General features: G+C 63.2%; 49 protein-coding genes and 2 pseudogenes (2 of these 51 only partly in view). 22 read left to right on the top strand and 29 right to left on the bottom strand.

Annotation, left to right across the window (positions count from 1 at the left end; all coding sequences use genetic code 11):
• Nucleotides 1-1,126: the 3' portion of a CynX/NimT family MFS transporter gene (locus J3A64_RS14650; protein WP_210064670.1), read on the top strand. It extends 68 nt beyond the left edge of the window; only the last 1,126 of its 1,194 coding nucleotides appear in the window; its start codon lies beyond the left edge, outside the window; the stop codon is at nucleotides 1,124-1,126.
• Nucleotides 1,127-1,345: 219 nt separating this feature from the next.
• Here the strand turns inward: J3A64_RS14650 and aceB are convergent, their stop codons facing one another.
• Both aceB and aceA read right to left on the bottom strand, forming a co-directional pair.
• A complete protein-coding gene (gene aceB, locus J3A64_RS14645) occupies nucleotides 1,346-2,998 on the bottom strand; it encodes a malate synthase A (protein WP_210064669.1) in 1,653 nt (550 codons plus the stop codon).
• A 113-nt stretch (nucleotides 2,999-3,111) separates the two neighbouring features.
• Nucleotides 3,112-4,455 (bottom strand): isocitrate lyase, encoded by a 1,344-nt coding sequence (gene aceA / locus J3A64_RS14640; protein ID WP_011773472.1) that lies wholly within the window; start codon nucleotides 4,453-4,455, stop codon nucleotides 3,112-3,114.
• Between the two features lie 145 nt (nucleotides 4,456-4,600).
• Here aceA and J3A64_RS14635 point away from each other — a divergent pair, with 145 nt between their 5' ends.
• Complete coding sequence (locus J3A64_RS14635) at nucleotides 4,601-6,115, top strand: XRE family transcriptional regulator (RefSeq protein ID WP_014920736.1); 1,515 nt, start codon at nucleotides 4,601-4,603, stop codon at nucleotides 6,113-6,115.
• Nucleotides 6,116-6,255: 140 nt separating this feature from the next.
• Nucleotides 6,256-7,557, top strand: coding sequence for a serpin family protein (locus J3A64_RS14630; protein WP_210064667.1), 1,302 nt, complete (start codon nucleotides 6,256-6,258; stop codon nucleotides 7,555-7,557).
• Here the strand turns inward: J3A64_RS14630 and J3A64_RS14625 are convergent.
• Complete coding sequence (locus J3A64_RS14625; protein WP_014920738.1) at nucleotides 7,554-8,168, bottom strand: TetR/AcrR family transcriptional regulator; 615 nt, start codon at nucleotides 8,166-8,168, stop codon at nucleotides 7,554-7,556. The two genes, J3A64_RS14630 and J3A64_RS14625, sit on opposite strands and share 4 nt — an antisense overlap.
• Before the next feature lie 303 nt (nucleotides 8,169-8,471).
• Here J3A64_RS14625 and J3A64_RS14620 point away from each other — a divergent pair, with 303 nt between their 5' ends.
• The gene (locus tag J3A64_RS14620; protein WP_011773475.1) at nucleotides 8,472-9,404 is read left to right on the top strand and encodes a cytochrome b/b6 domain-containing protein; all 933 of its coding nucleotides are present in this window, start codon (nucleotides 8,472-8,474) and stop codon (nucleotides 9,402-9,404) included.
• Nucleotides 9,405-9,492: 88 nt separating this feature from the next.
• Here the strand turns inward: J3A64_RS14620 and J3A64_RS14615 are convergent, their stop codons facing one another.
• From J3A64_RS14615 to J3A64_RS14595, 5 genes are all read right to left on the bottom strand, one after another.
• Nucleotides 9,493-10,329, bottom strand: coding sequence for a hydroxymethylpyrimidine/phosphomethylpyrimidine kinase (locus tag J3A64_RS14615; RefSeq protein WP_374100549.1), 837 nt, complete (start codon nucleotides 10,327-10,329; stop codon nucleotides 9,493-9,495).
• A 52-nt stretch (nucleotides 10,330-10,381) separates the two neighbouring features.
• A complete protein-coding gene (locus J3A64_RS14610; RefSeq protein ID WP_014920741.1) occupies nucleotides 10,382-11,371 on the bottom strand; it encodes a TAXI family TRAP transporter solute-binding subunit in 990 nt (329 codons plus the stop codon).
• Complete coding sequence (locus J3A64_RS14605) at nucleotides 11,364-12,779, bottom strand: HAMP domain-containing sensor histidine kinase (RefSeq protein WP_210064663.1); 1,416 nt, start codon at nucleotides 12,777-12,779, stop codon at nucleotides 11,364-11,366. The genes J3A64_RS14610 and J3A64_RS14605 overlap by 8 nt, the downstream gene beginning before the upstream one ends.
• Entirely contained in the window at nucleotides 12,776-13,438 is a 663-nt protein-coding gene (locus J3A64_RS14600) for a response regulator transcription factor (RefSeq protein ID WP_011773479.1), read from the bottom strand. The genes J3A64_RS14605 and J3A64_RS14600 overlap by 4 nt, the downstream gene beginning before the upstream one ends.
• Nucleotides 13,439-13,623: 185 nt before the next feature.
• Nucleotides 13,624-15,033: an MFS transporter gene (locus tag J3A64_RS14595; RefSeq protein ID WP_210064662.1), complete on the bottom strand. Its 1,410-nt coding sequence runs from the start codon at nucleotides 15,031-15,033 to the stop codon at nucleotides 13,624-13,626.
• A 426-nt stretch (nucleotides 15,034-15,459) separates the two neighbouring features.
• On the opposite strand from J3A64_RS14595, the pseudogene J3A64_RS23990 reads away from it, so the two are divergent.
• Nucleotides 15,460-15,843 (top strand): annotated as a pseudogene (locus J3A64_RS23990) (isoprenylcysteine carboxylmethyltransferase family protein); the annotation flags it as partial.
• A gap of 92 nt (nucleotides 15,844-15,935) precedes the next feature.
• Here the strand turns inward: J3A64_RS23990 and J3A64_RS23985 are convergent.
• The 3 genes and pseudogenes from J3A64_RS23985 to J3A64_RS14580 form a co-directional block, all read right to left on the bottom strand.
• A complete protein-coding gene (locus tag J3A64_RS23985; protein ID WP_014920745.1) occupies nucleotides 15,936-16,421 on the bottom strand; it encodes a hypothetical protein in 486 nt (161 codons plus the stop codon).
• A gap of 77 nt (nucleotides 16,422-16,498) precedes the next feature.
• A pseudogene (locus tag J3A64_RS14585) lies at nucleotides 16,499-17,406 on the bottom strand (TIGR01777 family oxidoreductase).
• On the bottom strand, nucleotides 17,403-18,065 hold the full coding sequence (locus tag J3A64_RS14580; protein ID WP_210064660.1) for a TetR/AcrR family transcriptional regulator: 663 nt from the start codon (nucleotides 18,063-18,065) through the stop codon (nucleotides 17,403-17,405). Before J3A64_RS14580 ends, J3A64_RS14585 begins: the two are co-directional and overlap by 4 nt.
• Nucleotides 18,066-18,347: 282 nt before the next feature.
• On the opposite strand from J3A64_RS14580, the gene J3A64_RS14575 reads away from it, so the two are divergent.
• Nucleotides 18,348-19,058, top strand: coding sequence for a queuosine precursor transporter (locus J3A64_RS14575; RefSeq protein ID WP_210064658.1), 711 nt, complete (start codon nucleotides 18,348-18,350; stop codon nucleotides 19,056-19,058).
• 81 nt (nucleotides 19,059-19,139) lie between these two features.
• On the opposite strand, the gene tgt is transcribed toward J3A64_RS14575, so the two are convergent.
• From tgt to J3A64_RS14535, 8 genes are all read right to left on the bottom strand, one after another.
• The gene (tgt, locus tag J3A64_RS14570; RefSeq protein ID WP_011773485.1) at nucleotides 19,140-20,450 is read right to left on the bottom strand and encodes a tRNA guanosine(34) transglycosylase Tgt; all 1,311 of its coding nucleotides are present in this window, start codon (nucleotides 20,448-20,450) and stop codon (nucleotides 19,140-19,142) included.
• A gap of 47 nt (nucleotides 20,451-20,497) precedes the next feature.
• Nucleotides 20,498-21,208, bottom strand: a complete 711-nt coding sequence (locus J3A64_RS14565; protein WP_210064656.1) for an SRPBCC domain-containing protein — start codon at nucleotides 21,206-21,208, stop codon at nucleotides 20,498-20,500.
• Between the two features lie 60 nt (nucleotides 21,209-21,268).
• A complete protein-coding gene (locus J3A64_RS14560; RefSeq protein WP_011773487.1) occupies nucleotides 21,269-22,252 on the bottom strand; it encodes a DUF6707 family protein in 984 nt (327 codons plus the stop codon).
• Between the two features lie 73 nt (nucleotides 22,253-22,325).
• Nucleotides 22,326-22,865, bottom strand: coding sequence for an NUDIX hydrolase family protein (locus tag J3A64_RS14555; RefSeq protein ID WP_011773488.1), 540 nt, complete (start codon nucleotides 22,863-22,865; stop codon nucleotides 22,326-22,328).
• Nucleotides 22,866-22,942: 77 nt separating this feature from the next.
• Nucleotides 22,943-23,551, bottom strand: a complete 609-nt coding sequence (locus J3A64_RS14550) for an RraA family protein (RefSeq protein WP_210064655.1) — start codon at nucleotides 23,549-23,551, stop codon at nucleotides 22,943-22,945.
• Nucleotides 23,548-23,955, bottom strand: a complete 408-nt coding sequence (locus J3A64_RS14545) for a RidA family protein (protein WP_011773490.1) — start codon at nucleotides 23,953-23,955, stop codon at nucleotides 23,548-23,550. The genes J3A64_RS14550 and J3A64_RS14545 overlap by 4 nt, the downstream gene beginning before the upstream one ends.
• The gene (locus J3A64_RS14540; RefSeq protein ID WP_210064653.1) at nucleotides 23,952-25,319 is read right to left on the bottom strand and encodes an MFS transporter; all 1,368 of its coding nucleotides are present in this window, start codon (nucleotides 25,317-25,319) and stop codon (nucleotides 23,952-23,954) included. The genes J3A64_RS14545 and J3A64_RS14540 overlap by 4 nt, the downstream gene beginning before the upstream one ends.
• Nucleotides 25,320-25,474: 155 nt before the next feature.
• A complete protein-coding gene (locus J3A64_RS14535) occupies nucleotides 25,475-26,686 on the bottom strand; it encodes a CdaR family transcriptional regulator (RefSeq protein WP_210064651.1) in 1,212 nt (403 codons plus the stop codon).
• A gap of 136 nt (nucleotides 26,687-26,822) precedes the next feature.
• Between J3A64_RS14535 and J3A64_RS14530 the strand changes: the two genes are divergently transcribed.
• Genes J3A64_RS14530 through J3A64_RS14510 form a run of 5 tightly spaced genes read left to right on the top strand, consistent with a single transcriptional unit; the run spans nucleotide 26,823 to nucleotide 34,186 of the window.
• On the top strand, nucleotides 26,823-28,154 hold the full coding sequence (locus J3A64_RS14530) for an MFS transporter (RefSeq protein WP_210064650.1): 1,332 nt from the start codon (nucleotides 26,823-26,825) through the stop codon (nucleotides 28,152-28,154).
• Nucleotides 28,151-29,770 (top strand): thiamine pyrophosphate-dependent enzyme, encoded by a 1,620-nt coding sequence (locus tag J3A64_RS14525; protein WP_210064648.1) that lies wholly within the window; start codon nucleotides 28,151-28,153, stop codon nucleotides 29,768-29,770. Before J3A64_RS14530 ends, J3A64_RS14525 begins: the two co-directional genes overlap by 4 nt.
• Nucleotides 29,771-29,784: 14 nt before the next feature.
• On the top strand, nucleotides 29,785-31,191 hold the full coding sequence (locus tag J3A64_RS14520; RefSeq protein ID WP_011773495.1) for a gamma-aminobutyraldehyde dehydrogenase: 1,407 nt from the start codon (nucleotides 29,785-29,787) through the stop codon (nucleotides 31,189-31,191).
• Between the two features lie 8 nt (nucleotides 31,192-31,199).
• Complete coding sequence (locus J3A64_RS14515) at nucleotides 31,200-32,921, top strand: amidohydrolase (RefSeq protein ID WP_210064647.1); 1,722 nt, start codon at nucleotides 31,200-31,202, stop codon at nucleotides 32,919-32,921.
• A gap of 8 nt (nucleotides 32,922-32,929) precedes the next feature.
• Entirely contained in the window at nucleotides 32,930-34,186 is a 1,257-nt protein-coding gene (locus tag J3A64_RS14510; RefSeq protein ID WP_011773497.1) for a M20 family metallo-hydrolase, read from the top strand.
• Here J3A64_RS14510 and J3A64_RS14505 read toward each other — a convergent pair.
• Nucleotides 34,183-34,881, bottom strand: coding sequence for a hypothetical protein (locus J3A64_RS14505; RefSeq protein WP_210064645.1), 699 nt, complete (start codon nucleotides 34,879-34,881; stop codon nucleotides 34,183-34,185). The two genes, J3A64_RS14510 and J3A64_RS14505, sit on opposite strands and share 4 nt — an antisense overlap.
• A 74-nt stretch (nucleotides 34,882-34,955) precedes the next feature.
• Here J3A64_RS14505 and J3A64_RS14500 point away from each other — a divergent pair, with 74 nt between their 5' ends.
• Nucleotides 34,956-35,549: a YdeI family protein gene (locus J3A64_RS14500; RefSeq protein ID WP_011773499.1), complete on the top strand. Its 594-nt coding sequence runs from the start codon at nucleotides 34,956-34,958 to the stop codon at nucleotides 35,547-35,549.
• Nucleotides 35,550-35,562: 13 nt separating this feature from the next.
• Here the strand turns inward: J3A64_RS14500 and J3A64_RS14495 are convergent, their stop codons facing one another.
• The 4 genes from J3A64_RS14495 to J3A64_RS14480 all read right to left on the bottom strand — a co-directional run bounded on the left by J3A64_RS14495 (nucleotide 35,563) and on the right by J3A64_RS14480 (nucleotide 40,720).
• Nucleotides 35,563-36,729, bottom strand: coding sequence for an ABC transporter ATP-binding protein (locus J3A64_RS14495; RefSeq protein WP_210064644.1), 1,167 nt, complete (start codon nucleotides 36,727-36,729; stop codon nucleotides 35,563-35,565).
• Entirely contained in the window at nucleotides 36,726-38,327 is a 1,602-nt protein-coding gene (locus tag J3A64_RS14490) for an iron ABC transporter permease (protein WP_210064642.1), read from the bottom strand. The genes J3A64_RS14495 and J3A64_RS14490 overlap by 4 nt, the downstream gene beginning before the upstream one ends.
• 4 nt (nucleotides 38,328-38,331) lie before the next feature.
• Nucleotides 38,332-39,381 carry an iron ABC transporter substrate-binding protein gene (locus tag J3A64_RS14485; protein WP_210064640.1) on the bottom strand — a complete coding sequence of 350 codons (1,050 nt, stop codon included), beginning with the start codon at nucleotides 39,379-39,381 and terminating at the stop codon, nucleotides 38,332-38,334.
• 166 nt (nucleotides 39,382-39,547) lie between these two features.
• Nucleotides 39,548-40,720 (bottom strand): glycoside hydrolase family 76 protein, encoded by a 1,173-nt coding sequence (locus tag J3A64_RS14480; RefSeq protein WP_210064639.1) that lies wholly within the window; start codon nucleotides 40,718-40,720, stop codon nucleotides 39,548-39,550.
• A gap of 135 nt (nucleotides 40,721-40,855) precedes the next feature.
• Here J3A64_RS14480 and J3A64_RS14475 point away from each other — a divergent pair, with 135 nt between their 5' ends.
• Nucleotides 40,856-41,650 (top strand): SDR family NAD(P)-dependent oxidoreductase, encoded by a 795-nt coding sequence (locus J3A64_RS14475; protein WP_014920753.1) that lies wholly within the window; start codon nucleotides 40,856-40,858, stop codon nucleotides 41,648-41,650.
• The gene (locus J3A64_RS14470; protein WP_286176341.1) at nucleotides 41,647-42,954 is read left to right on the top strand and encodes an acyl-CoA dehydrogenase family protein; all 1,308 of its coding nucleotides are present in this window, start codon (nucleotides 41,647-41,649) and stop codon (nucleotides 42,952-42,954) included. Before J3A64_RS14475 ends, J3A64_RS14470 begins: the two co-directional genes overlap by 4 nt.
• Nucleotides 42,955-42,980: 26 nt before the next feature.
• On the opposite strand, the gene J3A64_RS14465 is transcribed toward J3A64_RS14470, so the two are convergent.
• Nucleotides 42,981-43,808 carry a DUF1684 domain-containing protein gene (locus J3A64_RS14465; RefSeq protein ID WP_210064635.1) on the bottom strand — a complete coding sequence of 276 codons (828 nt, stop codon included), beginning with the start codon at nucleotides 43,806-43,808 and terminating at the stop codon, nucleotides 42,981-42,983.
• Nucleotides 43,809-44,068: 260 nt separating this feature from the next.
• Nucleotides 44,069-44,692: a hypothetical protein gene (locus J3A64_RS14460; protein WP_143711601.1), complete on the bottom strand. Its 624-nt coding sequence runs from the start codon at nucleotides 44,690-44,692 to the stop codon at nucleotides 44,069-44,071.
• Between the two features lie 347 nt (nucleotides 44,693-45,039).
• On the opposite strand from J3A64_RS14460, the gene J3A64_RS14455 reads away from it, so the two are divergent.
• The 7 genes from J3A64_RS14455 (at nucleotide 45,040) to J3A64_RS14425 (ending at nucleotide 54,465) form a co-directional block, all read left to right on the top strand.
• Nucleotides 45,040-46,683, top strand: a complete 1,644-nt coding sequence (locus J3A64_RS14455) for a sigma-70 family RNA polymerase sigma factor (protein ID WP_210064633.1) — start codon at nucleotides 45,040-45,042, stop codon at nucleotides 46,681-46,683.
• A 114-nt stretch (nucleotides 46,684-46,797) separates the two neighbouring features.
• Entirely contained in the window at nucleotides 46,798-47,712 is a 915-nt protein-coding gene (locus J3A64_RS14450) for a PIG-L deacetylase family protein (RefSeq protein WP_238324501.1), read from the top strand.
• Nucleotides 47,712-48,623 (top strand): ATP-grasp domain-containing protein, encoded by a 912-nt coding sequence (locus tag J3A64_RS14445; RefSeq protein ID WP_210064631.1) that lies wholly within the window; start codon nucleotides 47,712-47,714, stop codon nucleotides 48,621-48,623. Before J3A64_RS14450 ends, J3A64_RS14445 begins: the two co-directional genes overlap by 1 nt.
• Entirely contained in the window at nucleotides 48,620-49,915 is a 1,296-nt protein-coding gene (locus J3A64_RS14440; protein ID WP_210064630.1) for a glycosyltransferase family 2 protein, read from the top strand. Before J3A64_RS14445 ends, J3A64_RS14440 begins: the two co-directional genes overlap by 4 nt.
• Nucleotides 49,912-51,027, top strand: coding sequence for a hypothetical protein (locus J3A64_RS14435; protein ID WP_307807200.1), 1,116 nt, complete (start codon nucleotides 49,912-49,914; stop codon nucleotides 51,025-51,027). Before J3A64_RS14440 ends, J3A64_RS14435 begins: the two co-directional genes overlap by 4 nt.
• A gap of 228 nt (nucleotides 51,028-51,255) precedes the next feature.
• A complete protein-coding gene (gene ppc / locus J3A64_RS14430; RefSeq protein WP_210064628.1) occupies nucleotides 51,256-54,054 on the top strand; it encodes a phosphoenolpyruvate carboxylase in 2,799 nt (932 codons plus the stop codon).
• A 105-nt stretch (nucleotides 54,055-54,159) separates the two neighbouring features.
• Nucleotides 54,160-54,465, top strand: a complete 306-nt coding sequence (locus J3A64_RS14425; RefSeq protein ID WP_011773514.1) for a hypothetical protein — start codon at nucleotides 54,160-54,162, stop codon at nucleotides 54,463-54,465.
• A gap of 22 nt (nucleotides 54,466-54,487) precedes the next feature.
• Here the strand turns inward: J3A64_RS14425 and J3A64_RS14420 are convergent, their stop codons facing one another.
• Complete coding sequence (locus J3A64_RS14420; RefSeq protein ID WP_011773515.1) at nucleotides 54,488-55,132, bottom strand: DedA family protein; 645 nt, start codon at nucleotides 55,130-55,132, stop codon at nucleotides 54,488-54,490.
• 54 nt (nucleotides 55,133-55,186) lie between these two features.
• Here J3A64_RS14420 and J3A64_RS14415 point away from each other — a divergent pair, with 54 nt between their 5' ends.
• Complete coding sequence (locus J3A64_RS14415; RefSeq protein WP_210064627.1) at nucleotides 55,187-55,738, top strand: O-acetyl-ADP-ribose deacetylase; 552 nt, start codon at nucleotides 55,187-55,189, stop codon at nucleotides 55,736-55,738.
• A gap of 20 nt (nucleotides 55,739-55,758) precedes the next feature.
• Here J3A64_RS14415 and J3A64_RS14410 read toward each other — a convergent pair whose 3' ends face one another.
• Nucleotides 55,759-56,418, bottom strand: coding sequence for a hypothetical protein (locus tag J3A64_RS14410; RefSeq protein ID WP_210064626.1), 660 nt, complete (start codon nucleotides 56,416-56,418; stop codon nucleotides 55,759-55,761).
• A gap of 76 nt (nucleotides 56,419-56,494) precedes the next feature.
• A protein-coding gene (locus tag J3A64_RS14405; protein ID WP_210066170.1) for a pseudouridine synthase crosses the window boundary here: on the bottom strand, nucleotides 56,495-57,260 show its 3' portion. The gene runs 164 nt beyond the window's last position; 766 of the gene's 930 nt are visible here — the last part of the coding sequence; its start codon lies off the right edge, out of view — the gene reads right to left on this strand; it ends in the stop codon at nucleotides 56,495-56,497.

Here is a 57,260-nt window from a genome sequence, read left to right as displayed (position 1 = left end):
CAACATGCGGGGTCCTTTCGTGGCCGTGGCGCCAGTGGTGGACTCCCTTCAGCAGGACCTCGGCTTTTCGCCGGTTGAGCTGGGGCTTCTGACCGGCATCCCCGTGCTCTGCTTCTCCCTGGCTTCGCCCTTGGCCTCACTGGCGGGCCGGCGTCTCGGGGCAGAAGTCGCAGTGATGCTCACCCTGCTCGGAGTCCTGGCCGGTGTGATCATCCGCTCCAGCGGCGGCGGCGTCTCGGTGATGGTGGGCACGGTCATCATTGGCGTGGCCATCACCATCGGCAACATCGCGGTGCCGCTCATCATCCGGCGCGACTTCGCACCCCGGCGCCAGGCAACCGCCATGGGCGTGTACACCGCCGCCCTCAACGTCGGCTCATTCCTGACATCCGTGGCAACGGCACCCCTTGCTGAGTTGGTGGGCTGGCGGCTGGCCTTGGCGGCGAGCGCCCTGTTGGCGTTGGCGGCAATCCTGTTCTGGGTGCCCACTGTCGGGGCTCGCAAGGCTTTTGTTCCCCTTGCGGTTCCTGTTCCTCCGGCTTCCGGCTCCGGTCCCGTTGCGGGTGTGGGCTGGCTGACGGTGGGCCTCACGCTCGGCTTCGCGGGGCAGGCGTTTTCTTACTATGGCGTCACCGCGTGGCTGCCCAGCTTCCTGTCCGACGAACTCGCCATGGGCACCGCTGACGCCGGCGCAGGCTCCTCGCTCTTCCAGATCTTCGCGATCGTGGGCGGCTTGGGCGTGCCGCTCCTGGCCCGCTTCGCGAGTACGACGACGGTGGCGGTCACCTTGAGTGCGCTGTGGCTGACGGTACCCGTGGGCTTGTTGCTGGCCCCTGGGTTCTGGTGGCTGTGGTCCTCGCTGGGCGGTGTTGCCCAGGGTGGCGGCATCACGGTGATCTTCATAGCCATCATCAAGTTCGCGCACTCCCAAGCCGCTGCCGGGAAGATGTCCGCTGTGGTGCAAGGTGTTGGCTACTGCTTCGCTGCGTTGGCTCCCACTGTTGTTGGGTTCGTTCACAGCGTTACCGGGGGTTGGACGGTGCCGCTGTTCGTGATCCTTGGCTCGGTGCTCGCGTTCTGCGTGTGCACCACGTTGTCCGTGCGCTGGGTGGCCCGGCAGCGCTGAGCTTTTCTCGCTTGGCCGGCCCGATTCGGGGGTTCCCTGCTGATCGTGCCGTGCGCACGGCACGATGTGCAGCGGGGCATCGAAATGGGCGGCCCGGGCATGGGCTCGGGCATGGAGAAGCCCCGTTGCTGGGCTGCCTCCCCGACGGTCGGGGTCACTTGTTGCGAAGAGTGCAGGCAGCCCAGCGTCGGGGCTTGATGGTGTCGCTACCCAGTAGAACTAGGCCGCGACGAGTTCCTCCTCCGTGGCCTCTTCACGGGCCTCAGTGAGGAAACGGGCGTACGCAGGGATGGTCAGGAAGGTGGGGAATTCCTCGGCCAGGGTGACTTCTTCGAAGATGGCGCGGGCATCAGCGAAGCGGTCTCCGTCGAAGCGTTCCAGGCGGGCGTATTCCTCATCCAGCATGTCCTCAACCCATTCGCGGGTAATGATGTCACCGTGGTCAGTGATGGCGTGGGAGTGGATCCACTGCCACAGCTGGGAGCGGGAGATCTCCGCGGTGGCGGCGTCTTCCATGAGGTTGTGGATGGCCACAGCTCCGTTGCCCCGCAGCCAGGACTCGATGTAGCGGATGCCCACTTCGATGTTCAGGCGAACCCCGCCCTCGGTGATGGTGCCCTCGGTGCTGGCGATGTCGATCAGTGCGCGGTCATCGGGAGTGACGTCCTCGCGTGAACGGTCCAGCTGGTTGGGGCGGTCTCCGAGAACTTCGTCAAAGACTTCTCGGCACACCGGCACCAGGTCCGGGTGGGCCACCCATGAACCGTCGAAGCCGTCGTTGGCCTCACGGGTCTTGTCCGCACGGACCTTCTCGAACGAAGCCTGGTTTGCTGCTTCGTCCTTGCGGTTGGGAACAGCAGCAGCCATGCCACCGATCGCCATGGCCCCGCGGCGGTGGCAAGCCCGGACCAGCTGCTCCGTGTAGGCACGCATGAACGGCTGGGTCATGGTCACCTGGCCGCGGTCCGGGAGGACGAAACGCGGTCCGCGGGTGCGGAAGTTCTTGATCAGGGAGAAGATGTAGTCCCACCGGCCGGCGTTCAAACCCGAAGCATGGTCACGCAGCTCGTACAGGATCTCTTCCATCTCGAACGCAGCCGTGATGGTTTCGATCAGAACCGTGGCGCGAATGGTGCCCTGCGGGATGCCGAGCAGGTCCTGGGCCAGAACGAAAATGTCATTCCACAAGCGGGCTTCGAGGTGGTTCTCGATCTTCGGCAGGTAGAAGTACGGGCCCTTGCCCTGGGCGATCAGGCGGCGGGCGTTGTGGAAGAAGAACAGCCCGAAGTCCACGATGCCGCCAGCGATCGGTTTGCCGTCGATCAGCATGTGCTTCTCCGGCAGATGCCAGCCACGGGGGCGGACCACGATGGTAGGCAGGTCCTCGGCCGACTTCAGCTTGTATTCCTTGCCCTCAGGAGAAGTGAAATCGATCCGGCGCTCCAAAGCATCGGTCAGGTTCAGCTGCCCTTGGATCACGTTCCGCCATGTCGGTGTGGACGAGTCTTCCATGTCAGCCAACCAAACCTTGGCACCGGAGTTCAGGGCGTTGATGGTCATCTTCTTGTCCACCGGGCCCGTGATCTCGACGCGACGATCCTCCAAGCCCGGCGCCGGGGGAGCGACACGCCACGACGGGTCATTCCGGATGGCTTCGGTCTGCGGCAGGAACCGTGGATCCTGGCCCCCTGAAATTTGGTTGCGGCGGGCGTGCCGTGCCTGCATCAGCTCCTGACGACGATCCGCCGTCGCCCGGTGCAACTTGCCAATGAACTCGAGGGCGTCCGGCGTGAGGACCTCGTTCTGCCGGCAAATGGGCTGCGCGGTGATGGTGATGCCATTGATAGTGAAGTTGTCAGTGAAGCTGTTCATTTCAATCTCTCCTATGAGAAGCAAATGTTCGACGGCGGCACTTCCGCGAGATGCGCACCAGGCCAAGGAGCCGGTCCGCAGGCCGGAGGCGACAGCCGCCGTCGGGAATTGGTTTAGTGGAACTGGCCCTCTTCGGTCGATCCGACCAGTGCGAGGGTGGATGCGTTCGGGTTGAGCGCTGTTGCGATGTCGTCGAAGTAGCCTGTGCCGACTTCGCGCTGGTGCTTGGTGGCGGTGTAGCCGCGGGACTCGGAGGCGAATTCCTTTTCCTGGAGCTCGACGTAGGCACTCATGCCTTCACGGGCGTAGCCGTGGGCGAGGTCGAACATCGAGTAGTTCAGGGCGTGGAATCCGGCCAGGGTGATGAACTGGAAGGTGAAGCCCATGGCACCGAGTTCGCGCTGGAACTTGGCGATGGTGGTGTCGTCCAGGTGCTTGCGCCAGTTGAAGGACGGGGAGCAGTTGTAGGAAAGCATCTGGTCCGGGAACTCGGCCTTGACCGACTCGGCGAACTTGCGGGCCAGCTCCAGGTCCGGGGTGCCGGTCTCCATCCAGATGAGGTCGGAGTACGGTGCGTAGGCCTTGGCGCGGGCGATGCAGGGTTCGATGCCGTTGCGGACCTTGTAGAAGCCCTCGGCCGTGCGAACAGGCTGTCCACCTTCGCGGAGGATGAATTCCTGGTCGCGCTCGTCAACGTCGGAGGTGATCAGGGTTGCTGCTTCGGCGTCGGTGCGGGCGATGACCACCGTGGGGGTGCCGGCGACGTCGGCTGCCAGGCGGGCTGCGTTGAGGGTGCGGATGTGTTGCTGGGTGGGAATCAGGACCTTGCCACCGAGGTGGCCGCACTTCTTTTCGGACGCGAGCTGGTCTTCCCAGTGAACGCCCGAGGCGCCGGCGGTGATCATGGACTTCATGAGCTCGTAGGCGTTCAGCGGGCCACCGAAGCCGGCTTCGGCGTCGGCGACGATCGGGACCAGCCAGTCCTCAACGGTCTTGACGCCCTCGGCATATTCGATCTGGTCTGCGCGGAGCAGGGCGTTGTTGATGCGGCGGACAACCTGGGGTACCGAGTTGGCCGGGTACAGGGACTGGTCCGGGTAGGTCTGGCCCGAAAGGTTGGCGTCAGCTGCAACCTGCCAACCGGAAAGGTAGATGGCGCGGAGGCCGGCCTTGACCTGCTGCACTGCCTGGTTGCCGGTCAGCGCACCCAAAGCGTTGGTGTAGCCGCCGGTAGGAGCTTCTTCGGTGAGCTGCTTCCACAGCTTCTCCGAACCGCGGCGGGCCAGGGTGTGCTCTTCGGAGACGCGACCGCGGAGGCGGACGACGTCGGTAGCCGAGTAATCGCGGGTGACGCCTTCCCAACGCGGGTTGGCGGACCATTCAAGTTCCAGCGCTGCGGCCTGCTCGCCTGCTGTGTCCTGAGCGGACGACTCTGCTGGTTCAAATGAAGCGGTCATCTTTGATCTCCTATGTGGTGCCCGGGCCGGCCTCCGCTGCGCCATTGCTGCATCGGCCGGCTTGCCCGGGGTCTGTGTTTCTTTTTCGTAAGACCTACTTTTCTGCACTTCCAAGAGGGTTACTAGGGGAAAACTATGGAAAGAAATGCACTTCTTCGCGTATTCTCAAGAAATGTCGCCTGTGAGCTGGAATCGCGAAGTCGCGTCGCCGTCGTTACCCGCTGCGTCCCCTGAACTGGACGTCATCAGCCTTGGCCGCCGCGTGCGCCATCTGCGCAAGCAGGCGGGGCTGACGCTGGACGACTTGAGTGCCGCCGTCGGGACCGCACCCAGCCAGTTGAGCCTGATCGAAAACGGCAAACGCGAGCCCAAGTTGGGGCTGCTGCAGCAGCTCGCCGCGTCACTGAATGTGACCATCGATCAGCTGCTCGGAGCCGAGCCGCCAAGCCGTCGGGCGGCCTTGGAAATTGAGCTCGAACGGTACCAGCGCGGGCCGCTCTACGAGTCTCTCAACCTGCCCAAAATCCGCATCAGCTCGCGGCTTCCGCTCGATGTGCTGGAGTCTCAGGTGGGGCTGCTCCAGGAGCTCGAACGCAAACTTAATGAGCAAGTCGCGACGCCGGAAGAAGCCCGCCGCGCGAACGGCGAGTTGCGTGCCATGATGCGCGAGCGCGGCAACTATTTCCCCGAGTACGAGGCGGAGGCGCAGAAGGTCCTCAAAGGGGTGGGTTACACCACCGGTCCGCTGAGCCAGCACGTTATCGCGGACATCGCCGAGAACCTGGGTTTCACCCTGCACCATGTGGGTGATCTTCCCCATTCCACGCGGTCCGTGACCGATTTGAAGAACCGCAGAATTTATCTGACGCAGAACCAACGCCAGGATCACGACCCCCGTTCGGTCCTCCTGCAGGCGCTGGGCCACTACGTCCTGGGGCACGAAACTCCGCGCAATTACGGGGATTTCCTGGCGCAGCGGGTGGCGACCAACTACTTCGCTGCCGCGTTGCTCCTCCCCGAGCAGGCCACGGTGGAGTTCCTGCAAAAAGCCAAGGCCGCCAAGGAAATTGCCGTGGAGGACATTCGCGACGCCTTCGCCGTGTCCTACGAAACGGCCGCGCACCGCTTCACCAACCTGGCCACCAAGCATTTGGGCATCACCACGCACTTCCAGAAGACCCACCAGTCCGGCATCATTTACAAGGCCTACGAGAACGACGGCGTCACCTTCCCGCAGGACCACACCGGGGCAATTGAAGGACAACCGTCCTGCAAGGCGTGGACCTCCCGTGCAGTGTTCGATGTGCCGGACAAATTCAGCGCCTACAGCCAGTACACGGACACCCCTTCGGGTACGTACTGGTGCACGGCTCGGACCGAACGGTCGGCCGCCGGTGAATTTTCCCTGAGTATTGGTGTGCCGTACCAGCATGTGAAATGGTTCCGGGGGCGCGAGACCACTGCCCGGGCAACGTCAAACTGCCCGGATCCCAATTGCTGCAAGCGGCCCCCGGCATCATTGGCGAACGAGTGGGCCGGCAACGCGTGGCCCTCCGCCCGCGCGCACTCGCACCTGCTGGCAGCCATGCCCCCGGGTGCGTTCCCCGGCGTGGACGAGACAGAGGTATACAGCTTCCTGGCGGCCCACTCCGAGCGCTGACCCTCTCTCACATCCCTCGTGCTTGGCCGTGACCCTCTCTCACATTCCGGCAACATTTGGCCATCCCTCTCTCAGATCGCGTGAGTTCCCACCACAAACGGAGCACCATGTGAGGACGACACCAAGCAGGGGGATGCGTCATGAATCGAGTCCGCAAAGCGACAACGCTGATCGCGGCAGCCGCGCTGGTCAGCGGCTCCGCGACGATCAGTGCCTGCGCGCCCCAACCAGCCGACGTCGGGCTCTTGACGGCCGACGGCGTGACTCGCGTTTCGGTTCAAACTGCGGACTACTCTGCGCAGCTTGAGGCTTTCAATGCGTCAGCGCGCAAGCTCGGTGTCACGCTGCTCGCCGATGGCGGCGACTCCGGCAACGGCTCCGTGGTCTCGTCGCCCGCCAGCCTGCTGATTGCGTTGAGCATGCTCCGGGCCGGGGCGTCGGGGGTCACTGCTGCGGAGATGGACTCGGTTCTGGGTTTGCCGGCCGAAGGGCGCGACGAAGCGATGAACGCGCTGCTCGCCTCCCTTGAAAAGTTCGACGGCGACCCCGGCTCAGTGGACGAAGAGAACCCGCCGCAGAAGCCGGTCATGCACGCTGCCAACGGGCTGTTCGTGGACAAAGGGGTGCCCACTGGCGAGGCTTTTCTGACCACGCTGGGTAAGCATTTTGGCACGGGCGTGTATCCGGTGAACTTCAGGGACGAGGCCGTGACCAAGCCCGCCATTGACCAGTGGGTCAGCAAAAACACCGGTGGGCGGATCAAGGAAGCCCCTGCACAATACAGTCCGGACAACACCTTCAGCCTGCTCAACGCCCTCTACTTCGCCGCAGCCTGGCAGGCTCCCTTCGACGCGAACGACACGGCGGACAGCCCCTTCACCAAGGCCGGAGGCGAAGTGATCAACGTACCCACCATGCACTCATCACTCACCATGGCCTACGCGGAAGCTCCGGGTTGGAAGGCAGTGGACCTGCCTTACGCCGAGGGCTTCGTGATGCGGCTGATACTGCCCGACGGCGGTGCGTCTGGTCCGGACGGTCCGGCTGCGGTTTCTGCGGAGGTGCTTGCCGATGTGGCGAGGGAGCTTTCCGGGGCACAACAGGACATGGTCCACATCAGCATGCCCAAGTGGGACCACAAAACCACATTCGAACTGCGGAAAGTGTTCGAAACGCTGGGACTCAAGGACATGCTGGCGACTTCCACCGACTTCGATTCCATCCAGCAGGGTATGAAGCTGACGCAGGCGGCCCAGGCAGCCAACATCACTGTTGCTGAGAAAGGGACCATCGCTTCAGCGGTGACCCAAATCAATGCAGAGGCGTCCAGCGCGATGGTCCCGGAACGGAAGATCATCCTTGATCACCCGTTCCATTACCAGATCGTTCACAGTGAGACGGGCATGCCCCTGTTCACGGGGTGGGTGGCGGACCCGCGCTAGCGGACCAGTCGCTCCACCAGGACTGCAGCTGCTTGAACAACCTCGTCGGCTGCCTGCTTGGATGCGCTCAGAGCCACTTCCTGCCCGGACACTGTCACGATGTCCGTGATCACCGCGACCGTGAGCCTGCCCAGGGTGTCGTCGCTGGCGCCGAGGAGCACGGTGTTCTGCCGGACCCATTCGCGGCCGCGTTCCCGCCTGAGTACTTCGAAGCCCGGGGGAGTGTCGCCTTCGATGAACACGCGCTCCAGATCCCGGTGCTTCCAGGTGTAGTCGAAGTAGCTGCGACTGCCCACGTTGAACAGCGCTAAGGGATCGTCTTCGCCGGCCTTCCGGGCTTTGGCCACGGCCGCGGCGACCAGCCTTTCGTGCTCGTTTTGGTAGTCGTCCCAGAGCGCGAGGAAGAGTTCGGTCTTCCCTCCGAAGTGGTGATAGAGGCTGCCGACGCTGGATCCGGCGCGCGCCACGATGTCCGAGATGCTCGCGTCGGTGAAGCCATGCTGGACGAACACTTCGGTGGCAGCGTCCAGCAGGTTGCGTTGGGTGGCAGCTGTCCGGGTCCATTGCCAGGAGCCCGCGTTGTTGGCTACTTCGGATGTCTTGCGGACCATGCTTTGGGCTCCTCTCACAGGCAAGGCAAAGACCGGAGTGTCGACCGGCCATTTTTTGGAATCCTACCTCCGAAAGAATCCACATAGCCATCAACAAGCCTTGACTGCCCCGTGAAACACAGGAAATAATTCTGGAAGTCTGTTCTAGAAATACGTATTGCGGCATGTATCCGAATGCTGCGATTTTTGACGTCGAACGCCCCGAAACCCGGGTGCCGTTTTCACCGTCGGGCTGCAACTGGTTGAATCGCTATATAGCGCCAACTGGTCGCAGCCAAACAAGCCAGAGAGGAACGCGGCCTGATGTCCGTTTCAAGCAAGTCGTCCGGGATCACGTCGAACAGGTGGTTCAAACCCGTCGTCGTCACCGCAGGAGCTTTGGTGGTGGCCCTCATCCTGGTGCTCGTGGCGCAATGGCTCCGGACCCTTCAGCCGGTCCAGCAGTTCCTGGTGGATTACCCCGGGCACTCGGCCGTTCCTGAGGGCGCTCCCACCGGCTTCCCCGCCTGGCTGGGGTGGCAACACTTCCTGAACATGTTCTTCATTGTCCTGATCATCCGTTCGGGCTGGCAGGTGCGGACCACCACACGCCCGGCGGCAAACTGGACCCGGAACAACAAGGGCTTCATCAAGACCAAGAACCCGCCCACCAAGATCAGCCTGGACCTCTGGTTCCACCTGACGCTGGACGCGCTCTGGGTCCTGAACGGCATCATCTTCATCGTGCTGCTTTTCGCTACCGGTCAGTGGTTGAGGATCGTTCCCACCAGCTGGGATGTCTTCCCCAACGCCGTCTCCGCCGGATTGCAGTACGCCTCGCTGAACTGGCCGGTTGAAAACGGTTGGAACAACTACAACAGCCTCCAGCTCCTGACCTACTTCATCACGGTGTTCATCGCGGCACCGCTGGCCATCCTCACGGGCATTCGGATGTCCGGTGCATGGCCCAAGAAGGCTGCGATCAACAAGTTCTACCCGATCGAACTGGCCCGGAAGGTCCATTTCCCGGTGATGATCTACTTCGTGGCCTTCGTGATCGTCCACGTCACCCTGGTGCTGGCTACCGGCGCCCTGAGGAACCTCAACCACATGTACGCGTCGAACGACGATAACAACAGCTGGTGGGGCTTCGGCATCTTCGCGGCTTCCATCGTCTTCACTGCGGCCGCCTGGTTCCTTGCCCGCCCGCTGTTCCTGCGGCCGATCGCCTCGCTCATGGGCAAGGTCTCGCGCTAGCGTTCACGCAAAGAAGCCCTCACGCAAAGACAAACAGCCGCCTCGGAAGTGTTTCCGGGGCGGCTGCTTTTGTCTGTAACGAGAGAAGCTAGGACAGAGCCCCGCCCTGCCACAGGGCATCGAACGGCGCACCGGAGGACACCCGGTTCTTGATGCCGGCAGTCACGAAAGCCTTCGCAGTCCGGGCTGCTTCAAGGGGCGTCGCACCCTTGGCGAGCTCGGCGGTCACAGCTGCAGCAAGGGAGCAACCAGCGCCGGACACAGCCACGTCGCCAACCTTCGGGGCGCGGAGGACTTCCAGCGTCTCGCCGTCGTAGTAAACATCGACGGCGTCCGGGCCTTCCAGCCGCACGCCACCTTTGGCGAGGACTGCTGCACCGCTGATCTCGTGGATCCTGATAGCAGCAGCCTTGAGCGACTCTTCATCGCTAATGGTCAGCCCTGACAGCGACTCCGCTTCGAAGTGGTTCGGCGTGACGAAGGTAGCCAGCGGCAGGATCTGGGCCTTCAGCGCCTGATCAGTGTCCAAGGCGTGGCCCGGCTCCTGGCCCTTGCAGATCAAAACCGGGTCCAAAACCACATTCGCGAAATCGCCGTCAGTCAGTGCCTTCTCCACGGTGCTGATGGTTGCCGGGCTTCCCAGCATGCCGATCTTCACGGTGTCCAGGACCGAAGGTGCGCCGGAAGCGGCACCGTATGCCGCCGTCGTGGCCTCCAACTGGTCCGCGATGACCTGCTGATCCACCGGGACAAAACGGTGGTTCCAGTTGTCCTGCGGGTTGAAGGACACGATGCAGGTGAGGTTCGCTATGCCGAACACTCCGAGTTCCTGGAAGGTCTTGAGGTCGGCCTGCGCACCGGCGCCGCCGGTCGCTTCGGAACCGGCGATGGTCAGGGCAATGGCAGGGGCAACGGCTGAAGTCATGGTTTCCATTTTGCCAGTTGCCCGGCCGTGGACCGATTTTGGCCCGTGAGGGCTACCCATGCAGTGCCCGATAGGCGGCCTCCGCCGCCGGATGCAGGGGGACACCGGCCGTGTTGATTAACGTCTCCGGGCTAAGGAATTGCACGCCGGTGCTGGATTTCGGAACCAGATCCTGGGCTTGTTCCACCAACAGCTCCACAGTTTGCCGAACAACATGGTCCGCCAGATCGCTGCGGCACAGAAGAAGGTTCGCGACGCCGACGGTCCACACAGCCGGCGCGTCCCCGTAGCTGTTGGCGGGGATCAGGACGCGGTCGTAGAAGAACCCGGACTGAGCCCGCGTGGCCGGAATGAGGTCGGAGAGGTCAAGCAGCCGGACGCCGAGGTCCCGCGCCGCGGCAGCGATGGGTGCCGTAGGTACGCCTCCCGACTGGATCATGACGTCGATGGACCCGTCCTTCAAGGCAGCCAGAGCTTGGTTCAAACCAAGGTTCACCTGCTTCACAGCCCGGTCCGGTTCAGACAGTCCCGCGGCCGCAATGATCCGTCCGGCCGTGAGCGTTGTCCCCGAGCCCACTTCGCCCACGCCCGCAGCCTTCCCTGCCAAGTCAGTAAAGGTGCGGATTCCGCTGTCCTCCCGCACCAGGCAGTGGACGTAGTTCTGGTACACCTTCCCAAGCGCCACCAACTTGCTTTCGGGCTGCGCTGGCTTACCGGCGGGCGCGGCTGCTTGGGCTGCTGCGTCGGCCAGCGCGACGGCGAAGGTCGCCTCGCCGGACAGGACCCGCTGGATGTTCTCCAGACTGCCGCCGGTGGTCAATGCGACGGCCCTTCCGGCGACGCGCTCCCGCTGCAGCAGCGCCGCCAGGAGGGTGGCGAACTCCAGATAGAAGCCGCCGGCTTCACCACCGGCGACGGTGAGCTCCTGCAGGGGTTCCTCCGGAGTGCACGCGGCGGTGGCCGTGAGCAGACTGCCGCCCAGGCTAAGTGCGACGGCGGTTTGAAGGACACTCCGCCGGGACATGACAGGGAACTCAAGCATGACCGTCCTCCCGTGGTCGTGCGAACTCGAGACGGGCAGTGAGCCCGTGCGGCTCGCGCGATTCCAGGACCAACTTCGCGCCATTTGCTTCTGCCAGCCGCTCCACGATGGTCATGCCCAGCCCGTTGCCAGGGATACTGCTGTGCTGCGGCGCCCGCCAGAACCTGGTGGTGGACGCGGCGAGCTGTTCGGCCGGGAGGCCGGGACCGTCGTCGGAAATCTCGACGGCGGTGCCTCCTTTCGTAGCTTTGATGGCCACGGTAATGCGGGCACCCGGGGCGTACTTGATGGCATTGGCGAGGAGTTCGCCCACCATGTGTGCGAGTTCGTCGGGGTCGCACACGATCGGGCTGTCAGACGGTGGGCCCACCAACGTCAGCTGTGCCCCCGCAAGGTGAGCTGCCGGCGTCGCCCTTTCCACTTCGCCCTGCAGGACCGGGAAAGGATTGGTGATGCCCAAACGCTGGTGCCCTGATTCCTGTTCCGCACGGGCAGACCCTTCAGAAGCCCGGTGTTCAGCGGTAGCCAGCTTCAGCACGCCTTCGAGCATTTCCTCAACCCGCTCAAGTTCCGCCACCACGCCGGCCGCAGCTTCTTTCCCGGGTTCCGATCGCAGGGCGAGCTGCAGCAGATCGATGCGCAGGCGCAGCGCGCCAACAGGGTTCCGGAGCTGATGTGAAGTATCGGCGATGAGCCGGCGCTGTGACTCCATGCTTTCGGTCACGGTATCTGCCATGGCCGTGAAGGACCGGCTCAGCTCGCGGAGCTCAGGCGGACCGGCCTCGGGAAGCTGGCTGGTCTTACCCGTGGCTTCGAGCTCGTGGACTGCCTTGCTCAGTCTGTGGACCGGCCGAAGAACCCAAGCCGTGATGCGGGACGCCGCCACCAGGAGCAGCGCACCCAGCGCCGCCGCGGCAAGTCCAACCACGAGCCACCGCTCGCGTAGTTTCTGCCGCGCGGCGTCGAGGTTGACTTCAACAACCACTTCGCCGAGGACCTGGCTCGCTGTGCCGAAGGGCCTGGAAATGATGTCGTTGCCGGTCCCGAAGGCGCGAATGGGGTTCAGCGTGGTGTCGCTGAGGTTGAGACTCGCCCGGTAAAGGGCGTCGCGGACCTCGGGCTGGTCCTCGCTGAGGCCGCCGGAGCGGATCTTCTTTTCTTGAAGCCGGATCAGGATCCCTTCACCATAAAGCTCGGAATACCGGTCCATTTCCCGTTGCAGTTGAGTTGTGTTGTTGTCCTCTGCGGAGTCGCTGGCCAGCTGCGCGAAACGGTTAAGGGCTGCGACACGGTTGATCTGCAGTTCCTGGGTGAGCTCTCGGCTGGCCGATGTGAGGATCACGCTGGAAACCGTCACAACGATGACCACCACAAGCAGGCTCAGGATGGCCAGAACGCGGACTTTCACGGTTGCTCTACGCGGTAGCCGACGCCTCGGACGTTGATGATGAATCCGGGAAGCTGGAGCTTGGACCTGAGGCCTGTGAGGTGCACGTCCAAGGACCTGGAGTGTGCCAGGAACGCGTCACCCCAAAGCGCGTCAAGGATCTGCTCCCGGGTCACCACCGAGCCTGCGTTCCTGACGAGGAGGCTCAGGAGGTCGAACTCCGTTGCGGTCAGGGCCAGTTGCCTTTGGCCCACGGATGCCAGGCGGCGGTCGAGGTCCACTTCCAGTTCTCCGAGGACTATGTTGTGGGGTGCTGTGTTGCCCACCCTGTTGGTCCGACGCGTCACGGCTTCGATCCTGGCGAGCAATTCCACGAGCTTCACCGGTTTGACGAGGTAGTCATCCGCTCCGGATCGGAGACCCAGCACCACGCTGCGTTCGTCGTCGCGGGCAGTCAGGATCAGGATGGGGATCTGTGTGACCTGGCGAAGTTTCCGCAGGACGTCCAAGCCATCCAGGTCCGGAAGGCCGAGGTCAAGAAGGATGACCTCGTGCTGGCGGTGAGCGAGCAGCGCATCCTCCCCGCGGGAAACCCGGGTGTGCTTGTGGCCGGCGGAGGCGACGGCTGCACTCAAGGCCGACGCCATGGCGTCGTCATCCTCGACGATGAGCACGTGCACTGTCATGTCCTTTGGCTTGCCGTGGGCTGGTCCGCGGGTCTGGTCCGTTCGAGCTGGTTGGGCCAGTCCGTAGGGCTTGTCCGCTACTAGAGCTTAACGTTGTGAGGCCCGCTCCGCGCCCTTCGGAGTATCCAAAGAGCGCAGAACGGGCCTCACAAGGCGCACAGATCAGGCGCAGAAACAGATCAGGCGTTGACCAGGTCCTTCTTGTCGTCGTCGTCCTTCGCAGCGCCCTTTGCGGTGCCCTTCGCCACGAAGGCGTGGCCCTGCTCCGCATCCAGGTGAGTCGACTTCTTGTTTTTCAGCGCGAAGATGTAAACCAGCAGCGAGATGAAGATCGCGGCGGTGACGTAGGTGAAGAACAAATCCACCTGGCCCGACTTCTGCAGCGCAGCTCCAATCAGCGGAACCGTCCCGCCGAACAGCGAGTTGGCAATCGCATAACCGAGTCCAACGCCGAGTGCGCGGATGGATGCCGGGAACAGTTCAGCCTTCACCAGCGCGTTGATGGACGTGTAGCCGCCCACCATCAGCAGGCCACCGAACATCAGGAGGAATGCCACGAACGGGTCCTTGGTTCCAGCCAGTGTGGAGAGCAGCGGCCACGTGAACAGTACGCCAGTGACGCCGAACCAGATCAACAACGGCTTGCGGCCGATCTTGTCCGAGAGCATGCCATACACGGGCTGCAGCAGCATGAAGATGAACAGAGCCCAGAAGTTGATGACGGAGGTGTCGGTCTTGGCGATGCCGGACGTATCGTTCATGAACTTGAGGATGAAGTTGGTGTACGTGTAGAACGCCACGGTGCCACCCAGGGTGATGCCGATGCAGATCAGCAGCGGCTTCCAGTGCTTGGTGAACAGCAGCTTCATGGTGCCAGGCTGCGCTTCACCCTCAACCTTGACGTGTGCGGCGCGGAGTTGGTCTGCGGAAAGAGTCTCTTCCATCGAACGGCGAAGCCAGAGAACAACCAACGCAGCAACGCCACCCAAGGCGAACGGAATGCGCCAACCCCACGCCGTCAGGTCTTCCTTGCTCATGGTGTTCTGCAGGATCACCAGCACCAGGAGGGCCAGCATCTGGCCGCCGATCAGCGTCACGTACTGGAAGCTGGAGAAGAAACCGCGGCGCTTGGCCGTTGCAGCCTCGGACATGTACGTAGCGCTGGTGCCGTACTCGCCACCCACCGAGAAGCCCTGGATCATGCGGATAAACACCAGCAGGATCAGAGCCCAGAGGCCGATGACGTCCTGCGTTGGCAGGATCGCGATGGCGAAAGATCCCGCCGACATCATGGTCACGCTGAGTGTCAGCGCAGCTTTGCGGCCCTTACGGTCGGCGTAGCGGCCGAAGAACCAGCTGCCGATCGGGCGCATGAGGAACGACGTCGAGAAGACGGCCATCGCCTCAAGCCCTGCCTGCAGGTCGTCCGAGGAGTTGAAAAAGTGCGACTGGAAATACGCCGCGAAAACCGTGTAGACGTAGAGGTCGAACCACTCCACGAGGTTGCCCGCGGAGCCCTTGAGGATGTTGCTCACGGCCTTGCGTGTCTGGGCGGCTTCGCTCAGAGTTTCAGCTTGTTGGGTGCTCATCAATGAACCTTCCTGGACGGCAGCGTTTTGCAACGGCCGTGTCTTGCATGAGTTCGTTCTGTCCATGAAGCTCGTGCTCATGGCGTCCTTGCGCATGGCTCTTCGTCGACTAAGAAAGGCCCTCCAGGGTGAAGAGGACATGTTCCAAACTATGGGTGATGCACGGCACAGCCCTAGTCCGCGGGGGATTTCCTAACACTTCCTTAGGTTTCGGCTTGAGTTTGGTGGGACCCCAACCCGCGAACGCCAAGGCTCGACGGCGGCGGCTCGGCTACGCGGCACGACGCTCTCTCACATCACTCGGGTTTGGCTGCGTCGCTCTCTCAGGTCCCTCGGGTTTGGTTGCGTCGCTCTCTCAGGTCCCTCGTGTTTGGTTGCGTCGCTCTCTCAGTAGCTTTCGGGAACGGCCGGAGTTATCTTCGTGGCATGGGCGCAGTTCTTCGAACAGCTCGCGTAATGCTGCAGGAGGCAGCGAGGATCCCGCTGCCGCCAGGACAGGTTGTTGGCCTGGTGCTTGATGAAGTCCTCAATCGCCTGCGCCCCGCTCGCGTCGCAGAGCCCAATGCCCGGCTCAAAGCAGCCGGTGTTGGCTTGGCATTGGTTGGCGCGGGGATCGCCGGGTGGGCAGTCGCGGAGCGCCGGCGTAAAACGACCGGAAACTTTTCCTTGGGCCACCCCGAGGACCTGGTCACCAGCGGACCCTATGCCCTGAGTCGCCACCCAATGTACCTGGGGTGGTGGCTCATCCATGCGGGAGTTGCAGTCAACCGAGGTTCTGCTTGGGCTGTGATGACTTTGCCTGCTGGAATGCTGGTGGAACACCTTGGCGCGCAGTGGGAAGAGTCTGCGCTCCAGGAGCGGTTTGGCCAGTCCTACGCAGACTATGAGAGGGATGTTCCCCGCTACGTCGGATCGCCGGCGTGGTTGATTCGCGCCAGCTTCCAGACAGCGAGGCGGCCAACGCCGGCTGCGAAGGCGATGGATAAAGGGAAGGTCCATGCGGAGGAGCTCCAAAATCCTCCGAAGGGGACGCAGATGATCGCCCCGGCCGCGAAGAATGCGGCTACATGAACCCACTGGTTGCGGATGCTTCGCAATGCCACCCCCAAAGGCCAACCGACAGCTGTCCCCACGACGCCGATCGGGATGATCCCTATGATCATCGCCGTCGCCGTCATGGTCATGGTGTAGCTGGCTTGGCTCGGGTTGAGGTTCCAGGACGGTATGGCCCAGGAGAGGAAGAACACCGCGTCAGCCACGACGATTCCTACAACTAAGCCTTTCCAACCCAGCACCACCCGGTCCTTCGGGCCGTAACGCCAGCCTCCGGTTGGGCGTTTTGTTGCCAGCGCGTACTCATCTTCGTCGGTCCATGGTTCCTGGCTCACGATTACCTCCGAGTGATGTGAGAGAGCGTTCGGCTGAAGGGGCGGTTAGGTGAGAGATGGTTTGGCTGAAGGGGCGGTTATGTGAGAGAGCGTGTGGGGTTCGCGATCTGGTTGAGGGCGCCTGCCAACGACGGGTACCCAAACGTGAAGCCGGCATCGAGCAGTTTTCGGGGCTCCACCCATCTGCTCTTCAGCACCAACTCCGTTTGCGTACGGATCAGAACGGCTCCGGCCTCCAGCAGCCACGCTGGCGTCGGGATGCCAAAGGGGACACCCATGCTCCGTCGAACCAGGGCCATCAGCTCCCGGTTGTCCACGGGGTAGGGCGACGCTGCGTTCACCGGACCCGTCACTCCGGGATCCGCGTGGATAAACACCACCGCCCGGAACAAGTCCTCCACATGGATCCAGCTGAACTTTTGCGTGCCCGGGCCCATGTGTCCACCTAGGCCAAGCCGGGCCAGGTTACGGAGGGGCTCATGACCCCGCCGGCCCCCAACACGATCGCAATGCGCAGCGGCACCTTCCGCGTAGCCGGCACAACAGCAGCCGCTAACTCATCCTCCCAAGCCCGGGCTACGTCCACGGAGAACCCGCTGCCCAATTCGCCCGAGACCTCCGACTGTGGGTGATCTTCGGCGTGCCGGTAGATGGTTCCAGTACTCGAGTTGATCCACGTCCGGGGCGGTTCGGCGCAGGCAGCCACAGCCCGGCCCAATGCACGTGTGGTCAGAACGCGGGAGTCCAGAATCTCCCGTCGGTGCTTCTCGTCGTAGCGGCAATTCACAGACCGTCCGGCGAGGTTCACCAGCAGCTCGGCGCCGTTCAGCACTTTGGTGATGGCGCCGTCGTCGTGCCATTGCGCGTCCGCCGAGGCGTCCCGCCCAACGGTCCGGACCTGCCACCCCTCGGCAATGAACCGCTGCTTGAAGTAGCCGCCAATGAAGCCGGAAGCACCCGCGATCAACACCGTCCGCGACATCATGACTCTTCCTTGACACTGCGCACGAGCCCCAGGACGTCGTCGAACACCTTGCTGACACCGGGAATCTTCGCCAGCGACAGGCCGCGCGCCACCAGCGGGGCAGCGCCGTCGATAAGTTTTCGTGTCCGGCGCTGGTCCTCGGATTTGTCGTAAACCCAGAACAGCGCGACGCCCATGTACGCCAACCACAGCAGCTCAGGCAGGTCGCCGCGCAGTTTCTTGGCGACGGCGGGAGAGGAACCTTCGACGGCGGAACGGAAGATCGCGAGCGAGGTCTCGCGGGCGGCGGTGGACGCCTCGCCGAACGGATTGACGGGCGACGACGGCCGGATCGCCGTCGCGATGAAGTCGGAACCGAACTGGTGGTACGGCGCCATGACGTCGACGCCGGTGTGGAGCACTGCTTTCAGGCGCCCCGCGAGATCCTGAACCCCTTCGAGGGCCTGCGCCGCAACCACGGCGTGCTCATCCTGGACTTGGATGTACAGCTCCTGGACCAGCTCGTCCTTGGAAGCGAAGTAGTAGTAGGCGTTGCCGACCGAGACTCCGGCCTCCTGTGCAATGGCGCGCATGGTGGTCTTTTCGAAGCCGACCTCGCGGAACATCTTCAGCGCAACATCGGCCACCAATTGACGGGTCTGTTCACTCTTTGCTGCCACCAGCTGCTCCTTGCGTGAATTTTGAACGTGTTCAAGAACGAGTATGTCACTTTTCTGAACGTGTTCAAAACGGCGACAGGATGGCGGGAGGTGAGAGAGGGTTGCTCGGAAGGGGGTGGGATGTGAGAGAGGGCTGCTCGGAAGGGGGTGGGATGTGAGAGAGGGTCCGTGGTGGGAGAATGGAACCGGTGCCGGGCCCGATGCCCCACCAACCACAGTGCTAATACAGCGGGGCAACCTCACTATGGGGGCCTGCGCGAACCACTACGAAATGGATGACCCATGCCCTCGCCCTCCGGCTCCAGTACTTTGAGCAAGCCCGCTCCGCGCTTCGCTTCGATCGGCTCCCCGTATTTCGGCATCATGCTGGCCATCATGGCCGTGGTGCTGATCCTGTCCAACATCGGCGCGTCCAAGGGCGTCGTGCTTGGCCCGATCATCACTGACGGCGGGTTCTTCCTGTTCCCGCTCGCCTACATTCTGGGCGACGTCATGAGTGAGGTCTACGGCTTCAAGGTGGCGCGCAAGGCCATCATCACCTCGTTCGCGCTCTCGGTGTTCGCATCCCTTTGCTACTGGATCATCATCGTGCTGCCCGGCTTCAATGACGAGTATGGAACCGCCAAGCAGGCTGCCATCGAAGGTGCCTTGGGCCCGGTTCCGCTGATCGTCCTCGGTTCGCTGCTCGCTTTCCTGGCCGGGCAGACCATCAACTCCTGGATCCTGGTGAGGATGAAGGCCCGCACCGGCGAGAAGTCACTGTGGGCGCGCCTGATGGGCTCATCGGTGGTGGGTGAATTCGTGGACACCCTGATCTTCTGCAGCATCGCGGCGTCGGTCATTGGCATCACGGACTTCGGCTCGTTCCTGAACTACGTCCTGGTGGGCTTCGTCTACAAGACCGCCGTGGAGTTCCTGTTCGTCCCGGTCACAGTGCTGGTTGTTGGCTGGATCAAGAAGCGCGAGCCGAGCTACGGAGTCGTCGCGGCGTAGGCTTTCGCCGAGTTCGCCGGAAGCGTGTGAGGTCGCCGCAAGATTCCGCACGCTCACGCATGCTTCCGGCGAACTCGACGCCTAGGAGTAGTACCGGCCCAGAGTCTCCGCCTTGAACTCAAAGAAGTCCCCGGATTCGATGGCAAGGCGCGCATCGTCCACCATCTTCACCACAAAACGCTCGTTGTGGATGGAGATCAGGGTTGCCGAGAGCATTTCCTTGGCCTTGAACAGGTGGTGGATGTAGGCCCGCGAATAGTTCACGCAGGTGTAGCAGTCGCAGCCGTCCTGCAGGGGCCCGAAGTCGGTCTTGTACTTAGCGCCGGACAGGTTGAACCGGCCAAACGGCGTGTAGAACGCGGAGTTCCGGGCAACGCGGGTGGGGGAGACGCAGTCGAACGTGTCGGCGCCGTTCTCGATGGCCGTGAAAATGTCGTCCGGCTCCGAGATGCCCAGCAGGTGCCGGGGCTTGTCCTCGGGAAGTTCCTCGTTGCACCAGCGGACGATCGTGCCAAGGTTTTCCTTCTCCAGCGCCCCGCCGATGCCGTACCCGTCAAAGGGCATGGCGCCAAGGTCTTGGCATGCCTTGCGGCGCAGGTCCTCGTACTGGGCGCCCTGGATCACGCCGAACAGCGCCTGGTACGGCTTGCCCACACGGGATGAGGTCAAGCGAGCGTGCTCCTCCAAGCACCGCAGCGCCCACAACCGGGTCCGTTCCAGCGACTCCTCCTGATAAGCCCGTGAGTTCTGCAGCGTGGTGAGCTCGTCAAAGGCGAACATGATGTCCGCGCCGATCTGGTGCTGGACTTGCATGGAAATTTCGGGGGAGAAGCGGTGCCGATCCCCGTTGAGGTGCGATTTGAACCAGACTCCGTCGTCGTCAATGTGCGCCAGCCGCTCCTTGCCGGGCGCCACTGCGTCGTCGGGTCCTGAGCTGTCCACGTTCTTCATGTCGATGACTTTTTTGAACCCGGAGCCGAGGCTCATCACTTGGAATCCGCCCGAGTCTGTGAAGGTAGGCCCGGACCAGTTCATGAACGCGCCCAGCCCGCCCGCGGCGTCGAGGATCTCAGGTCCCGGCTGCAGGTACAGGTGGTAGGCGTTGGCCAGGACAGCCTGCGCGCCGAGTTCGGCGATCGACTCCGGCAGCACTGCCTTGACGGTTGCTTTGGTCCCGACGGCGATGAACGCGGGCGTCTGGATGGTCCCGTGCGGCGTGGTGATGGTTCCGGTGCGGCCCAGGAAAGCGCCGCCGTTGGCGTCCACCTGAGAGTCCGACGGCGAGCACGTTTCCGTCAGGCGCTTGCCCACCGAAAAGGAGAACTCGGATTGCCGTTGGGACAAACCGGGCAGCGCAGGAGAAGAAGCAGGAGCAGAAGAGGAAGCTGGCACGCTACCAAGTGTGCCAGCTTTACCGCGGGTAACTTGCCCAAAAACCTCTACGAACCGTAGTTCTCAGCCTTCCAGTTGTCCCACGAGGACCGGATGACAGCCAACGTGTGGGCTCCCAGATCGTAGGTGGAGGCAATCACCATTGACCCGCCGTCGGGCCTTTTTTCCGGAATCGGCAGCTGCTCCGCGACGATCAGCAGTCCGTCCCCATGCTCGGCGTAGCTGTGCACGGTGAGGCCCACCTGGTGGCGGCTCTTGAACCAGACCTTGCCGGAGATCTTCTCGCCGGTGGCGAGTGTGAGTGAGTACTCCTCCCCAACAGGCGGCAAATCCCCGAGTCCCAGCTTCTCAATCGCCGGACCGCCCTTGCCCGGAAGAGAGATGAAGTGCGTACGTCGGTGCCCGTGGGGGTGCCGTTCCAGCGCGAAGCGCAGCTGGTGCAGGAACGTGAGCCAGCCCTGGGTGATGTCCTCATCCCACTCGGCCCATTCCGAGTTGTGGTCGAGGGCGGCCCTGGTGACCCGCACTTCGGTACCACCGGAGACGGGGTGGAGCTCAAAGACATCGCCGCCGTTGACGGTCAGGCTCGTATGATCGGGCCCCTCCACAACATCTGTGTTGAAGTAGATCTGTTTGATTTCGTCGTTGAGGTCATCGGCTTCCCAGCCGTGCCATTGGGCCACCAGCGACGGTTCACGCAGCATTGTCCAAACCTGCTGCGCGTCGGCATTAATCACAACGCTCAGATTGTTCGTCATGGCCCCGAATCTACCGCCGTTGGCGCCCACAGAACAGGGCTTGATATTCCCGAAATAGCGTTACGCGCGCACCGACTCGAGTTCATTGCCGATCCGCCGGGCCAGCTCGTCCTCGTCGATGGTCTTCGATCCGCCGTGGGCGCGCAGGAACATCAGCGCTTCGAGCCGCAGGAACCGCCATTCGCGCTCGGCTTCGTGGTTGCCGTTATCGATCGCCCGGAAGATTTCTTTGTCGTACAGGTTGGGTTCGTTCAGCGAGCGCTGCCGGACCCGGGCATTGATCCGGGCTTTGAAGGGGTCTTCTTCCTGGGACTCGGGCGCGCGCAGCAGTTTCTCGTAGACCGCGGCTCGTTCGCTTTGTCCGGCCTCGCGGCAGATGAAACTGGACAACGCCAGCGCCCGCTCGATGGACGCCCAGCGGTCCAGGTTTCCATCAAACGGCAACACATTCAGCAGGTCGGCGACGGTCAAGGCGTGGTCCGGATCGCGCAGCACGATGCACAGGTCAAAGGCGAGGTCACTGAGGTCCCGGAGGCAGCTTCCGGACTTCGTGTTGATGCCCTTCGCCAGCCGTTCTGCCAGGACCTGCACCCCGTTCTTGCCTTTGTGGTTGGCGGCGGCGGCACGGACTACGGCTTCGGGTGTGCCGTCGGGCTCGGGGATGAGGGCGAGCTCTTCGGCGGTGGGGCCGGTGTACGCGGGCGGCGTCTCCGGGCGGGGAGGAACCACGACGGCGGGTCCGGCGGGAGCCTCGGCGTCGCCTTCCGCGGAGGTGCTGGAGTCCGCGGCGCTTGGGATGGAGCCTTCGGCGTCGGCCGGAACACCGTCACCCACAGGAACGGTGGATCCAACAGCGATCCGCACCGTGCCGCCGTCGACCAGTGTCACCAGCAGCAACGCGGCAAAGCCGTAATCGTCGTTTTCCACCTCAACGGCGGCGATTTCCTCGGCCGGCCCGTCGCCGGGTGGGAACACAAAATCCCCGGGCTGCAGGTCCCCAGCCTGCTTTTCCTTGTATTGCTGTGTGGCTGGGCTGTGAGTCATCGGAAGTCCTTTGGTTCTCGTGGGGTCCGCCGTCCAGTCTACAAAGAGCTGCCGACGCGGGTGTCGGGACCCGCTAGAGGACGATGCCCGAGAAAGCCAGTGCCTGCCGCACGAGGTTCCCGCGGCCGCCGTCGAATTCCTGCTGCACGTTGTCGCTGAGCACCTCTTGGGGCGTCATCCACGTGAGTTCCAAGGCGTCCTGGCGGGGGTCGCATTCGCCGGTCACAGGAATGATGTAAGCCAGCGAAACGGCGTGCTGGCGGTCGTCCGTGAAACCTGTCTGGGAGGGAGCCGGGAAGTATTCGGCCACCGTGAAGGGAACTGGGCTGATGGGCAGCTGCGGGAAAGCCAAGGGGCCGAGGTCCTTCTCCATGTGCCGCAGGAGGGCCGCGCGGATGGTCTCGCGGTAGAGGACGCGGCCGGAGACGAGGTAGCGGACCATGTTTCCGTCGGCGTCGCCCTGGAGGAGGGTGCCGACTTCGTTCACATACCCGAGCGGGTCCAGCCTGACCGGAACAGCCTCCACATAGACCATGGGGAGTCGGCCGCGGGCTTCGAAGAGGTCTTCATCTGAAAGCCAGCCTGGATACGGGTCGGGTGTACGTACGCTCATGGTTAAGTTCTACCGCATCCCCAGCCGAAGTTCCTTGGTGGCGTTCCGCTGGCTGCGTGGTTACGCTCTCGGCGGTATTAGAGGGCCAGAACGGACTCGAGCGGCTCCCCGGATGTTATGCGGGCAAGGATGGCGGGCTCCGCCGCGTCGGATGCGAGCGCTTTCCCCAGCACGTTGCCTGCCGCTTCGGGGGAGAGGATGATCAGCCCGTTATCGTCGCCCAGGACCAGGTCTCCGGGGTTGACCTCCACGCCTCCGCAGTGCACCGGGACATTGACGGCGGAGCCGGTTCCGTACAGGCGCTTGGTGGTCAGGCACGATGTTCCGCGGGCGAACACGGGCAGGCCGGTCTCCCGGAGTTCCAGGACGTCGGTGGCCACGCCATCAACCACCACGCCGGCTGCTCCTTGGGCGAGCGCTGCGGCTGCCGTGACGGCCCCCACGGGCGCATGCTGGTGGTCGCCGCCCATGTCCACCACCAGCACATCGCCGGGACGGAGTGCCAAGAGTGCGTGGTTCATGGCAATGGCGTCGTGGTCTGCGATGCGGACTGTGACGGCGGGGCCGGCAATTTTCACGTTTGCCAGCAACGACTGGATGGCGGGGGAGACGAAGCCATCCTCAAGGAAGTGCCCGACGGTGGGGTAGCTGACATCGCTCAGGTCCTGCAGGAGTGTTGGGCTCACGGGGTTACCTCCGGTTTCTGGGCAACGACAGCTACGCATTCGATTTCCAGGGACACGCCCCAAAGGCTCACGCATACGGTGGTCCGGGCCGGTTTGGCGGTGCCGAAGTACTCCACATACACGCGGTTGTACTCCTCGAGCTGGTCCTGGCTGGTCAGGTAGGTGTTGACCTTGACCACGTGTTCAAGGCTGGATCCTGCGGCTTCCAACACGCCCGCGAGGTTCTGGATGGTTTGCCGGACTTGCCCTTCAAAGCTGTCCGGCTGATGGTCCAGGCCGGTGATCGCGGGGATCTGGCCGGAGGTGAAGACAAAACCGTTGGCAATGACCGCCGGGGAAAAGGGCCCGACGGCGGGCGCCTGGCCGGGGATGCCGGCCAGGCGCTCGATGGTGGTGACGGTCACCGCGCTGCCGCGGCTTCCGTGGAGCCAGCGGACGCCGGTGCCTCATCGACGGCGTCGATGTTGCCGTACCGGGTTTCGGTCAGCAGGAAGAGAGCCACCAAGGACAGCCCGGCTGCGGCCATGATGTACCAGGCAATCGAGGAGCTCTGGCCCGTCATGCCCAGGAGCCATGTGGTGACGAACGGGGTGGCGGCGCTGCCCAGGAGGCCGGACAGCATGTAGGCCACGGACAGGCCGGAGTAGCGGACCTTGGATCCGAAGAGCTCGGCAAGGAACGTGGCGATGGGGCCGTAGTTGGCGCAGAACGCGGTCATCATGGCCAGATAGGCGACGAACAGCAGTGCCACCGATTTGGTGTCCATGAGCCAGAACATGGGGAACGCGAGGGCGGCCTCGGCTGCCACGCCGGCGAAGATGATGGGTTTGCGGCCGAACTTATCGGAGAGCTTCCCGAAGAACGGGATGAGGAACAGCCCCAGGATGCAGGAGGCCAGGACCACCCATAGCATCAGGCTCTCCGAGTGGCCGAGTTCCTTCTTACCGTAGGAGACGCCGGAGGCCACCAGCAGGGTGAACGTGCTGCCCGTGGACAGGGTAGCGACGCCGCCCAGGACAACCTGCTTCCAGTACTTGGCCATCAGCGCGGCGAACGGCATCTTGGCTTTAGCGCCGGCGGTCTTGACGGCTTGGAAGGACGGCGTTTCCTCGATGTGCAGCCGGATGTAGATGCCCACGGTGACCAGGAGGACCGAGGCGAGGAACGGAATGCGCCAGCCCCAGGAGTACAGGGCCTCGGTGCTGACCGTGGAGGCCACAATCAGGAAGGCCACGTTGGCGATCAGGGTGCCTGCGGGAACGCCAACCTGCACCAGTGAACCGTAGAAGCCGCGACGTGCGGGAGGAGCATGTTCAACGGTCATCAGCACGGCACCGCCCCATTCGCCGCCTAGTGCCAGTCCTTGGATGACGCGGAGGAAGAGCAACAGAAGTGGTGCCATGATGCCGATGCTGTTGTAGTCCGGCAGCAGGCCAATGGCGAACGTTGCCGCTCCCATGGTCAGGAGGGAGACCAGCAGCATGGATTTGCGCCCCAGCCGGTCCCCGAAGTGGCCGAAGATGATGGCGCCCACCATGCGGGCAATGTAGGCGGAAGCGAACGTGCCAAACGCCAGCATGGTGCCGACGATCGGATCAAAGCTGGGGAAGAAGATCTTGTTGAAGACGAGGGCCGACGCTGTTCCGAACACGAAAAGGTCGTACCACTCGACGGTGGTGCCAATAACGCTGGCAAGGGCAATCTTGCGCATCTTGGCCAGGTCCAGCCTGGATGTGGATGCGGAGGAAGTATCTACCGTGTGGGCCATCTGATTCTCCGGATGGGGTGCGGGGACGAATGTCCGGTGCAAGGTAGCTACAACTATGGTGTGTGCCGGATCACACCATCAATGGCATAATCTCCAGCAAACCGCGGCCAGGAATGTGAGAACACACACCGGTGCGCAGCTTCGCCTGCTGAAGCCTAGGCCCACGCCACCACCAGCCGTGCCGTTTTCGCTGGGACGGCGAGGTCGATTCCCGTCAGCTCCTGGAAGCGGTTGAGCCGGTTGAGGATGGTGTTGCGGTGGCAAAACAGCTGCTCGGACGTGACGGTGACGTTGCCGGTGGACAGGTAGTTCCGGACCGTTTCCAGCAGTCGCTCGCGCTCGCCGCCCCGGCACTCGGCCAGGGCTTCTTCGAGTTCCGCGGCGAGGTCCAGGCCTGCATCCTGCAGGTTTTGCTGGGCCAGCCGCGCCCACGCGGAATCAGCTGACAGTGGACCGGAATCCCGTGGCCGCAGCAGAGCAGCGAGGCTCTCCGCGGTGCGGGCGGCCCCTGGAAGGGCCCGCAGTCCAAGGACCTCGGGCACGTAGCCACATGGGACATCGACGACGCCGGGCGGCAGCTGCTGGCCGTCGGCTTCAGGGCTGCGCGTCTCGCCAAGGGGCTCAGCACCCCGCGTCCGAACAGCCGGCAGCGCCCAGAAAACATAGGTGTTGCCGCCGGACTCGTGGAGAAACAAGCGCTGCCGGGTGTGCTGCCCCGATCCGAACTGGGACGTTGCGGCGCGTAGCCGGGCACCGGGTTCGCCGCTTGCTGCCACCAAGGCGAAGCGCGATTCGGGGTTGATGCCCAGTGCCGCAGCTACCTGGGAGGAGGTTTCCAAGGACGGGCTGCTCTGGTTGAACAGGCGTGCGATGAACTCGCGTTGGATGCTGGACTCTTCCTGCGCCATCCTGACGCGCTCGGTCAGGTAGCTGGTGTGCGTCCGGGTGGCGAATTCGTCCACGACGCTCCACACCTGGTCCACTCTGGTGGCCAGCAAGGCGGCGTCCTCAGTGTGGGCGATCTCCAGCAGTTCGGCCCAAAGAATGCTGAAGTCCAGCCGCACGGCAGAGGTGAGGGACTCCGGTGGGATGCCGGCTCGGGCGCGCTTGGAGCCGAGGTCTGAGGCGAAGTCGAGCAGGCCATCGCGGCTGTCCGCCCTGCCATTCCTCAGGCCGCTGATCAGCCGCCGGAAAGTCTCCCGTGCGGTCTCCTGGATTTCCAGGACCGTCACTTGGCTTTCGCCGTATTCGGGGATTTCCCGGACTCTCGTGGTGAAGGCCTGGGCCAGGGTGTCCAGCCTGCCTTCAAGCTCGTCCACCAACTCGGCCCAGCGAACAGAATGCCCGGATGTCTCGGAATTGTGCATCCACACATTCTAGTGCCACGATTCCGGGGTGGATTGCTAGTTTTTTTGGGGAAAACTACTGGCACTATGGATTGAGTCACACAAATTTGCCCGGGCACCCCCAGCGTCCGGTCCCGTTCGCACTCATGGAGTAACTATGGCAAGCACGGTCAGCGGAGCCACGGACGCCAGTCCCACGGCAGTACGCGTCGTCGATGAAAGCGTTACCAAGAAGGTGGCCCTGGCTGCCCTCGTGGGCACTGCACTGGAATGGTACGACTTCTTCCTTTTCACCACAGCCGCTGCGCTGGTGTTCAACGCACAGTTCTTCGTTTCCCAGGACCCCTTTGTGGCGGCCATGGGATCCTTCGCCACTCTCGCGGTGGGCTTCGTTGCCCGCCCGATCGGTGGCTTCATTTTCGGTGCCCTTGGAGACAAGGTTGGCCGCAAGAAGATCCTCATGGTCACCATCGTGGGCATCGGTATTGTCACCGGCCTCATCGGTCTCCTGCCGAACTACATGACCATCGGCCTGGCAGCTCCCATCCTGCTGGTTGCCTTGCGCATCGTCCAAGGCCTTGCCGTGGGTGGTGAGTGGAGCGGCGCGGTGATTATCGCCGTCGAGAATGCTCCGGTGGAGAAGCGCGCACGCTACGCCGCCCTGCCGCAGATCGGTTCCCCGATCGGCACCATCCTGTCCTCCGGTGGCTTCTTCGGCATGCTGTTCCTGGTGGGCCAGAGCAACTTTGACGCCTGGGGCTGGCGCATCCCCTTCATCGCAGCCATCCCGCTGCTTGCCATCTCATTGTGGATCCGCAGCCGGCTCAGCGAATCACCCGAATTTGAAGCCCTCATGGAGTCCGGCGAGACCGAACACGCTCCCATCCGCGGCGTCCTGAAGAACAGCTGGCGCCAGATCCTGGTGGGCATGTGCTCGGCATTGCTCGGCATCGGTGGCTTCTACCTCATCACCAGCTTCGTGGTCTTCTACGGCACCAAGGTCCTCAAGCTGCCCTCTGAACTGCTGCTTTTGGGCACCCTGCTTGCTGCAGCCCTGGAGATCGGCGCCCTCATCTGGGCCGGACGCATGGGCGAAAAGTTCGGCGCCAGCAAGGTCATCCTGTGGGGCGGCGTGGCCTCGGCCATCATTGCCATCCCGGTCTTCCTCGCCATCGACAGTCGCAACCCCGTCCTTGTTGTCCTGGGCATGGTGATCGGCGTCGCCGTCCTTTCCATCCCGTACGCCGTCTCCGGCACGGCACTGACAGCGCTGTTCGCCACGAAGGTCCGCTACACCGGCGTCGCCATCACCTCCAACACCGCCGGCGTCATCTCCGGATTCGTGCCGCTGATCGCCACCGCCTTGGTAGCAGCCAACAACTCCTTCTGGCCCGGCGCCATCATCCTGCTGGTGGTTTCCGTACTGACGGCACTCTCCGGTCTGTTCCTCCCCGCCCTTTCCATCGAAGAAGAAGGAATGAAGCATTGAGCACCACCGCCGGCCACTTGATTGTTGGCCAACTCGAACGCGCAGGCATCAAGCGTGTGTACACCGTTCCCGGCGAGAGCTTCCTCGATGTCCTTGACGGCCTGCACGGCTCGCCCATCCAGAACGTGGTGGCCCGCCAGGAAGGCGGTGCCGGGTTCATGGCACTCGCCGAAGGTCGTCTGACTGAGCTGCCCGGCGTTGCCATGGTGACCCGTGGTCCGGGTGCAGCCAACGCCTTCATCGCCGTCCACACCGCCTATCAGGACGCCACTCCGCTCATCCTGTTCGTCGGCCTGATTCCGGTGGCCGACCGGAGCCGCGAGTCCTTCCAGGAATTCGATATCAACGCCTGGTTCGGCAGCACCGCCAAGAAGGTAGTGACCCTCGACGACGCCGCTTCCGCCGCCCGCGTGGTGGACGACGCCATCTTCACCGCCCTGAGCGGACGCCCCGGCCCCGTGGTGATCGGCCTCCCGGAAGACGTGTTGGTGCACGTCGTGGAGAACGCCACGGTGGAACCCCGCAAGGTTGCCCGTCCGGAGCCTGCCGCGGCGGACCTGTCAGGCCTCACCCAAAAACTGGAGAAGGCACGCAAGCCGCTCATCGTCGTCGGCGGTGAAGGCTGGACGCAGGACTCCGGCGAGCAGCTGGCCGCCTGGGCCAGCCGTAACAGCATCCCGGTGGTGGCCGACTTCCGCGCCTACGACGCCGTCCCGCACCGCAGCGACGCCTACGCCGGCTTCCTTGGCTACGGACGCAGCGACGCCAACGCCCAGCGCCTGGACGACGCCGATCTGATCGTCTTTGTTGGCTGCGTCCGCGGCGACGTCCTCTCCGACGGCTACAAGCGCGGACTCGACGCCGAAACCGTCGTAGTCAACGCCGATGCCAACCTCCTGGGCCACTTCGGCCGCGTGGACCAGCACATCATTGCGGACGTCACCGCATTCGCTGCGGCCCTCCCCGCCACAGCTGTGGAGGTCAACCGCGAGGAAGGCTGGTTCGCCAGCGCCCGCGCCGATCAGCTCACGTTCTCCACGCCCCAGCCCGACGGCGGCATCGGCGTCGACTTGGGCGTCGCCATGGAGGTCCTCAAGAAGGAGATGGCCGACGACGCCGTCCTCACCTTCGGCGCCGGGAACCACGCCCTGTGGCCCGCCCGGTACTTGGACCACAACTCGGCCAACTCTCTGGCCGCTCCGCGCAACGGCGCCATGGGCATGGGTATCCCGGCAGCCGTGGCAGCCTCGCTCGCTTATCCGGGCCGCCAGGTCATCTCCGTGGCAGGCGACGGTTGCTTCATGATGAACGGCCAGGAGATCGCCACTGCCATGGGCTACGGTGCCACGTTCATCGTCCTGGTGGTGGACAACGGCATCTTTGCCACCATCCGCGAGCACCAGGAAGCGCACTACCCGGACCGCCCGTCCGGCACCCACATGACCAACCCGGACTTCGCCGCACTCATCCGTTCCTACGGCGGTTACGGCGAGCGCGTGGACCGCACGGAAGACTTCGCAGCCGCGTTCCACCGCGCCGTCGACTCCGGCCTCCCGGCCCTGTTGCACCTGCCGCAGGACCCCACCACGCGTTCCCCCAAGACTTCAACAAACTGACCGGAGCCTTCACCGTGATCCAGCTTCAGAACATCATCAACGGCGAGTCCGTGGACGCCGCGGCCAGCCTGCCGTTCTTCGACCCCGCCACGGGCCAGCAGATCGGCACCGCGCCGGACAGTGATGCTGCCGCCGTCGACGCCGCTTTCCAGGCCGCTGCCGCAGCTTTCAAGAGATACAAGCGCACGACGCCGGGAACACGCCAGTCGCTGCTGTTGCAGCTGGCCGACCTCATCGAGGCGAACGTTGACCGTCTTCTCGAGGCCGAGGTTGCCTGCACCGGCAAGCCTTCCGCCCTCACCAAAGAGCTCGAAATCCTGCGCGGCGCGGACCAACTGCGCTTCTTCGCCGGGGCGTGCCGGGTGGTTTCCGGTACGGCGCAGACCGAGTATGTGGAGGGTTTCTCGTCCACCATCCGGCGTGAACCCATCGGTGTGGTGGCCCAGATTACGCCGTGGAACTACCCGTTCATGATGGCCATCTGGAAGATCGGTCCGGCCCTCGCTGCGGGCAACACCTTGGTCCTCAAGCCTGCCGACACCACCCCTTGGTCCACACTGGTCCTGGGTGAACTGGCACAGCAGGTCTACCCGGCCGGCGTAGTGAACATCGTGTGCGGCGGGCGCGAAGCCGGCGCTGCGATGGTGGATCATGACATCCCGGAGATGGTGTCCATTACGGGCTCCACACGGGCCGGTGCACAGGTCATGTCCGCGGCGTCCAAGACGCTCAAGGACGTGCACTTGGAGCTTGGCGGCAAGGCGCCCGCTGTGGTGTTTGCCGACGTCGATATCCAGCGGACTGCCAGCGAAATCGCCCTGGCTGCCTTCTTCAACGCCGGGCAGGACTGCACTGCGGTGACCCGCGTCCTGGTGCACCAGGACATTCATACGGAGTTCGCAGCAGCCTTGGCTGACGCCGCCTCTGCCTTGAAGGTGGGCGGTTCCGATGCGGATCTTGGCCCGCTCAACAGCGCCGCGCAGTTGGAGCGGGTAGAGGGCTTCATGTCCCGCCTGCCCGCCAACGCCCGCGTCCTCTCCGGCGGCAAGCGCACCGGAACCGGCTTCCACTTCGAGCCAACGGTGATCGACGGCGTCTTCCAGAGCGACGAGGTGGTGTGCGACGAAATCTTCGGCCCCGTGCTGACCGTCCAGCCGTTCGCCACCGAGGAAGAAGCGATCGAACTCGCCAACGGCACCAAGTACGCGCTGGCCTCCAGCGTGTGGTCCGAGAACCATGGAGTGGTTACCCGCGTATCCAACGAGCTCGACTTCGGGGCCGTATGGATCAACTGCCACCAGGTGATCCCGGCCGAAGCACCCCACGGCGGGTTCAAGCATTCGGGCACGGGCAAGGACCTCTCCGTCTATGGACTTGAGGACTACACGCGCATCAAATCCGTCACCACCTCCCACCGCTAGAACCGGACATGAAACTCGACCTCCTCCTGCGGAACGCAGAGATCATCACCATGGATCCGGACCGCCCGGTGGCCGGCTCGCTGGGCATCTGGCAGGGCCGCATCGTGGGCTTGGACGAGGATCTGGATGGCTTGGACGCTGCTCAGGTGCTCGATCTTGGCGGTGCCACCGTCACCCCAGGCTTCATCGATGCCCACTGCCACACCACGTGGTTCGGGCTTGGCCTGGCGGAACTGGACGTCTCCGGTGCCCGCGGCTTGGAGGAGCTCTATGAGTTGCTTCGGGGCGCTGTTGCCAACCCCGGGACCGACGTCGAGGGCTGGCTCTTCGCCACCGGCTTCAGCCAGACCCAGCACGGCGGGTCCTTCCCGGACATCGCCGAGCTGGACCGCCTCACGGGGGAGCGGCCGCTGTTCATGCGGCACAACTCCGGGCACATGGCCGTGGTCAACACAGCCGCGTTGCGGCTGGCAGGTGCGGAGTCGCCGTCGTTCCCGGATCCCGACGGCGGAGCGATCGTCCGCGACGCAGCGGGACATCCCACGGGACTGGTTCAGGAGACAGCCCAGGAACTGATCCAGCAGCTGATCCTGCCGTATTCGCTGGAGGACATCGAGGCCGCCCTTGAGAGGGCCACGTTGTATTACGCCTCCGAGGGCATCACGAGTTTCACCGAGGCCGGGGTGGGCGGCGGGTGGATCGGGCACAGCCCGGCCGAGCTCGCTGCCTACCAGAGCGCTTCGGCCAACGGCCGGTTGCATGCCCGGGCACAGGTCATGCCCGTGCTCGATGTGCTGCATGGCCTGGGCGGTCATGCTTCTGACAGTGCTGGTGCCGCACCGGCCGGGCTGGACCTTGGCATCACCAGCGGCTTCGGCAATGACTACCTATCGCTGGGCCCCGCGAAAGTGTTCCTGGATGGCTCGCTCCTGGGCGAAACCGCGGCCGTGAGCCACGAGTTCTGCAGCCACGGCCACAAGGACAACCGCGGCAACGTTGGCTATTTCCAAGCGGATCCGGCCCAGCTGCGGGAACGCATCGAGGCCGCCTACGCCGCCGGGTGGTCCATCGCGGCCCACGCCATCGGGGACCGGGCCGTTGACCTCGCCGTGGATATCATCACCGACTGCCAGGGCGTGTACGGGCAGCGCCGTTTGCCCAACAGGATCGAACACGCCTCCATGACGCGCCCCGAGCAGCTGGCAAGGCTCGCGGACGCAGGAATCGCCGTGACACCCCAGGCAAGTTTCTTCCGCGAGGGTGGGGACGGCATGACCGCGTCCCTCGGGCCGGACCGTTTGCCGTGGGCCTACCGGGCAGCCAGTTTCCTGGACGCAGGAGTGATGCTCGCGGGAAGCTCGGACCGGCCGGTAGCCGACGGAAACGTGCTCCGCGGCATGCAGGCGTTCGTGGACCGCAGGACCGGGTCCGGGGCTGTCTTCGGTAACCCGGCCGAACGTCTCACCCCACACCAGGCACTCGCCGCGTACACCTCCGGAGCCGCCGCAGCAACGGGGACCCTGGCCGAGAAAGGCACGCTGACACCCGGCAAACTTGCCGACTTCGCCGTCCTGTCCGATTCACCGTTGACGGCGCCTGCCATCAGCGAACTGCAGGTCCTGGCCACCGCCGTCGGCGGCCGTTTTACCTACCAATCAACCCACTTCCACGCGGAACCTTCCTCGGAAAGTCCGTACGCTGCCCGTGTTTCAGCAACCCAAAGCTCATAGGGGAGACCATGACCATCACCACTAGTTTCACCACCCAGGACACCGCCTTCGTGCAGGACTTCCGGACCATGAGCGCCTTCGGTGCCACGGAGAACGGCGGCGTGGACCGCCAAGCGGCAACCATTCCCGACGGCGAGCAGCGCCGCTGGCTCGCCGGACTCCTGGAGGAGCACGGCTTCACGGTGAAGTTCGATCACGCCGGCAACCAGTGGGGCCTCTACGAAGCTGTGCCCGGTGCGCCCTACGTGGTGGTCGGCTCGCACATGGATTCACAGCCGACGGCGGGACGTTACGACGGCGCGTATGGCGTCCTCGCTGCTGCCCACGCCGCGTTCCGCCTGGCCGCCCGCTGGGAAGCCGGCGCCACAGCACCCACGTTCAACCTCGCCGTCGTCAACTGGTTCAACGAGGAAGGCAGTCGCTTCAAGCCGTCCATGATGGGCTCATCCGTCTACACCGGCAAGCTGGAACTCGAGGACGCACTCAACACCAAGGACGCCGCCGGGGTCACCGTGCGCGATGCCTTGGACGCGATCGGGTGCCGCGGAACGTATGAGGGGCCGGAAGCCGCGTACTGCGCCGAGATCCACATCGAACAGGGCCGCAGCATGGAGCGCGACGGCGTCACCATCGGGCTGGTCAGCTCCAACTGGGCCGCCAACAAGTACGAGTTCGTGGTTCACGGCGAGCAGGCACACACCGGTTCCACGGTGATCGCGGACCGCAAGGATGCTCTGCTCGGGGCCTCGATGCTGGTGGTTGCCGCACGCGAACTCGCCGACCGCTTCCCGGGTGTCCTGCACACCTCGGTGGGTCAGCTCAACGTGTACCCCAACTCGCCCGTGGTGGTGCCGTCCCGAGTGAACCTCCTGCTGGACCTGCGCAGCGCCGACGAAGCCGTCCTGGCCGAGGCCGACGCCCTGCTGCACGCCCGCATCACGGAGATCGAACAGCTGGCCAACGTCACCGTAGAGAAAAACCACTCACACTCCTGGGCCGTCACCCCGTACCAGCCCGAAGGCGTGGAGCTCGCAGCCAAGGTTGCCGCCGACCTCGGGCTGTCCAACAAGGAAGTGATGACCCTGGCCGGGCACGACTCCACGAACATGAAGGACATCGTCCCCACCGTGATGCTGTTCGTGCCCAGCGTTGATGGCATCTCCCACAACGAGCACGAATACACCACGGACCAGGACATCGTGGCCGGACTCACCATGCTCACCGAGGTGGTTGCCCGTCTGTGTGACGGGGCGCTGGAGAACTAAACAGCCTCCACCACGATCGAGGCCGGTGCCGCGCCACCCGAGGCATCGGGATTGGCGATGTACAGGACACCCTCGCTGATCCTTGCCTCGACTTTTGCTGCCCTGAGGCGGTCCAGCAGAGCTTCCAACCCGCCGTCGTACTCGAACGCGAGGTCCCCGTTAGTGGCATCCGCGCCGTGAATGATGCGAAGGGTTCCGCCGTTCTTGGTGGTGAACGTGGCTGATTCGTCGTCCTCCGTGCGCGGCCGGGCGCCGATGTTCCGGAGGTCGTTGGCCGCCAAGCCCACAAAGGGACTGACCCAGGTGGCTACCACGGTGAGCGCGGAATCGGCCTCACTTGAAGTGGCCCACGTGCCATCCATGGCACGCCGTGCGGGGAATGCGAAGAACTCGAAACCGTCCTCCGTGGAGATACGCACAGTGGCTCCGTCGGGAGTTTGGTGGAGCTCTGCCTGCGTGCCGGCTTCCTCGGTGCGGCGTGCGAACTCCTCCAGGTTTCCTGCTTCGACCCCAAAGATCGTGGATCCGTCCAATGGATGGCCGTGGTCCACGGAGCCCACCGCAACGCGACCCGAACCGGCGTCGTATTCCCGCCAGGCGGCGTCGTCAACGGTCTTCACCAAACCCAGAGCCCGAAGGAGCGCGTCCCACTGCTCGGGGTGGGACGTGTAATGAGTGGGGCGTGCTCGCAACATCGATCCTCCTGGGATTGTCAGGGCTTCTGCGTTTCAGCCTATGCCGTATCTGCCGTTCCCAGCAGAATGAGTCCATGCCCATTGAGCTTGAAGAACTTCTTGTCCGAGACGGCGCCGCGTGGCGTGCTTGGCTTTCGGAGCATGCCGCAGACAGTCCCGGCGTGTGGCTGATCCTGCACAAGAAGGGTGGCAACGTCACGGAGTTGGACTACGACGCCGCGTTGGACGAGGCCCTGTGCTTTGGCTGGATCGACGGCCAAGCGAAAAGCCGCGACGACCAAAGCTATTTCCAGCGGATGACACCCCGCGGCCGCAAGAGCATCTGGTCAGTGCGGAATGTGGGGCACATTGCCCGTCTGGAGTCCGAGGGCAGGATGACCGACGCCGGACGTGCCGCCGTCGAGGCCGCCAAAGCTGACGGACGCTGGGAAGCGGCCTACGCCGGGCCAGCGGACTCCGTGGTCCCGGACGACCTCGCGGCAGCCATCGCCGCAGTCCCGGAAGCTCAGGCAATGTTCGACGTCCTGACATCACAGAACCGGTTCGCCCTTATTCACCGCACCAACGGGGTTAAGCGCGCAGACACCCGTGCGCGCAAGATCGCCGGTTTCGTGGAGATGCTTGCCCGCCACGAAACGCCGTACCCGCAGAAGAAACGGCCGACGTAATGCACCAGGCCGGTCAGGTTTCGGACGGAAACGCCACGCCTTCGCCCACCACGCGCAGACACAATTCAGTGCCGGGCTTGGTGATCGAAGCGTTCCAATGCCTGATGGTGATGATCTCCCCGCCGCCAGGGTAGCGGTGACTGTTGCCCGACGCGCCGCCGTCCGGGGCCGTGTACTCACCCAGCTTGATACGAACAGTGGTTTCCGGCCCGAAGTAATCCGTGTCCACCACCACTCCGCGGATAGGCCCATCGGAGGCAATGCGGATTTGCTCCGGCCGCAGCATCAGCTGCACCCTTCCCTGCGCCGGCGGGCGGCGGACCGGAATTCCGCCCAGCGAGCACGTGGCCAGGGAGCCTTCCATCCACGCCTCAAGAATCACGGCGTCGCCAAGGAATTCAGCCGTGGCGCGATCAGCCGGACGGGTGTAAACCACAAAGGGGTTGCCTATCTGGGCCAGCTTGCCGCCGCGCATGATGGCCACCTGGTCAGCGAAGGAGAGCGCTTCGGCTTGATCGTGGGTCACGAGGATGGTGGTCACACCGGCAGCACTGAGCACCTTGGCTACGGCCCTGCGGGTGGCTACCCGAAGTCCGGCGTCGAGCGCTGAAAAAGGTTCGTCAAGGAGCATGAGCTCAGGTTCCCGGGCCAACGCCCGGGCCAAAGCGACCCGCTGCTGCTGACCGCCGGACAATTGGTGCGGCCGGCGCTTGGCCATGGACGCATCCAAGGACACCATCTCAAGCAGTTCCTGCACCCGCGACCTCACGGCGCCGCGACCGCCGTCGAGCTTTCCTGAATCCAAGCCGAACGCGACGTTCTGTCCCACCGTCAAGTGCGGAAACAAGGCGCCGTCTTGGGCAACGTACCCTACCTGCCGTTTGTGCGCGGGCACCCACTCGCCTTCTCCGGCCACCCGGGAACCGTTCAGGCTGATGGAACCTGTGCCCGGATGCTCAAAGCCCGCGATCAACCTCAACAGCGTGGTCTTGCCTGAACCGGAAGGGCCCACGATCGCAGTGGTCCCGCCTTTGGCGACGGAGAGGTTCACGCCCTTCAGCACGGCTTGGGAGCCAAAGTTCTTGGTGACCTCCCGGATATCCAGGTGCGCATTCGTGGTGGGAGCCACCGATGGGGCCACCCGCGGCGCAGGAAGCCTGGAAGGGGATTGTTCGGTCACTGTCCGGCTACTTTCTTGGACTGTTGGAAGAGAAGGTATGTCATGGGGGCTGACAGCAGGATCATCAGCAACGCGTAAGGTGCGGCGCCGGCGTAGTCGATCTCGCTGCTCTTGCTCCAAAATTCAGTGGCCAACGTGCGCGTACCGTTGGGCGAGAGGAGCAAAGTGGCCGTCAACTCGTTGACTACGGCCAGGAACACCAACGCAGCACCGCCGGCAGCGGCCGGGGCAGTGAGCCGCAACGTCACCTTGAAGAAGGACTCCAAAGGGGTCTTGCCCAAGGACTGCGCGGCTTCATCGAGTTCTTTGGGGGCTTGTGCCAAGCCAGCACGGATGTTCACCAAGGCCCTCGGAAGGAACAGCAGGACGTACGCCGCTATCAGGACCCCCGCGGTCTGATAAACCCCGGGGACCACCCGGATGCTGACGGTGACGAACGCCAGGCCCACCACGATTCCGGGCAGCGAACTGGTGACGTAATTGGACAGTTCCAACATCTTGCTGAACCAGCTCGGGTGTCTTACAGCCAGGTAAGCCATGGGGAATGCCACCACCGTGGTGACCAGTGCCCCCGCTGCCCCGTACATGAGGGTTTGCGAGAGCGCCGGGATTAAGTCTTCAGCCGCCCATACGTCCGAACCGCCCGCCATCACCCACTTCAGCACAAACCAGAGCGGCAACCCGAAGGCCAGGACAGTGAGGGCCAGCAGTGCAAGCTGAGCAGGCCATTGGTAGGCCCCCAGAGGCAGGCGGATAGCCTTCGCCTGCGCGCCGGAGCCGATCCGGGCGTAGCGGGCAGTGCCCCGGCTTTTGACTTCGGCCAGCAGCAGCAGCAAGCACAGGAGCACCAAGACGCTCGCCAGCATGTTCCCTGCAGTGCCGTTGAAGGTGGACTGAAATTGGACCATGATCGCCGTGGTGAACGTATCAAAGCGGATCATCGCGAAAGCACCGTACTCAGCCAACAGATGCAGGGCCACCAGCAGGGCGCCACCGGTCATGGCAATGCGCAGTTGCGGCAGGACAACGCGGAAAAACACGGCCCAGGAACCCAGGCCCAACGATGCCGCGGACTGCTCGATGGCGGGGTCCAACCGGCCAAGCGTCGCCGCGGCAGGGATGTACACCAACGGGAAGTAGGACAACGTGGCGATCAGCACACCGGACCAGAGTCCTTCCAAGGAAGGAACGGCGGACACCCAGGAGTAGCTGTTGACGAACGCCGGGATAGCCAAAGGCGCGGCCAACAGCACCGCCCACCAGCGGTGTCCGCGGAGCCTGGTTCGTTCCACCAGCCAGGCACCGCCCACTCCGAGCCCCAGGCATAGCGGCACTGTGAAGACCATCAGCAACACCGTGTTCAGCAGGAGTTCGCCCACACGGGGACGCACAATGAGATCCACCACCGTGTCCCAACCCGTCGCCGCCGTCATGTACAGGACATAGCCCAGCGGAAGCAGCGAAAACAGCGCTATCAGCACCGCCAGCAAGGACACCGTGGAAACGCCGAAAGGCGGGCGGGGGCGCTTGCCCCGGCCCGCCGTCGTCGTGCTTCCCTCAGACTGTGGAACGTTGGGAGCCGATAGATCAGTGGTCACAGAATTACAGGAGTCCTGCCTTGGTCATCAGATCGGTGACCTTGGTGGAGTTCAGCTTGGCGGGATCCACCGTGGGTGCCTGCAGGTCCTTGATGGGAACAAGCTTTTCATTGGCATCAACCTCTGAGGCGATGGCGTACTCAAAGGAGGTTCCGGTCTTGAGGATCTCCTGGCCGGCCTTGCCCGTGATGAACTTCAGGAACGCCTGGGCGTCGGCTGCCTTCTTGGACGACTTGAGGACGCCGCCACCGGATACGGACACGAACGCGCCCGGGTCCTGGTTCTTGAAGTAGTACGGTGTGACGTTCTTGGAGTTCTCGCCGGTCTTGGCCTGATCGCCATAGTAGTAGTAGTGGTAGATCAGTGCTGCGTCCACTTCGCCGGCGTTGACGGCTTTCATGGCGGTGCTGTTGCCCTTGTAAGCCTTGAAGTTTTCCTTCATGCCCTTGAGCCATTCTTCGGTTGCGGCCTCACCCTTGAGCTCAAGCAGGGCCGAGACGATCGCTTGGAAGTCGGCGCCGGAGGGGGAAGCGGCCCACTTTCCCTTCCACTCGGGCTTTGCCAGATCCAGCATGGACTTGGGCAGCTGGTCATCGCTGATCTTGTTCTTGTCGTACACCAGGACGGTGGAGCGCGCGGCAATACCAGTCCATTTGCCGGTGGACGGGCGGAACTCGGCCGGAACCTGGTCGACGGTGGCTTTGTCGACGTCGGCGAACAGGCCCGCATTCTCCACCTGCGCCATTGCAGGGGAGTTCTCGGTGAGGAAGACGTCTGCCGGTGAAGCAGCGCCTTCCTGCACAATCTGGTTGGACATCTCGGTGTCCGAGCCCTGGCGCAGGGTGACCTTGATGCCGGTCTCCTTGGTGAAGGCGTCGATCCATTCCTTGGTCAGGCTCTCGTGCTGAGCGTTGTAGACCGTGATGCCATCGCCGGCAGCCGCGGATTCGGAGGAATCCGGTGCAGTGGTGGTGTTGGAACCGCAGGCGGAAAGGCCAAGAGTGGCAGTGGCGAGGAGTGCGATTCCGGCCAGAGCGTTTTTGGGGAGCTTCATGGGGGGCTACTTTCTGGATACAAGCACGGCAGTCCAAGAACTGTGGCTTGGGTCCGTGCTGGCGGGTAGGTTGGGGAGCCCGCTGAGGAAAGCGTAGGTTAGGCATACCTTTGTTTGAAGATGAAACGGCAATAAGTGACGAGGATCACTAGAAGTATTGCGTGTCTTAATTGCTTGGAATGCTCGCGGCGGCTTCCAGTGCCATCCAGGCTTGAAGCTGCGTGGAAAGCTCGACGGCGGCCCCCACCGGATACATTTCGCTCGCCGGTCGCTGGGGGTCGAATGAGAAGACGATGGCAGGAGTTCCGCGGCGGGACGTGGCCTGGTTCTGGTTCTCGCGGCGGCCGGTCCACAAGGCATCGGCCGTGCTGCGCACCAAGGACGTGGCCGTCTCTCGCGTTGTCGCCGGGAGTCTGGCGTCCCTTGCAGCCAGCGCGAGGTAGCGGAGCAGGATGCCGGTGAAGAGGCCGCCATCTCCTGTGCCGTCACCGCGGACCACCTGCGTGCCGGGAAGCGTCAGTTCGCGTTCCACGGCGTCCACAAGCAGGGCGGCTCTGCGCAGATTGTCCTCACCGCCCAGTTCCAGCAGCGCACCCAGGACCGGGCCCTGGTTGTAGGTGTAGATGGCCGCATCCAGCTCTGTTTTGCCGTTGCTGATTCGCAAACCATCCAAGTACACGCCGCGTTCCGGGTGGAGGAGTTTGTTGTTGAGCCAGGTCACCAGTGATTGCGCGCGCTCTTGGTGGCCTGTCCGCGCATAATAGAGGGCCACGGGGGCAGTAGCGGGTGTGTTCTTGAAGTCGCGCTTGGTGCTCCAAAAGGTGCCGCCACCAAGGTGGTCGGTAGAGGCCGAATCGAACTGCAGCGTCAGGCTCTTTTGGACGTACGCGTTGCGCCGGCGACCAGGCTTCTTGGTCTCCTCCGCCAGCTTCTCCAAGCGCAGCGTGGCGAGGGCCAGCCACGCCATATCGTCGTAGTAGTCGTTCACGAAACGCAGCAGATTCCGCAACCGGATAGTGGTGACCAGCCGTGAAGCGAGCCGGCCGGCACTAGGGCGGGAGGCGCCGTCGAACTTTGTTTTGCTCGCGAGTTCACGGCGGCCGGCGTCCACCAGGCAATCGACGTAGTGCGCTTGCCACCAATAGTGCCAAGGGCCGGAGATGCTCTTGAGGGTGTTGCTGGGCAGACTCACGGCGCCGATGTGGGTCCCTGGCAGGAAGAGCAGTCGCCTACCGAAGCTTCGGGTCACTGAGCGGGCCGCCTGATTGGCGCGCGACGCCCATTCGGTGGCGTCTCTGGAGGGGGCCGGCTTCCCGGTCGGCTCGATCTGGCTGGACATGTCATTAGCCTAGCGGGGCCGGGGAATTGGCCTATCGAAGCCGGTAGTGTGCGCTGGACCACAATTCCATGTGCGCTGGACCACAATTCCAGTTAACATGCATTAACGGATTTGGGTCTGCATCAAGGAGGATGAATGGACATCAAGGGCACAGTCGCGCTGGTTACCGGCGGGGCATCAGGGCTGGGGGCGGCTACCGCCAAACGCTTGTTCGACGCCGGGGCCTCGGTGGTGCTGGTGGATCTGCCACAATCTGCCGGGGACGCCTATGCCGCCGAGCTGAATGCGGCAGGTTCCGGTGAGGCACGCGCGGTCTTTGCTCCCGCGGACGTCACCAACGAGTCCCAGGTCCAGGCCGCCGTCCACGCCGCCATGGCTTTGGGGCCACTGCGCATTGTGGTCAATTGCGCCGGAATCGCGACCCCCGGGAAAGTTCTGGGCCGCGAAGGCGTACTGCCGCTGGAGACCTTCAACAAGGTCATACAGATCAACCTCGTGGGCACCTTCAACGTCATCCGCTTGGCCGCAGCAGCCATGGCGGAAACCGAGCCTGTCTCAACGGAACTGGGCGGGCCCGAACGCGGCGTCATCATCAACACCGCGTCCGTGGCTGCCTTCGAAGGCCAGATCGGCCAGCCTGCCTACGCCGCATCCAAAGGTGCGGTGGCGGCCATGACACTCCCCTTGGCGCGGGAGTTTGCCCGTTCACTGATCCGGGTGGCCACCATTGCACCCGGCATCTTTGAAACGCCCATGATGGCCGGACTTCCCCAGTCAGCCCAGGACTCCCTTGGCCAGCAGGTCCCGCATCCAGCACGCCTTGGCCGCGCCGCGGAATATGCAAACCTGGCGGCCCACATCGTGGAAAACGCCATGCTCAACGGGGAAACCATCCGACTCGATGGCGCCATCCGTATGGGGCTCAAATGATGGGCGACTACAGCGGCTCTCCGGGATTTCCCTCTGGTTCCGTTCCGTCCGGGCCCGTTCCGGCTGGGTCCGTTGGGTCCGTTCCGCCGTCCGTGGCTGACCTTCCTACGGCTGACTTCTTCGACTTCGAATCGCTGCTCAGCGTTCAGGAACAGCGGAAACTCAACGAACTCCGGGCATTCCTTGCCTCCGAGATTGCCCCGCACGCCGGGCAATGGTGGGAGAAGGCAGAGTTCCCGGAACACATTCTCCCCAAGCTTGCTGCCCTCCGGCTCAGTGCGCCGGCACAGCGTGGGTATACACACCTGTTTGCCGGACTGGTGATCGCAGAGATGACACGCGTTGATACTTCCATCGCAACGTTCTTCATGGTCCACCACGATCTCTTCGTGGAGTCCCTCTACGACTTCGGCAGCGACGTCCAACAGGACCGCTACCTCGACGACGCCTCCAATCTCCGCACCACCGGAGCCTTCGCGCTCACAGAACCCAACCACGGATCGGACGTCGCCGGCGGGATGGAGACCACTGCCCGCCGTGTTGAGCGGGCAGATTCCGACGGCGGCGATTACTGGGTGATCAACGGTGCCAAACGCTGGATTGGAAACGGGACGTTCTGCGACTACATGTTGGTGTGGGCCAAGGACGAAAAAGACGGCGCAGTGCGTGCCTTCATCGTTGACGCATCCCTGCCGGGCATCACCCGCAGCCGCATCGAGAACAAGATAGCCCTGCGGACGGTGCAGAACGCCGACATCGTCTTTGCTGACGTCGAGGTAGCTGAGGCAGATCGCTTCGCCGGCATCAGCAGTTTCGCCGACACCAACCACCTACTCCGTGGATCACGCATCATGGTCGCCTGGCAGGCAGTGGGTCAACAACTGGCAGCCTTCGACGTCGCCCGGCAGTACGCCGTCGAGCGCATGCAGTTCGGCAAGCCACTGGCCAAATTCCAGCTCATCCAGCAACACCTGGTGGACATGCTCGGAAACGCGGTGGCCAGCATGGGGATGATGGTTCGGATAGCGCAACTGCAGGAGGACATTTTCACGGACGCCCAGGGGGTCCGTCACGGAGGCGCCGACATGGCACAGGTGGCGCTCGCCAAGGCCTACTGCAGCGCAAGGATGCGGGAAACTGTGGCGTTGGGCCGGTCAATCCTGGGCGGGAACGGAATCGTCACCGATTACCGCATCGCTAAAATCTTCGCCGACGCCGAGGCCATCTATACGTACGAAGGCTCCTACGAAATCAACTCGCTGATCGTTGGCCGCGCCGTAACGGGGGTTTCAGCCATCACCTAGACCGCCCTGGCTGTACGGTCCGGGTGCTAGCCCTGCGGAAGTTTCTCTCCGGCCTCCACCCGCACTTCGACTGAATTGCCCCGAACAGGCATGGGGCAGGTGCCATAGGGAGTGAAGGCACTGGGGTAGTTGATGGCACGGTTGAAATCGATCACCACGGACCCGTCGGGGCGAGGCCTGGGGATGAACACCTTCCGCCATTCATCCGTGGTGTCACCGTTGGTCTCATCGTGGAAAGTGACGTTAAGCGCGCCCAGCTTCTCCTCTTCCGCGTGCAGCCGGATTTCGTGGGGAACGCCCGGTGCCCGGAACACCACCTCGCCCACGGACCTGTGGACACCGTCCACCAAGGGGTTGGCCGTGCCGATGGGTACGTCCATGGGCTCAGCGTAAGGTTCGAACCGGCCCTCGATAACCCAAGCAGGGCTGTACGCATAGGTGGGGACACCCTCGAACCCAGTCAACACGGGGGAGCTGTTGTCGCGGGTGCGAACCGCGTACTTGTCCGCACGCATGGCAAGTTCCACCACAACTTGCTTGCCGTCGTCGCCTCCAAACTGCACCCACATCAGCGACTCTTCGTCCTGCAGTGTCGCCGTAATGGTCCCCTCAACAACCTGTCCTGTCTCCACCAAGGTGAGCCCGTCCGCGGCGCTCGCCGTGAGGAAAGCCGTGGTGCCATCAGTGGACCAGAGGCCCGGAACAAGTTCAACCTTGGACGGTTGAGCCTCAAGCCACTGGAAGGACGTGAGCGTCAACCAGCCGTGCTCGGTGGCCAGGGCCGCATTTCGACCGGCACGGAACCGTTCCCAACGGGCGAGTTGGGGATCGATTGTGGTGGTGGGCGAGCTCATGGTTCTCCTCGGCTGTGTTCACGTCAGATCTCGGTGTTGCACTTGGCTCAACTATGCGCTGGACGCCGTAATTCCCCGAATCCCGGAAACCTCACGGGGTGTTCAGTGGTACGGCTCGCGCTGGCCCTTCAACACATGCCAGCGCGAGCCGGGTTTGACGGACGGCACGAGCAGGCAGGCGCTGGGTGCCTTGCCAGCGAATGCCGGTTGGTAGTGAGTGTTCGCGCTGTGCGGTTCGTGACGCTGTCGCGCAGCTTTGCCTATTGCCTTTCGCAGGAAGAATCCCGTGGCGCCGTTGTGGTGGTGGCAGGCGCCGCCGACGGAAGCGGATAGAACTTGGTGCGAGCGGGGCTGAGGGCGCCATCACCCAGGGCTTCCACAGCGATCTTGCACTCGATGACCCGGGATATGTTGCTCTCGCTGAGGGGGAAAAGGACATGGATGGCCGAGTTTTGGTACATAGCCATTGCTCCGGTTCCATCCAGCTGGCCATTGACGGCTTCTCCGATACGTGCCAGCAGCGTCCAGGAGTGGTTCAAACTGTTGCGGGGGCCGGCCATCGAGATGATGGCCAGAACCACCGTCCCGGGCCGTTCGGATCCAAATGTTGAGATCTCGTGGAGACGACGCCGGAAATGGGCCTGGGTAGCCAACCCCGTGTAGACATCCGTACACGAAACCGGGGGCGCCGTTTCCATGGCTTCCGCCCACCCTTCTGCCAGGGACTGCAGAGCTTCGACGTCCACATTCTTCCCTGCGGCAGCGAAGAGAGCACGGAAGTCAGCCATGGTCTCAGTGATGCCGACACCATTCCTGGCACGGGCAGCGCCAAGCGACTTGGCTGTGGGCCCTGGGATCACCGCGCTCTTCGCGAGGGAAGCCACCACAGTCCCAACTTCCGGCAGGAACCAATCCGCACGAAACCGCCAACCTGCCTGATAGCTGGTGTCCTGCCATTTTCGCAGCAAAGGGTGCCGCGAGAACGTGCAATCTGCGAGTGATTTTCTCCGGAACGATGTCATATCCGAACAGTGCATAGCAGCGTTGTTTCGTGACGAAGATGCTCCGGGATCGCCTGTCAAAGAAGTCTTTTGGCGTCTTGGTTCAACACATTGTATAAACCGCGTCACGACTTGCTGTCTGCCCTCACTCCATAAATATGGGCAGGATTACTCACAGTTTCGGGATGCCATAAATGGCGCACGGGGCACATACGGGCCGCAACGTAAACATGGAGGGTGAAGTTGACAGCGATCAACACCTCATTGAGCTGGTGAGAGGCGGAGACATATCTGCCTTCGATGGACTCTATAAACGTCACCTGTCCATTGCGTCCTCCATTGCCAAACGGAATGTCGACAATCCGAGCGACGCCGAGGATGTTGTGGCTGAGGCTTTTCAATCCGTTCTGCAAAGCATCGTAGGGGGAAAGGGACCGCGTGCCTTCTTCAGGGCGTACTTGCTGTCCATAGTCACCCGGCTATCCCATCAACGCAATCGAAAATCAAACAAAATCCTGCTCAGCGGTGATGATCCTGTTTTGGACGAAGCACTGGTCGAATCAGACGCCGTCATCAGCGCTTTCGAGTCACGCACAGTGGCCAAGGCGTTCCGCGCCTTGCCGGAACGGTGGCAGGCTGTTCTCTGGTACATGGACGTCGAACGCATGAAACCTGCAGCCGTGGCACCGATTCTTGGGGTGACCCCCAACGCCGTTTCTGCACTCGCTGTCCGTGCGCGTGAGGGCCTACGACGCCAATACCTCCAAAGTCATCTCGCGAACCAGACGGGCAGGTGCGCCGAATTCGCGTCCAAGCTTGGCAGCTTCCTCAGGGGTGGGCTACCCAGCGCTACTGAACGCATGGTTCGCAATCACCTGGATAGCTGTTCCACATGTACGGCCGCGCTTACGGAACTCGAAGACGTTCAGGGAAGCATGCGGGCGGTACTGCTGCCCCTGGTGACGGGAATCCCCTTGGCTATGTGGGCGGGTAAAGGCGCTGCGCTCGGTTTCCTTAGCGGGATGGTCCCGGCCAAAGTAGCCCTCGCAGTCCCTGCTTTGGCGCAGCCAGCCGTTATGGCTCTCTTTGCAGCGGCAGGGGTTGGCCTGATGCTGGGGGCAGGGGGATTAGCTGAGGGACTGGCTCCGGAGATATTTGCAGAACAGCAGACAGTTGAGACATCCGCAGCGCGAATCGAAAGCGACTTAAGGCTGGCCTCCCCGTCGCCAAGTCAGACCGAGGCTCCGGACCCAGCACCGTCGGCACAGACTCAGCCGCTGCCTGCCGCACCCGTGCCGCCCCCCGTTGAGCCTCTTCCCGTGCCGGCCCCGGAGCCGGTTGAGCCTCTTCCCGCGCCGGCCCCGGAGCCGGTTGAGCCTCTTCCCGTGCCGGCCCCGGCAGAGTCCTTGCCGTCGCCGCCGAAGGCGTTGCCTCAGCCGATAGCTACGACTCCTGCCCCCGTTTCGCCGCCAGCAAAGCCCCCCGCGCCGGCCGCTCCTACCGGTTCGTCAGCGGCCGTCCCGGCAAAGGTCTCGGGCACCGTGCGGGAGATCCGTGAGAGAAGTAGCTCCAGCGGTACCGCCATGGAAATCGACTTCAATGCCTCCGGCACCGGCCCCTTGGGCAGCGGCAAGGTTGTGTTTTCGGTAGGAAGGCATGCGCGCATTGTGGAGAGCTCACTGCGTGCGCCCGACGGGTGGGAGTGTTCCATGGAGGGGCAGTCCGTCGTCATGTGCCTCACGGAATCGGTGCAGCGAGGCAGCCTCCACTTTCATGTGACCGCGGAATCCGTACGCTCCAGGGACGGCGGCGTCTTCAACTATTCCTTGAGTGGGAAAGGTCTTGTCCAAGGCGACTTCGCGTACCGGTACTGAGCCCAATTCGTGGCAGGGTCTGCGTCACGATCCTGCTGCCCCGCCCACTTAGTCAACGGCGGTGCCTGGGAAATCCGGAAGCCGCACACATCTCAACTCCATCTTGAAGGAATTATGAACGCAACGTTGTTTGCCGTTGCTGGTTTGCCGGGGCTCCTGGTTATGGTCTGGACAGTGCTCCCGACTGGTCGAAACTGGTTCGTCCGCAGGTACAGGTGGCCGCATCGCCTGCGGGGTACATTGGCAGCTTTGGGCGGCGTCCTGCTGATGGCCTCAGTGGGCTTCGCAGCTGATCCAAAGGATCATTCCTGGCTTAGGGTTTTGGTACTGCTCGCCGGGGTAGGCATGATCGGCGCGTGCCTCGTTGCCCCCACGTTCCGCATTCGCCACGGTGTGGCCACTCAGCCTCGGAAGGTGCTCGCTATTGGCGCACACCCTGATGATCTGGAGCTGGCCTGCGGGGCTACCCTCGCAAAACTGTCGGACGCCGGCCACGAAGTCCGGACCATGGTGATGAGCGCAGGCAGCAAAGGCGGAAACAGTGCTGTACGGGTGACAGAAGCTACTGCGGGTTCGGACTTCATGGGAGCATCCGCTGTCCAGATCCACAACTTCCAGGACACCTATTTGTCCGAGCATGGACAGGAAATGGTCACCGCGATCGAGGCCTTCATTGAGGAATTCCGGCCTGATGTGGTCATAACCCATTCCCGTAACGATTACCACCAGGACCACCAGGCGGTTCATAGTGCCACCATGCGGGCGGCCCGGCGCCACTCCTCCATCCTGTGCTTTGAGAGTCCCTCGTCCACGCGCCAGTTTGATCCCACTGTCTTCGTGGACATCGCAGGATATCTGGACGTCAAAATTCGGGCTGTCGCCATGCACAGGAACCAGAAGGGGAAGCCGTACATGAGCGCCGAAAAGGTCCGCAGTCTCGCGGCTTTCCGGGGTGAACAGGTGAAGACTTCCTACGCCGAGGGTTTCGAGCCCGTTCGGTTACTCGGTTCAGCCGTAGGGGAATTCTGATGGCGCGGATTCTTGTAACCGGGGTTGGGGGACCGGCCGGGCTTTCACTCGCCCGGCAGTTAAGGGGCTTGGGCCACTGGGTTCTGGGTGTCGATATGCAGGAGGTTCCGGCGTCAGCAGCGGACATTGTGTCGTTGGTGTCCCCCGCAAGTTCTGCCGGCTACCTGTGGGAGTTGCGCGGGCTTGTGGCCAATCACGGCATCGAACTCCTGGTGCCCACCGTCAGCGATGAGCTTGTTCTCGTAGCTGAGGCACGGGAAGACTTCGCCCCGGGCGTCGAAGTCCTTATTGCTGATCCAGCTCCAGTGCGTATTGCCAATGACAAATACCTCACCATGCGTTGCCTGGATACTGCAGGCGTCGCCGTGCCTGGTTTTGGGCTGCCCGGAGAATTCGCTTCGGTTAGTGAGGCCATGGCCCGCTTTGGCGGGGCGCTGGTGGTAAAGCCGAGGGTTTCCAGGGGTGGACGCGGGGTCCAAATTCTGGAACGAACCGCTGACGGGGGACGAAACGCTGCACGGATTTGGGCTTCCCTGGATGACTCTTGGATCGTGCAACGCTTCGCGCCCGGAACAGAGTACGCGCCGGTGGTCTTCCGCGGTGAGCTTGCAACCGGGGACGACGGTCTTGTGGTGGTGCTGGAGAAAACCGAGCTCAAGGAAGGGCGCGTAGGCAACGCCGTCTCCGTCAGGAAAGTGGAGTTGTCCATGGCCGCCGACGTAGCCCACGTGGCCCGGGCAGCGACGGCAGCCCTCGGATTGACGGGCCCCATTGACGTGGATGTCCGTCGCATGCCGGACGGAAAGCCCGTGGTGCTGGAGGTCAACGCAAGGTTTGGAGCGAACAGTGCCCATGCACCGGAGCTTCTGGACCACGCACTCCGCCGCTATGTTCCGGGACGGCTTGTGTGACGTTCCCGAGCGTGGCGTTGGTGGTGGTGTACGTTGGCGGTTTGGTGATTCTCGGTTTTGGCATGGCCAAAATCGTCTATGTTCCCATGGCGTTGTATTTCGACTGGCTTTACCGCTCCATCTGTGCCCGGCATCGGTATTCCGTGTTGAGCGATAGGCCTTTGGTGTCGGTGATTGTCCCGGGCTACAACGAGGCCGTGGTGATCACCGGCTGTGTTGAGTCCATTTTGGCCAGCCGGTACTTGCGCCTGGAAGTCATTCTGGTGGATGACGGCTCCACGGATGAGACCGCCTCCATCATGGAAGGCTTGGCGCAGCAGTATGACCGGGTGCGGTTCCTTTCGCAGGCCAACGCGGGCAAGGGCGCCGCTTTGAATTGTGGGATTGCAGCAGCCCTCGGGGACATTCTGATGTTTGTGGACGCCGATGGAGTCTTTGCTCCAGACACGTTGATACACATGCTGGAGGGTTTTGACGATCCGAAAGTGGGCGCAGTGTGCGGCGATGACCGGCCGGTCAACCTCGATCGCCTGCAGACCATGATGCTTGCGATCCTGAGCCACGTGGGTACGGGATTGGTCCGTAGGGCTCTATCCCTCATGAATTGCCTGCCCATTGTTTCCGGAAACATTGGCGCCTTTCGCAGCGATTTGGTCCGGGAGCTGGGAGGGTTCCACGAGGACACGCTCGGGGAAGACCTTGAGCTGACATGGCGGGTCTACAAAGCCGGATACCGGGTTCGATTCCAGCCCAAAGCACTCGTGTACGCCGAGTCTCCCTCCACCATGGGTGGCTTGTGGCGTCAGCGGGTCCGCTGGTCGCGAGGGCTGCTCCAGACGCTGAGGTTGCACAGCGGAATGCTCGGGAGCCGCCGCTACGGAATGTTCGGAGCGTTCCTGGTTTTCAACGCCATCACCATGGTGTTGATCCCTATTCTGCAACTCGTCGTCCTGGCTCTACTACCGTTCCTGTACGCGGCAGGCATGGGACCCGTCCCAGCTGAAGTCCTCGCAATCCTCGGCTGGCTCGGGGTCTTTGTGTCATTGGCGCTGATCGTCTTCTCCGTTGGCCTGAACCGCTCATGGCGGGATCTGCGATTCCTGTGGACGCTGCCACTGTGGCCCTTTTACTCGGTGTTTGTGGGCTTGGCCCTGGCCAGCGCAATAGTGAAAGAAATCCGTGGCAGTCCGGCCCGTTGGAACAAGTTGCAGCGGACAGGCATCAAGTCTGTGACTGCCACGCATTCTGTGACTTCCACTGATGTGTCACAACGGCAGGAAGCGCACGCGTGAAGGGCGTCCCGGGTACTGCAGCGTCCCTAACGTTGGCCATTGCCTTTGTGATGTCGCTCCTTCTGACGTCCGCCTGCGCGGTGGAACCGAAGAATCGTCCCGCGGACCGCATGGTCAATCTGGGTTTCGAAGATGTGGTCAACAGCGACCCCTTGTACTTGACCGGACTCGCCGAGCGCTTGGACTCGGTTGATGCAACAGCGGTATCGCTCGCAGTAGGACGCACGGACTGGACGGCTTTCCCTTTGCAGGGCCAAACCGAGACGGAATCCAGTGAGGTTGCTCGGACCGGTCGGGACTACGTGGCCGAGTCAATTTCGGCGTTGGAGTTCGCGGAGGATGGAAGGAAACGCGATGTTGTCCTCACCATAGATGCTCTGCTGGACCGCGCGCTCACCGCGGAACCGGCACTTGCCGGGCGGGACACGTCCGGAGCAGCGTCCTCAACCTTTGCCAGTGTGTCGTCCTTGCGGCATGGAAAAGCCGGCTCCCGGTTGGCCTCCCTTGCGGCGGTGATCGCCGGTAGATACCGGCCCACGGCGGTCAATCTGACGGAGCTGATGTTCGATGACTTCACTTTCGGTGAAGAGGATCTCATCGACTTCAAAGCCACCACGGGAGCCAAGGATTGGCCGAGAAAGAACGATGGTTCGATCGATGCGTCGGACGCGAGTATCAGCGGCTGGCGCAGTGAGGCTATGGCGGACATCGTCCTGAAGGTGCGGACCGCCGTCGAACCTTATGGCGTCAAACTCGATATGGACGTGCGCGCACCGCGTGAATCACCCTCACTGGACCGGGCGGACAGCGGACATGACTACGATCTCCTGCTTAAGCAGGCGGATCGGCTTCATGTTTGGGAATATGTGGGACTGAACAGTGAGAGTTCGCCGCAAACCAAGGAATTGGCGGAAGCAATGAACCGCAGGGCAGGCTCGCGCATTTCCTTGTCCGTGGGGCTCTGGGGCAATGATGGCCGGATATCAGCCGGGGAATTAGCCACCGCACTGCGGGATGCTGTCCTCGGCGGGGCGACGTCAGTGTCCGTAACACCGGCGAGTCTCATGGAAGGCCAGCACTGGGACGTCCTCAAAGAGGCCTGGGCCAGGTAATGGAGGGGTAGGCGTCGGCTTTTAGCTGGCGTACGCTGACCGCATGGGGCTGTTGGGCGGAAAGGTTGTCCTTCAAGGTCATTCCCGCCCGGACGGTGACGCCAAAATCTGAGACGCATTCTTTTGTTGAGTTCTGTGCGGGTAAGATCCCGTAGGAAACATTAGTAATCCGGCTCACAGTATCCAGCGCAGTGTACGGGCCACACCAGATCCCAAAGGTAAGTATCAATGGTTCACACTGCCCATCAAGACACCGATCTCGCTGCCGAACTGCGTGCCGACGTACGCCGGGTTTCCACACTTCTCGGCGAGTCCTTGGTACGACAACACGGTCCGGAATTGCTCCAACTCGTGGAGCAAGTTCGCTTGCTGACCAAGGAGTCCAAGGAAGCCGCACGGGGCGGCGCGGATGCCACCGGCCCGTGGAGCGCGCACGACGTCGTTGCCCAGGTTCGCGAGTTGCTCGCCTCCCTGCCGCTGGACCAGGCGACTGACCTGGTTCGTGCCTTTGCGTTTTACTTCCACCTCAGCAACGCGGCGGAGCAAGTACATCGCGTCCGTGGACTGCGCACCCGCCAGGAAAAAGACGGTTGGCTGGCGAAGGCGGTCTCAGAGATAGCGGGCCAGGCGGGACCCCAGGTTCTGCAGGATGTGATCAACGGACTCGACGTCCGCCCCATTTTCACGGCGCACCCCACCGAGGCTTCACGTCGTTCTGTGTTGGACAAGGTCCGCAAACTTTCGGACGTCCTTGCTGAGCCCACGGCTGAGGGGACCTCCGCGCGGCGCCGTCAGGACCGGCAACTCGCTGAAATCATCGACCAAATGTGGCAGACCGACGAGCTCCGCCAAGTACGCCCCACTCCTGTGGATGAGGCCCGGAATGCCATCTACTACCTGAACAGCATTCTGACTGACGCCATGCCGGAAATGCTGACGGACCTTTCGGAACTTCTGGCCGAGCATGGTGTCACACTCCCTGCCGCCGCCGCACCGCTGAAGTTTGGTTCGTGGATCGGTGGCGACCGCGACGGCAACCCGAACGTTACTGCTGCTGTCACCAAGGAAATCCTGCAGTTGCAGAACCAGAATGCTGTCCGCATCAGCATTGCCCTCATCGACGAACTCATCTCGGTACTTTCCAACTCAACGGCTCTTTTTGGGGCCGACCAAGAGCTGCTGGATTCGATCACCGCGGACCTCAAGAACCTCCCCGGACTGGACAAACGCATCCTTGAACTGAACGCGCAGGAGCCCTACAGGCTCAAGCTGACCTGCATCAAGGCCAAGCTCATTAACACCGGTCGCCGCATTTCAGCTTCGACTTATCACGAGCCGGGCCGCGACTACGCAACCACTCCTGAGTTGCTGGCGGAGTTTGGACTGCTTGAAGCCTCGTTGCGGAACCATTCCGCTGGACTGGTGGCAGACGGCGCCCTGGCCCGCGTCCGCCGGGCAATCGCTGCCTTTGGTCTGCACCTGGCAACCTTGGACATCCGTGAACACGCCGATTACCACCACGATGCCGTAGGGCAACTCGTGGACAGGCTCGGCACCGAAAAGCCTTACGGCGAATTGACGCGTGAGGAACGCTTCACCTTCCTGGGGGCCGAGCTGGCTTCCCGCCGCCCGCTCTCCGGCCACCCGATCAAGCTTGAAGGCACTGCGGACGGCACATATGACGTCTTCCGGAGTATCCGCCAGGCCCTGCACACCTATGGCCCGGATGTCGTGGAAACCTACATCATTTCCATGACCCGCGGCGCCGATGATGTCTTGGCCGCAGCAGTCCTTGCCCGCGAGGCCGGTCTGATCGACCTCTTCAGCGGCAAGCCCCATGCCAAGATCGGGTTCGCTCCGCTATTGGAAACGGTGGAGGAACTCCGGGCCTCGGCTGAGATTGTGGACCAGTTGCTGTCCGATCCGTCCTACCGGGAACTTGTCCGCCTCCGCGGAGACATCCAGGAGGTCATGCTGGGTTACTCCGATTCCAATAAGGAATCCGGCGTGATGACCAGCCAGTGGGAGATCCACAAGACCCAGCGCAAGTTGCGCGATGTGGCGGCCAAGCACGGCGTCCGCGTTCGTCTCTTCCACGGCCGCGGTGGATCCGTTGGCCGCGGTGGCGGACCCACCTACGATGCCATCATGGCTCAACCGAACGGCGTGCTGGAAGGTGAGATCAAGTTCACCGAGCAGGGTGAGGTCATCTCGGATAAGTACTCCCTCCCCGAGCTGGCCCGCGAAAACCTGGAGCTCTCCCTGGCCGCCGTGATGCAGGGCTCGGCGCTGCACCGCACTCCGCGTACATCGGATGATGAACGTGAGCGCTATGCCAATGTCATGGAAACCATCTCGGATGCAGCGTTCGCCCGCTACCGCACGCTGATTGACGACCCCCAGCTTCCGGCGTACTTCCTGGCGTCCACACCTGTGGAGCAGCTGGGTTCATTGAATATCGGTTCGCGGCCCTCCAAGCGTCCGGATTCCGGTGCGGGACTTGGCGGCCTGCGGGCCATTCCGTGGGTTTTCGGCTGGACTCAGTCACGCCAGATCGTTCCCGGCTGGTTCGGAGTGGGCTCCGGTTTGAAGGCTGCGCGGGAAGCCGGCGACACGGATCAGTTGCTGGAGATGATGGACCGCTGGCACTTCTTCCGGTCAGTCATCTCCAACGTGGAGATGACCTTGGCCAAGACGGACATGGAAATTGCCGGTCATTACGTTTCGTCCCTGGTCCCCGAGGAACTGCACCGCTTGTTCCACATGATTCGTGACGAGTACGAGCTCACCGTTGCCGAGATCGAACGGCTGACGGGTGAGATGGAGTTGCTGGACGCCCAGCCTACGCTCAAGCGTTCACTCGAAATCCGCGACCAATACCTGGATCCGATCAGCTATCTGCAAGTGGAGCTCCTTCGCCGCGTGCGCGAGGAGCAGCTGTCCGGGGGCGAGATCGACGAGCGCCTCCAGCGGGCCATGCTCATCACCGTCAACGGCGTAGCCGCCGGCCTGCGCAATACCGGCTAGCAACCCTCTCTCACATCCCTCGGGTTTCCCCGGATCCCTCTCTCACCCGGTGAGAGAGGGATCCGTCCAAGGGCGTGGGATGTGAGAGAGCGTTAGGGTAGTGGGATGCCGTCGTTCCAGACCAAGTTGAAAATCACTGGCCTCAAACCGGGCAACGCACCCGAATCGGTGATGGCCGCAGCGGTGGAAGCGCTGGAAACCCGCCACCACGTCGAATCGAACCAGCTCGACATCGTGGGCGGCGTCCCGCAGATCAGCCTCCGCTTCACTGTAGGCGACCGCGACTACTCAGGCGAGAACGACGAAGCCCGGACGTCGGCAGCCATGATGCGTGACGCCGTCGAGCGCGTAGCGGTGACCGGCAGCCTTTACGTGTTGCGCCGCAGCCGTGGCCGTTGGTCGCCGGTCTAAACGCCGCTCCATGACGCCGGCGCTACTCGGGCTGCGGAACGTCGTCGGGCTTGTCGGCGTCGTAAGGTTCGTCCACGGGTGACCGGCTTCCGCGGCGGCGCGTGACGATCAGCCCCACCACCACGCCGATGACCAAGCCGAGCCCCACACCGATCAGGGAACTGGCCCAGAAGGGAAGCTTGGTGGTTGAGCCCGTGAAATAGCCCAGGCCCACTTGCCATACGGCCCACAGCACAGCGCCCAGGCCGGCACACAGGCTGAACCCGCGTGCCGAAACATTGGCGATGCCTGCCGCGGATGAGGTGGCGAGCCTGCCTCCCGGAATGAAGCGGGCGCCGATGATGGCGCCGTACGTTGAGGAGCGGCCGGCTTTGGCAATGGCCTCGTGGATTCCGCGATGGATGCGGCGGCCCCAGGACCACCGGTCCAAAACGTGGCTAATACGGCGTTTGAACAGCATAAACACGGCCATGTCGCCCAGCCAGGATGCGAACGCAGCCAAGAACAGGACGAGCCAGAAATTTGCATGGCCGTCGGCTGCAAGTGCCCCGCCGGTGATCACCACCATCTCGGAGGGAATGGGCGGGAAGATGGCATCACCCAGCACGATAGGGACGATCCACAGGTAAATCGCGGATCCCCACGTTTCGGGGGTGATGAAGTCCATGGGCACAAGGTACCGCACTTGCCGCGCCCGCCGCTCCGGCGCGAGACTGACCGCATGCGAATCGACATTCTGCACGGCGACATCACTACGCGTTCCGTGGACGCGATTGTCAACGCCGCCAACTCGTCCTTGCTCGGTGGAGGGGGAGTGGACGGTGCCATCCACAGGGCGGCTGGATCGGAACTGCTTGAGGCCTGCCGCGAGTTGCGTCGGACGGAACTGCCGGAGGGACTTCCGGTGGGCGCCGCCGTCGCGACCCCTGCCTTCCGGCTCCCCGCGCACTGGGTGATCCACACCGTGGGTCCCAACCGGCATGCGGGTCAAACCGATCCGGCGCTGCTTGCCTCGTGCTTCCGGGAAAGCCTGAAGGTGGCGGCCGGGCTTGGTGCCCGATCCCTCGCCTTCCCTGCGATCAGCGCCGGAATTTACGGTTGGGACTCCCGTCAGGTGGCGGAAGTAGCGTTCGACGCCGTGGGGTCGTTTTCGTCGTCGTCCTCCGTGAGTGCCGCTTCAGAACGTGGGCTTGAGTTGGTGGAGTTCGTGCTGTTTTCGGAAGAGACGACGGCGGTCTTCCGGGCTGCGTTGGATTCCTCACCGGGGGCCTGAGGTGTTGCGGCGCGCAGGCGTCACGCCGGTTCCGGGCTGGCACCCCGTGGCGCCTCAGCCGCCCGCTTGTGCCCAAGGAACCTACCTGCTTTGAAGTACCAGTACGGCCACGCTGCCCACGACGACGCCCCGGCAATGAAACCCACTCCCATCACCGCGTAACGGAGCCACTCGGGCCCGGGAAGGAGGAAACCGAGGCCGGCAACGGGAAGCCCGAGCAAAAGTGCTCCGCCGATGAACCGGCCAAGCTTCGCGAGCACTTTCGGGTAGTCCTCAACGTGGAGAAGCTTGTTGTTGGCCATGAGGAACCAGACCCCTTGGATCACGATGGCCGCCACGGAAACTGCAGTTGATGGCTCAAAGTCCAGGACCTTGAGTACAAGCAATGCCGAGCTCGTGGCCCCGGCCGCGCAAGCTGCCACTGTTACCCATTTCAGCGGCTCAGTCCACGGTGCTTTGGGGAGCCGTTTGTGGACCTGCATGATCACGGGGATGACCAGCACGTTGAACACGGCTCCGGTGGCGTCGTTGATTGCACCAAAGACGAAGGGGCCGCCCCTGGGGACTTCCACGGCGTACATGGCCCCGAGTGTCAGGACGCCCGCCACGCCCACGGCGGCTGCAGAGTAGGCGAGGACCGAAGCGGCCCTGTCGCCCGGTATTTCAGTGAATTGTTGCATCGGAACTCCCGCGTTCTGCCCAGCAAACCCATGGTAGTCCTGCGGAGTAGCGGAAGGAACGGGCTCCTGCCCTACGTCAGGCGTGGGCCTCGCTGAGCTCCAACTGGCTGCGATATTCCACCGGCTGCTTGCTGATGGGGTCCACGAACGTGATGCCGCGGGCCAGTAACTGCAGGGGTTTCGTGTAGTCGTCCGGAGCCTTGTCCAACAGGTCCGGGTAGAAGGCGTCGTTGACGATTCCCAGCCCGAGGGAGGCCATGTGCACCCGGAGTTGGTGCGTCTTTCCGGTGTGCGGCTCCAAACGGTACAGTGCGCGTTGGTGAGTGCCGGCGTCGAACGTTTTTGTTTGTTCAATGCGCGTTTCCGCGTTCGGTTCGCCGTCGATGACTTCGGCCAGCAAGTAGCTGCGCGACTTGGTCATGCGGTTGCGGACCACTGCGGGGAACTCGACGGCGGGAAAGCCTGCGGCGGGCGTCGCGGCGGACACGCACTCGTATTCCTTCTGGACCTGGCGCTTCTCGAAAAGCACCTGATACTTGCCGCGCGTCTCCGGGTTGGTGGACAGCAGCAACAGGCCAGCGGTCATGCGGTCCAGGCGGTGCATGGGGATGAGGTCAGGGAGGTTGAGCAGGTTTCGCAACCGAACCAGGGCGGATTCCTGGATGTAGGTGCCGCCGGGTGTGGTGGGGAGGAAATGCGGTTTATCGACCACCAGGATGTGCTCGTCCTGATGGAGGATGGTGATTTCGACGGGCAGCCGCGTCTCCGGGGGGAGGGTGCGGTAGTACCAGATGAAGGTGTGGTCCTCGAGTTTGGTGCTGCGGTCCAGCGGTACACCGCCT

Origin of the sequence: Pseudarthrobacter sp. PvP004 (genome assembly GCF_017876035.1) — a bacterium.
Lineage (GTDB): Bacteria > Actinomycetota > Actinomycetes > Actinomycetales > Micrococcaceae > Arthrobacter > Arthrobacter aurescens_A.
Note: the sequence above shows the minus strand (reverse complement) of the source record. Positions and strands in the feature narration are given on the sequence as shown.

Excerpts from the sequence above, each read along its gene's own strand:
- J3A64_RS14510 (WP_011773497.1), top strand. The coding sequence starts at position 32,930 with ATGACCATCACCACTAGTTTCACCACCCAGGACACCGCCTTCGTGCAG.
- J3A64_RS14530 (WP_210064650.1), top strand. The coding sequence starts at position 26,823 with ATGGCAAGCACGGTCAGCGGAGCCACGGACGCCAGTCCCACGGCAGTA.
- J3A64_RS14445 (WP_210064631.1), top strand. The coding sequence starts at position 47,712 with ATGGCGCGGATTCTTGTAACCGGGGTTGGGGGACCGGCCGGGCTTTCA.
- J3A64_RS14575 (WP_210064658.1), top strand. The coding sequence starts at position 18,348 with ATGCCCTCGCCCTCCGGCTCCAGTACTTTGAGCAAGCCCGCTCCGCGC.
- J3A64_RS14515 (WP_210064647.1), top strand. The coding sequence starts at position 31,200 with ATGAAACTCGACCTCCTCCTGCGGAACGCAGAGATCATCACCATGGAT.
- J3A64_RS14500 (WP_011773499.1), top strand. The coding sequence starts at position 34,956 with ATGCCCATTGAGCTTGAAGAACTTCTTGTCCGAGACGGCGCCGCGTGG.
- J3A64_RS14465 (WP_210064635.1), bottom strand. The coding sequence starts at position 43,808 with ATGAGCTCGCCCACCACCACAATCGATCCCCAACTCGCCCGTTGGGAA.
- J3A64_RS14505 (WP_210064645.1), bottom strand. The coding sequence starts at position 34,881 with ATGTTGCGAGCACGCCCCACTCATTACACGTCCCACCCCGAGCAGTGG.
- J3A64_RS14410 (WP_210064626.1), bottom strand. The coding sequence starts at position 56,418 with ATGCAACAATTCACTGAAATACCGGGCGACAGGGCCGCTTCGGTCCTC.
- J3A64_RS14425 (WP_011773514.1), top strand. The coding sequence starts at position 54,160 with ATGCCGTCGTTCCAGACCAAGTTGAAAATCACTGGCCTCAAACCGGGC.
- J3A64_RS14630 (WP_210064667.1), top strand. The coding sequence starts at position 6,256 with ATGAATCGAGTCCGCAAAGCGACAACGCTGATCGCGGCAGCCGCGCTG.
- ppc (WP_210064628.1), top strand. The coding sequence starts at position 51,256 with ATGGTTCACACTGCCCATCAAGACACCGATCTCGCTGCCGAACTGCGT.
- J3A64_RS14485 (WP_210064640.1), bottom strand. The coding sequence starts at position 39,381 with ATGAAGCTCCCCAAAAACGCTCTGGCCGGAATCGCACTCCTCGCCACT.
- J3A64_RS14540 (WP_210064653.1), bottom strand. The coding sequence starts at position 25,319 with ATGGCCCACACGGTAGATACTTCCTCCGCATCCACATCCAGGCTGGAC.
- J3A64_RS14535 (WP_210064651.1), bottom strand. The coding sequence starts at position 26,686 with ATGCACAATTCCGAGACATCCGGGCATTCTGTTCGCTGGGCCGAGTTG.
- J3A64_RS14620 (WP_011773475.1), top strand. The coding sequence starts at position 8,472 with ATGTCCGTTTCAAGCAAGTCGTCCGGGATCACGTCGAACAGGTGGTTC.
- aceB (WP_210064669.1), bottom strand. The coding sequence starts at position 2,998 with ATGAACAGCTTCACTGACAACTTCACTATCAATGGCATCACCATCACC.
- J3A64_RS14480 (WP_210064639.1), bottom strand. The coding sequence starts at position 40,720 with ATGTCCAGCCAGATCGAGCCGACCGGGAAGCCGGCCCCCTCCAGAGAC.
- J3A64_RS14560 (WP_011773487.1), bottom strand. The coding sequence starts at position 22,252 with ATGACTCACAGCCCAGCCACACAGCAATACAAGGAAAAGCAGGCTGGG.
- J3A64_RS14470 (WP_286176341.1), top strand. The coding sequence starts at position 41,647 with ATGATGGGCGACTACAGCGGCTCTCCGGGATTTCCCTCTGGTTCCGTT.
- J3A64_RS14625 (WP_014920738.1), bottom strand. The coding sequence starts at position 8,168 with ATGGTCCGCAAGACATCCGAAGTAGCCAACAACGCGGGCTCCTGGCAA.
- J3A64_RS14415 (WP_210064627.1), top strand. The coding sequence starts at position 55,187 with ATGCGAATCGACATTCTGCACGGCGACATCACTACGCGTTCCGTGGAC.
- J3A64_RS14615 (WP_374100549.1), bottom strand. The coding sequence starts at position 10,329 with ATGACTTCAGCCGTTGCCCCTGCCATTGCCCTGACCATCGCCGGTTCC.
- J3A64_RS14610 (WP_014920741.1), bottom strand. The coding sequence starts at position 11,371 with ATGCTTGAGTTCCCTGTCATGTCCCGGCGGAGTGTCCTTCAAACCGCC.
- J3A64_RS14555 (WP_011773488.1), bottom strand. The coding sequence starts at position 22,865 with ATGAGCGTACGTACACCCGACCCGTATCCAGGCTGGCTTTCAGATGAA.
- J3A64_RS14595 (WP_210064662.1), bottom strand. The coding sequence starts at position 15,033 with ATGAGCACCCAACAAGCTGAAACTCTGAGCGAAGCCGCCCAGACACGC.
- J3A64_RS14455 (WP_210064633.1), top strand. The coding sequence starts at position 45,040 with ATGGAGGGTGAAGTTGACAGCGATCAACACCTCATTGAGCTGGTGAGA.
- J3A64_RS14475 (WP_014920753.1), top strand. The coding sequence starts at position 40,856 with ATGGACATCAAGGGCACAGTCGCGCTGGTTACCGGCGGGGCATCAGGG.
- J3A64_RS14450 (WP_238324501.1), top strand. The coding sequence starts at position 46,798 with ATGAACGCAACGTTGTTTGCCGTTGCTGGTTTGCCGGGGCTCCTGGTT.
- aceA (WP_011773472.1), bottom strand. The coding sequence starts at position 4,455 with ATGACCGCTTCATTTGAACCAGCAGAGTCGTCCGCTCAGGACACAGCA.
- J3A64_RS14635 (WP_014920736.1), top strand. The coding sequence starts at position 4,601 with ATGCACTTCTTCGCGTATTCTCAAGAAATGTCGCCTGTGAGCTGGAAT.
- J3A64_RS14420 (WP_011773515.1), bottom strand. The coding sequence starts at position 55,132 with ATGGACTTCATCACCCCCGAAACGTGGGGATCCGCGATTTACCTGTGG.
- J3A64_RS14565 (WP_210064656.1), bottom strand. The coding sequence starts at position 21,208 with ATGACGAACAATCTGAGCGTTGTGATTAATGCCGACGCGCAGCAGGTT.